The 57,520-nt window shown below is 47.5% G+C and carries 60 protein-coding genes, 1 tRNA gene and 2 pseudogenes (2 of these 63 cut by a window edge); 25 read left to right on the forward strand and 38 right to left on the reverse strand.

From position 1 onward, the window contains the following. The 9 genes from DW931_RS04160 to DW931_RS04190 all read left to right on the forward strand — a co-directional run. Nucleotides 1–453, forward strand: the 3' portion of a protein-coding gene (locus tag DW931_RS04160) for a septation protein SpoVG family protein (protein WP_117461321.1). Its footprint begins 279 nt before the window's first position; the window shows 453 of its 732 coding nt (coding positions 280–732); its start codon lies beyond the left edge, outside the window; its stop codon occupies nt 451–453. A 60-nt stretch (nt 454–513) separates the two neighbouring features. Beyond that, the gene (locus DW931_RS04165) at nt 514–1,263 is read left to right on the forward strand and encodes a DUF4366 domain-containing protein (protein ID WP_117461325.1); all 750 of its coding nucleotides are present in this window, start codon (nt 514–516) and stop codon (nt 1,261–1,263) included. Beyond that, nucleotides 1,260–1,436, forward strand: coding sequence for a hypothetical protein (locus DW931_RS15865; protein ID WP_014080211.1), 177 nt, complete (start codon nt 1,260–1,262; stop codon nt 1,434–1,436). The genes DW931_RS04165 and DW931_RS15865 overlap by 4 nt, the downstream gene beginning before the upstream one ends. A 4-nt stretch (nt 1,437–1,440) precedes the next feature. After that, a complete protein-coding gene (locus DW931_RS04170; protein ID WP_117461326.1) occupies nt 1,441–1,794 on the forward strand; it encodes a cysteine-rich VLP domain-containing protein in 354 nt (117 codons plus the stop codon). A gap of 179 nt (nt 1,795–1,973) precedes the next feature. Beyond that, nucleotides 1,974–2,933 (forward strand): hypothetical protein, encoded by a 960-nt coding sequence (locus tag DW931_RS04175; RefSeq protein WP_117461327.1) that lies wholly within the window; start codon nt 1,974–1,976, stop codon nt 2,931–2,933. 13 nt (nt 2,934–2,946) lie between these two features. Then, on the forward strand, nt 2,947–3,531 hold the full coding sequence (locus tag DW931_RS04180) for a hypothetical protein (RefSeq protein WP_117461328.1): 585 nt from the start codon (nt 2,947–2,949) through the stop codon (nt 3,529–3,531). 12 nt (nt 3,532–3,543) lie between these two features. Then, nucleotides 3,544–3,708 (forward strand): hypothetical protein, encoded by a 165-nt coding sequence (locus tag DW931_RS15870; protein ID WP_014080207.1) that lies wholly within the window; start codon nt 3,544–3,546, stop codon nt 3,706–3,708. After that, nucleotides 3,705–4,052 (forward strand): plasmid mobilization relaxosome protein MobC, encoded by a 348-nt coding sequence (locus DW931_RS04185; protein ID WP_003020363.1) that lies wholly within the window; start codon nt 3,705–3,707, stop codon nt 4,050–4,052. Before DW931_RS15870 ends, DW931_RS04185 begins: the two co-directional genes overlap by 4 nt. Nucleotides 4,053–4,210: 158 nt before the next feature. Continuing rightward, nucleotides 4,211–5,557 (forward strand): relaxase/mobilization nuclease domain-containing protein, encoded by a 1,347-nt coding sequence (locus DW931_RS04190; RefSeq protein WP_173815476.1) that lies wholly within the window; start codon nt 4,211–4,213, stop codon nt 5,555–5,557. A 201-nt stretch (nt 5,558–5,758) separates the two neighbouring features. Here the strand turns inward: DW931_RS04190 and DW931_RS04195 are convergent, their stop codons facing one another. Continuing rightward, complete coding sequence (locus tag DW931_RS04195) at nt 5,759–6,118, reverse strand: helix-turn-helix domain-containing protein (protein ID WP_054754179.1); 360 nt, start codon at nt 6,116–6,118, stop codon at nt 5,759–5,761. Between the two features lie 246 nt (nt 6,119–6,364). On the opposite strand from DW931_RS04195, the gene DW931_RS04200 reads away from it, so the two are divergent. The 7 genes from DW931_RS04200 to DW931_RS04235 all read left to right on the forward strand — a co-directional run bounded on the left by DW931_RS04200 (nt 6,365) and on the right by DW931_RS04235 (nt 14,937). Continuing rightward, nucleotides 6,365–7,048 (forward strand): response regulator transcription factor, encoded by a 684-nt coding sequence (locus tag DW931_RS04200; protein ID WP_117461330.1) that lies wholly within the window; start codon nt 6,365–6,367, stop codon nt 7,046–7,048. Next, nucleotides 7,045–8,076: a HAMP domain-containing sensor histidine kinase gene (locus tag DW931_RS04205; RefSeq protein WP_117461331.1), complete on the forward strand. Its 1,032-nt coding sequence runs from the start codon at nt 7,045–7,047 to the stop codon at nt 8,074–8,076. The genes DW931_RS04200 and DW931_RS04205 overlap by 4 nt, the downstream gene beginning before the upstream one ends. A gap of 141 nt (nt 8,077–8,217) precedes the next feature. Beyond that, entirely contained in the window at nt 8,218–8,883 is a 666-nt protein-coding gene (locus tag DW931_RS04210) for an ABC transporter ATP-binding protein (protein WP_005335790.1), read from the forward strand. Between the two features lie 15 nt (nt 8,884–8,898). Further along, nucleotides 8,899–11,409 carry an ABC transporter permease gene (locus tag DW931_RS04215; RefSeq protein WP_117461332.1) on the forward strand — a complete coding sequence of 837 codons (2,511 nt, stop codon included), beginning with the start codon at nt 8,899–8,901 and terminating at the stop codon, nt 11,407–11,409. Between the two features lie 580 nt (nt 11,410–11,989). Continuing rightward, nucleotides 11,990–12,400: a sigma-70 family RNA polymerase sigma factor gene (locus tag DW931_RS04225; RefSeq protein WP_014080198.1), complete on the forward strand. Its 411-nt coding sequence runs from the start codon at nt 11,990–11,992 to the stop codon at nt 12,398–12,400. Between the two features lie 469 nt (nt 12,401–12,869). After that, entirely contained in the window at nt 12,870–13,136 is a 267-nt protein-coding gene (locus tag DW931_RS04230; protein ID WP_007884026.1) for a DUF6870 family protein, read from the forward strand. Between the two features lie 118 nt (nt 13,137–13,254). Further along, nucleotides 13,255–14,937, forward strand: coding sequence for a recombinase family protein (locus DW931_RS04235; RefSeq protein ID WP_046438251.1), 1,683 nt, complete (start codon nt 13,255–13,257; stop codon nt 14,935–14,937). Nucleotides 14,938–14,981: 44 nt separating this feature from the next. Here DW931_RS04235 and DW931_RS04240 read toward each other — a convergent pair whose 3' ends face one another. From DW931_RS04240 to dapF (DW931_RS04325), 17 genes and pseudogenes are all read right to left on the reverse strand, one after another. After that, on the reverse strand, nt 14,982–16,244 hold the full coding sequence (locus DW931_RS04240; protein ID WP_118482009.1) for a HAMP domain-containing sensor histidine kinase: 1,263 nt from the start codon (nt 16,242–16,244) through the stop codon (nt 14,982–14,984). Further along, nucleotides 16,220–16,909 (reverse strand): response regulator transcription factor, encoded by a 690-nt coding sequence (locus DW931_RS04245; RefSeq protein WP_008120506.1) that lies wholly within the window; start codon nt 16,907–16,909, stop codon nt 16,220–16,222. Before DW931_RS04245 ends, DW931_RS04240 begins: the two co-directional genes overlap by 25 nt. 240 nt (nt 16,910–17,149) lie before the next feature. Next, the gene (locus DW931_RS04250) at nt 17,150–17,323 is read right to left on the reverse strand and encodes a DUF262 domain-containing protein (protein ID WP_227589609.1); all 174 of its coding nucleotides are present in this window, start codon (nt 17,321–17,323) and stop codon (nt 17,150–17,152) included. Nucleotides 17,324–17,326: 3 nt separating this feature from the next. After that, nucleotides 17,327–17,542 carry a helix-turn-helix transcriptional regulator gene (locus tag DW931_RS04255; RefSeq protein ID WP_055166464.1) on the reverse strand — a complete coding sequence of 72 codons (216 nt, stop codon included), beginning with the start codon at nt 17,540–17,542 and terminating at the stop codon, nt 17,327–17,329. 160 nt (nt 17,543–17,702) lie between these two features. Next, the gene (locus tag DW931_RS04260; RefSeq protein WP_338126563.1) at nt 17,703–18,281 is read right to left on the reverse strand and encodes a hypothetical protein; all 579 of its coding nucleotides are present in this window, start codon (nt 18,279–18,281) and stop codon (nt 17,703–17,705) included. 20 nt (nt 18,282–18,301) lie between these two features. Beyond that, nucleotides 18,302–18,529, reverse strand: a pseudogene (locus DW931_RS04265) (type II toxin-antitoxin system RelE/ParE family toxin); the annotation flags it as partial. 101 nt (nt 18,530–18,630) lie between these two features. Then, on the reverse strand, nt 18,631–18,939 hold the full coding sequence (locus DW931_RS04270) for a type II toxin-antitoxin system RelB/DinJ family antitoxin (protein WP_118467149.1): 309 nt from the start codon (nt 18,937–18,939) through the stop codon (nt 18,631–18,633). A gap of 234 nt (nt 18,940–19,173) precedes the next feature. Beyond that, nucleotides 19,174–19,446 (reverse strand): annotated as a pseudogene (locus tag DW931_RS04275) (hypothetical protein); the annotation flags it as partial. A gap of 433 nt (nt 19,447–19,879) precedes the next feature. Next, nucleotides 19,880–21,580 (reverse strand): DUF262 domain-containing protein, encoded by a 1,701-nt coding sequence (locus tag DW931_RS04285; RefSeq protein WP_118482007.1) that lies wholly within the window; start codon nt 21,578–21,580, stop codon nt 19,880–19,882. Nucleotides 21,581–21,711: 131 nt separating this feature from the next. After that, a complete protein-coding gene (gene rlmD, locus DW931_RS04290; protein WP_118482006.1) occupies nt 21,712–23,391 on the reverse strand; it encodes a 23S rRNA (uracil(1939)-C(5))-methyltransferase RlmD in 1,680 nt (559 codons plus the stop codon). A gap of 32 nt (nt 23,392–23,423) precedes the next feature. Further along, nucleotides 23,424–24,806 (reverse strand): MATE family efflux transporter, encoded by a 1,383-nt coding sequence (locus DW931_RS04295; RefSeq protein WP_118482005.1) that lies wholly within the window; start codon nt 24,804–24,806, stop codon nt 23,424–23,426. A 131-nt stretch (nt 24,807–24,937) separates the two neighbouring features. After that, nucleotides 24,938–25,570, reverse strand: coding sequence for a cytidylate kinase-like family protein (locus DW931_RS04300; RefSeq protein ID WP_022358543.1), 633 nt, complete (start codon nt 25,568–25,570; stop codon nt 24,938–24,940). Between the two features lie 170 nt (nt 25,571–25,740). After that, the gene (locus DW931_RS04305) at nt 25,741–26,541 is read right to left on the reverse strand and encodes an N-acetylmuramoyl-L-alanine amidase (RefSeq protein WP_118482004.1); all 801 of its coding nucleotides are present in this window, start codon (nt 26,539–26,541) and stop codon (nt 25,741–25,743) included. A gap of 72 nt (nt 26,542–26,613) precedes the next feature. After that, a complete protein-coding gene (dapF, locus tag DW931_RS04310; protein WP_118482003.1) occupies nt 26,614–27,414 on the reverse strand; it encodes a diaminopimelate epimerase in 801 nt (266 codons plus the stop codon). 46 nt (nt 27,415–27,460) lie between these two features. Next, the gene (locus tag DW931_RS04315) at nt 27,461–28,015 is read right to left on the reverse strand and encodes an ANTAR domain-containing protein (protein WP_022358539.1); all 555 of its coding nucleotides are present in this window, start codon (nt 28,013–28,015) and stop codon (nt 27,461–27,463) included. 31 nt (nt 28,016–28,046) lie between these two features. Further along, complete coding sequence (locus DW931_RS04320) at nt 28,047–29,366, reverse strand: glutamine synthetase family protein (protein WP_118467086.1); 1,320 nt, start codon at nt 29,364–29,366, stop codon at nt 28,047–28,049. 220 nt (nt 29,367–29,586) lie between these two features. Next, nucleotides 29,587–30,447 (reverse strand): diaminopimelate epimerase, encoded by an 861-nt coding sequence (dapF, locus tag DW931_RS04325; protein WP_022358537.1) that lies wholly within the window; start codon nt 30,445–30,447, stop codon nt 29,587–29,589. A gap of 505 nt (nt 30,448–30,952) precedes the next feature. Here dapF (DW931_RS04325) and DW931_RS04330 point away from each other — a divergent pair. Next, nucleotides 30,953–31,894, forward strand: a complete 942-nt coding sequence (locus DW931_RS04330; RefSeq protein WP_118467084.1) for an AraC family transcriptional regulator — start codon at nt 30,953–30,955, stop codon at nt 31,892–31,894. A 15-nt stretch (nt 31,895–31,909) separates the two neighbouring features. On the opposite strand, the gene ytvI is transcribed toward DW931_RS04330, so the two are convergent. From ytvI to DW931_RS04370, 8 genes are all read right to left on the reverse strand, one after another. Then, nucleotides 31,910–33,007: a sporulation integral membrane protein YtvI gene (gene ytvI / locus DW931_RS04335; RefSeq protein WP_227589618.1), complete on the reverse strand. Its 1,098-nt coding sequence runs from the start codon at nt 33,005–33,007 to the stop codon at nt 31,910–31,912. Nucleotides 33,008–33,063: 56 nt separating this feature from the next. Continuing rightward, entirely contained in the window at nt 33,064–34,254 is a 1,191-nt protein-coding gene (locus DW931_RS04340) for a pyridoxal phosphate-dependent aminotransferase (RefSeq protein WP_107001247.1), read from the reverse strand. A gap of 139 nt (nt 34,255–34,393) precedes the next feature. Then, nucleotides 34,394–35,695 carry an O-antigen polymerase gene (locus DW931_RS04345; RefSeq protein WP_118467080.1) on the reverse strand — a complete coding sequence of 434 codons (1,302 nt, stop codon included), beginning with the start codon at nt 35,693–35,695 and terminating at the stop codon, nt 34,394–34,396. A 53-nt stretch (nt 35,696–35,748) separates the two neighbouring features. Next, nucleotides 35,749–36,012, reverse strand: coding sequence for an HPr family phosphocarrier protein (locus DW931_RS04350; RefSeq protein WP_107001249.1), 264 nt, complete (start codon nt 36,010–36,012; stop codon nt 35,749–35,751). Between the two features lie 43 nt (nt 36,013–36,055). Then, the gene (locus DW931_RS04355; protein WP_118482002.1) at nt 36,056–37,432 is read right to left on the reverse strand and encodes a CdaR family protein; all 1,377 of its coding nucleotides are present in this window, start codon (nt 37,430–37,432) and stop codon (nt 36,056–36,058) included. Then, nucleotides 37,410–38,285, reverse strand: a complete 876-nt coding sequence (gene cdaA / locus DW931_RS04360) for a diadenylate cyclase CdaA (protein WP_117795982.1) — start codon at nt 38,283–38,285, stop codon at nt 37,410–37,412. Before cdaA ends, DW931_RS04355 begins: the two co-directional genes overlap by 23 nt. A gap of 98 nt (nt 38,286–38,383) precedes the next feature. Continuing rightward, a complete protein-coding gene (locus DW931_RS04365) occupies nt 38,384–39,319 on the reverse strand; it encodes an ABC transporter permease (protein WP_117795983.1) in 936 nt (311 codons plus the stop codon). After that, complete coding sequence (locus DW931_RS04370; RefSeq protein WP_242995743.1) at nt 39,316–39,831, reverse strand: hypothetical protein; 516 nt, start codon at nt 39,829–39,831, stop codon at nt 39,316–39,318. Before DW931_RS04370 ends, DW931_RS04365 begins: the two co-directional genes overlap by 4 nt. Nucleotides 39,832–40,326: 495 nt before the next feature. On the opposite strand from DW931_RS04370, the gene DW931_RS04375 reads away from it, so the two are divergent. After that, nucleotides 40,327–40,803, forward strand: coding sequence for a GHKL domain-containing protein (locus DW931_RS04375; RefSeq protein ID WP_182429134.1), 477 nt, complete (start codon nt 40,327–40,329; stop codon nt 40,801–40,803). A gap of 55 nt (nt 40,804–40,858) precedes the next feature. Here the strand turns inward: DW931_RS04375 and DW931_RS04380 are convergent, their stop codons facing one another. Then, the gene (locus DW931_RS04380) at nt 40,859–41,353 is read right to left on the reverse strand and encodes a DUF2798 domain-containing protein (protein ID WP_117795985.1); all 495 of its coding nucleotides are present in this window, start codon (nt 41,351–41,353) and stop codon (nt 40,859–40,861) included. A 517-nt stretch (nt 41,354–41,870) separates the two neighbouring features. Here DW931_RS04380 and rpsT point away from each other — a divergent pair. Next, the gene (gene rpsT / locus DW931_RS04385; RefSeq protein WP_022358531.1) at nt 41,871–42,134 is read left to right on the forward strand and encodes a 30S ribosomal protein S20; all 264 of its coding nucleotides are present in this window, start codon (nt 41,871–41,873) and stop codon (nt 42,132–42,134) included. Nucleotides 42,135–42,294: 160 nt separating this feature from the next. Here the strand turns inward: rpsT and holA are convergent, their stop codons facing one another. The 9 genes from holA to DW931_RS04430 form a co-directional block, all read right to left on the reverse strand. Beyond that, the gene (gene holA, locus DW931_RS04390; RefSeq protein ID WP_118482000.1) at nt 42,295–43,278 is read right to left on the reverse strand and encodes a DNA polymerase III subunit delta; all 984 of its coding nucleotides are present in this window, start codon (nt 43,276–43,278) and stop codon (nt 42,295–42,297) included. Between the two features lie 212 nt (nt 43,279–43,490). Continuing rightward, the gene (gene feoB, locus DW931_RS04395) at nt 43,491–45,851 is read right to left on the reverse strand and encodes a ferrous iron transport protein B (protein WP_118481999.1); all 2,361 of its coding nucleotides are present in this window, start codon (nt 45,849–45,851) and stop codon (nt 43,491–43,493) included. A 254-nt stretch (nt 45,852–46,105) separates the two neighbouring features. Then, a tRNA-Gln gene (locus DW931_RS04400) sits at nt 46,106–46,178 on the reverse strand. A 5-nt stretch (nt 46,179–46,183) separates the two neighbouring features. Continuing rightward, the gene (locus DW931_RS16055) at nt 46,184–46,453 is read right to left on the reverse strand and encodes a hypothetical protein (protein ID WP_147353561.1); all 270 of its coding nucleotides are present in this window, start codon (nt 46,451–46,453) and stop codon (nt 46,184–46,186) included. Nucleotides 46,454–46,463: 10 nt separating this feature from the next. Then, nucleotides 46,464–47,918 carry a hypothetical protein gene (locus DW931_RS04410; RefSeq protein ID WP_118626909.1) on the reverse strand — a complete coding sequence of 485 codons (1,455 nt, stop codon included), beginning with the start codon at nt 47,916–47,918 and terminating at the stop codon, nt 46,464–46,466. After that, on the reverse strand, nt 47,915–48,496 hold the full coding sequence (locus DW931_RS04415; protein WP_347559423.1) for a sigma-70 family RNA polymerase sigma factor: 582 nt from the start codon (nt 48,494–48,496) through the stop codon (nt 47,915–47,917). The genes DW931_RS04410 and DW931_RS04415 overlap by 4 nt, the downstream gene beginning before the upstream one ends. A gap of 129 nt (nt 48,497–48,625) precedes the next feature. Beyond that, on the reverse strand, nt 48,626–49,381 hold the full coding sequence (gene truA, locus DW931_RS04420) for a tRNA pseudouridine(38-40) synthase TruA (RefSeq protein ID WP_118481997.1): 756 nt from the start codon (nt 49,379–49,381) through the stop codon (nt 48,626–48,628). Between the two features lie 26 nt (nt 49,382–49,407). Further along, on the reverse strand, nt 49,408–49,977 hold the full coding sequence (locus tag DW931_RS04425) for a VanZ family protein (RefSeq protein ID WP_118467064.1): 570 nt from the start codon (nt 49,975–49,977) through the stop codon (nt 49,408–49,410). A 44-nt stretch (nt 49,978–50,021) separates the two neighbouring features. Then, complete coding sequence (locus DW931_RS04430) at nt 50,022–51,197, reverse strand: aminotransferase class I/II-fold pyridoxal phosphate-dependent enzyme (RefSeq protein WP_118467062.1); 1,176 nt, start codon at nt 51,195–51,197, stop codon at nt 50,022–50,024. 354 nt (nt 51,198–51,551) lie between these two features. Between DW931_RS04430 and DW931_RS04435 the strand changes: the two genes are divergently transcribed. Both DW931_RS04435 and DW931_RS04440 read left to right on the forward strand, forming a co-directional pair. Then, complete coding sequence (locus DW931_RS04435; protein ID WP_107001302.1) at nt 51,552–52,349, forward strand: 4Fe-4S binding protein; 798 nt, start codon at nt 51,552–51,554, stop codon at nt 52,347–52,349. Nucleotides 52,350–52,492: 143 nt separating this feature from the next. Beyond that, the gene (locus DW931_RS04440) at nt 52,493–52,837 is read left to right on the forward strand and encodes a cupin domain-containing protein (RefSeq protein ID WP_107001261.1); all 345 of its coding nucleotides are present in this window, start codon (nt 52,493–52,495) and stop codon (nt 52,835–52,837) included. A gap of 210 nt (nt 52,838–53,047) precedes the next feature. On the opposite strand, the gene DW931_RS04445 is transcribed toward DW931_RS04440, so the two are convergent. Next, nucleotides 53,048–53,959 (reverse strand): LysR family transcriptional regulator, encoded by a 912-nt coding sequence (locus DW931_RS04445; RefSeq protein ID WP_118467060.1) that lies wholly within the window; start codon nt 53,957–53,959, stop codon nt 53,048–53,050. Between the two features lie 212 nt (nt 53,960–54,171). Between DW931_RS04445 and DW931_RS04450 the strand changes: the two genes are divergently transcribed. The 4 genes from DW931_RS04450 to DW931_RS04470 all read left to right on the forward strand — a co-directional run bounded on the left by DW931_RS04450 (nt 54,172) and on the right by DW931_RS04470 (nt 57,313). After that, nucleotides 54,172–55,314: a hypothetical protein gene (locus DW931_RS04450; protein WP_107001263.1), complete on the forward strand. Its 1,143-nt coding sequence runs from the start codon at nt 54,172–54,174 to the stop codon at nt 55,312–55,314. 117 nt (nt 55,315–55,431) lie between these two features. Next, nucleotides 55,432–56,280 (forward strand): aminotransferase class IV, encoded by an 849-nt coding sequence (locus DW931_RS04455; protein ID WP_118467058.1) that lies wholly within the window; start codon nt 55,432–55,434, stop codon nt 56,278–56,280. 480 nt (nt 56,281–56,760) lie between these two features. Next, nucleotides 56,761–57,051 (forward strand): hypothetical protein, encoded by a 291-nt coding sequence (locus DW931_RS04465; RefSeq protein WP_118467054.1) that lies wholly within the window; start codon nt 56,761–56,763, stop codon nt 57,049–57,051. Next, a complete protein-coding gene (locus DW931_RS04470; RefSeq protein WP_118467052.1) occupies nt 57,035–57,313 on the forward strand; it encodes a DUF4160 domain-containing protein in 279 nt (92 codons plus the stop codon). Before DW931_RS04465 ends, DW931_RS04470 begins: the two co-directional genes overlap by 17 nt. Here the strand turns inward: DW931_RS04470 and DW931_RS04475 are convergent. After that, on the reverse strand, nt 57,288–57,520 hold the final stretch of the coding sequence (locus DW931_RS04475) for an MATE family efflux transporter (RefSeq protein ID WP_118467050.1). 1,150 nt of this gene lie beyond the right edge of the window; only the last 233 of its 1,383 coding nucleotides appear in the window; its start codon lies beyond the right edge, outside the window; it ends in the stop codon at nt 57,288–57,290. The two genes, DW931_RS04470 and DW931_RS04475, sit on opposite strands and share 26 nt — an antisense overlap.

The following is a 57,520-nucleotide window of genomic DNA, read 5'->3' on the forward strand; positions in this document are numbered from 1 at the left end:
GGCGTTAGCATTGATGAGGCAGTAAAAATGCGGACAGATGCTGTCTTGCAGGAGGCGGTTGTTCCGATCACGGTATCTGTCCGCCCGATTGAGCCGCAGGGAAAACTGATCGGCTTCGCCAGCGTCAATTTTGGCGGTGTGGTCATCGACGATTTTAAGGTTGTGGACGGGAAAAACGGGATTTTCCTCGGCGCTCCCTCTAAACCCGATCTTGCCAGCCGGACGGGATACCGGGCTACGGTTCGGATTCCTGACCGCGCCACACAGGAGCGGATCAATGCGGCTGGTGTGGAGGCGTATCATGCGGCGGTGGAACAGCTTGTTGCACGGGCCCAGGCGGTACGGCCTGCCCCGATCAAGGAGCAGATGGCCGAGGCCGCGAAACAAGCTGGAAAAGAAAATGCCGCCCGGCCTGCACCTGCCAAAGCAAAGGAGGCCCGCAATGACCGATAGCCGCACTTTGGGACAAAGTGTCCCGAAGTCCGAAGAAAAAAAGAAGGAGGAAAACTGAATATGAAACATTTTCGTATGTTGGCGGCGGGGCTTTGCTCCGCCGTTCTTTTATGCGGCTTTGCGATCCCAGCCTACGCCTATTCGGACGGCGGGAATGAGGAACCGCCTGTTGTGGAAGAAACTCCGGCCCCGGAGCCAGCGCCTACCATTACCCCGGGCGAGGGCTTTTCGGAGGATGGAAACCTTGTGACCCGCGATCTGCTCTACGATGCCGCAACCAACAAACAGTTCATCACGGTGGAAACCAGCGGCGGCAACACCTTTTACATTGTCATTGACTATGACAAGCCTGTGGACGAGGACGGCGAACAGTATCACACCTACTTTTTGAACATGGTGGATGAAGCCGATCTGCTGGCGGCACTGGAGGCCGCTGGCGGAGAACTTCCGGCCTGCTCCTGCACAGAAAAATGTGCGCCCGGAGCCATCCATACGGATTGCGAGGTCTGCGCGGTCAACATGACCGAGTGTGCTGGCACAGCTCCCGAATCCGCTCCGGTGACGGAACCTGCGGAGGAGCCGGAACCCGAGCCCCAGCAGAAAAGTAATACCGGGACGCTTCTGCTGATTTTGGCAGTGGCTGTTCTGGGCGGCGGTGCAGGCTGGTACTTCAAAATCTACCGCCCGAAGCATGAAAAAGCTGCTGTACCCGAAGAGGATTACAGTGAGGAACTGGCTGATTATGACGATCCCGAGGACGATGGGCCGCCTTGGGACGAGGACGATACCGAAAGCGAGGATAATGAATGAGATTTACAAATAACCCCTATGAGGGATTTATGAAAGAAAAAAGCTACTTTAAGGGTGTGCCGCCAAGCCTGCCGCCGAAGGGCTCCCGTTGTGACGGCTGCCCTTACTGGCGCGGGATCGGCTGCGTGTTCTGCTACCGGGAGCAGCTCAAACCACCGGGCAACGGGAGGTGATACTGTGGGCCGAGAACTGACCCGGACAGAAAAAGCGGCAATCCGCAGGCTGGTGTCAAAATGGTGTGCCAACTATGACCGGGACTGCGGCTGCCTGCCGCTGGATTGCGAGTGCTATATGTTTGGGAAATGCTGGACAGGGGCTTATTGCCGCTACTTCCGCGAGGCAGTTCTGCCCCTTGATCCGGCGCTGGAGGCTGCGTTGCTGACAGAGGGGCCAAGGCCGGATTTCAAGGCTTGCCCGGTATGCGGCAGAGCCGTGGCTCCTGATGGACGGCAAACCTATTGTTCGGCGGCCTGTGCAAAGGCGGCACACCGCAGACAGCAGCGGGAATATATGCGGAAAAAACGGAGCTGATGTGTTGACAATTAGACCATCACAAATCCGCTTGTAGCAAGGCTTTTTAAGGCCCTTTTCTGCGGAAGGCGTATGTTTCTACGTCCGCCCCTGTTTCCGTGAGATGCTGTCAACATTTTAGCTGCCGGGGCTTTGGGACAATTTGTCCCAAAGTTCCGGCTTTTGTGGAAGGAGGTACTATGCCGAAATATTATCCGATCAATGAAGAAGCCGCAAAGCGGGCAAAAGATATGAACAGCTTTTCTGACTATCAGCCGGGCTCCGCTACGGCGGGCTACCGGGCAATGGTCGATGAAGCGTATGCAGCGGCGGAACGCCAGAAAGCCCGTGTCGATCCAATGTACCATGATAAGATTGACGCGCTGGTGGATCGCTATGCCCGGAAACTTGCGGAAAATCTGAATGAACGCAATGTGATTGATGCCCGGGTGCCCTCTATTCTGATCTCCGGGGGCGGCAATTTCCCTGTGACAAAAAAGCACAAGCAGAACGCCGCCCGGGATCGCAACTATGGAGAGTATGCGGAGATTTCAAAGCTGCTTGATAAAATCCGCTCTGTTGGAATGGGTGGGATCAGCGCGGATGACGATCTGGCCGTGGAAAAGCTGACAAAAAAGCTGGAGGGGCTGGAGTCCCTGCAGGCCACCATGAAGGCAGTCAATGCGTATTTTCGGAAACACAAAACGCTGGACGGCTGCCCGGAGCTTACGCCGGAGCAGGCCGAAAAGCTCAAAGCAGATATGGCGCAGTCATGGCACTTGGACAAAAGCAAGCCATACCCCGCCTATCTGCTTTCCAACAACAACGCCAACATCCGCCGTGTGCGCCAGCGCATTGAGGAACTGAGCAGCCGCTCCGAGTTTGCTGGCTGGACATTCCCCGGAGGCGAGGCAAAAATCAACGAGGCTGAAAATCGTTTGCAGCTTATTTTTGAGGAAAAGCCCGATGCCAATCAGCGGCAGGAACTGAATAGCAACGGCTTTAAGTGGGCTCCCAGCCAAGGGGCATGGCAGCGGCAGCTTAACCAGAACGCCATCCGTGCTGCGGCCCGGATAGACTTTCTGCGGCCCGAGGACAGTACAAGCCCCTATCAGCTCCAGCCGTTTGTGAAAAGAGAAAACAAAGAAATGTCTCGATGATGGGAGGTGTACTATGGACAAAAATCAAGGCTACGCCATTTTGAAGGCGGTCATGCTGGAAAATGGACGAGGATTTGTATTGGGCGAACATCCCACCGCGCCATCCCGCTATGTCACATGGGCCTGCTATGATGACAAGGACGGCCAGCGGCAGTATGAATGGGGTCACTATGGAAATGACCGCACCGCGATGGAACAGGATTTCACAGACCGGGTGCAGGACTATCAGCGTATTTATAACGTCGGGATCAGGCAGACCGAGGCTCCCGGCCTTTACAAGTATTATTCGACCCAGCGGCCTGTGGACATCGGGACATTCCCGAAGCCGCCTTATAACAAGCCGGATGAAATCTTCAATTACGATCAGCGCATCCCGGTGGAAAATGGCTCGTTCTTGGCTTGGGGCTATCTTACCTATACCCGCCCGCTAACGGAAAAACAGGCATCCGACTATGAGCTGCGTCCTGCGCCTGATAATCCCGACAGGCCCCGTCCGATTGCCGAGCAGATGAAAAATGCGGCAAAGTTGGCGGAGGCAGATCGCGGCCCGGAGGCACTGGTTCCCCAGCGCAGGCAGCCTGACCGTGGCGATAGATAAGGAGGAGCGTGTATGGAAAAGAAACGTGAACAGGAATTGTCTGTACTGGAGGTGCTGCGCCTGCACCGTGAATTTCATTTGCCGCACCCTGTTCCGGCAGACGAACAGGAAAAGCCGCTGGATAAGGTAAAGGAGCCGCCCCGCGCCTGCCGCAGCCGGGAGCGTGAGGAGCGATGACAAAAAAGCGCCGCCGTCCGATCCATCTTCATGTGATGGTGTCGGAGGCGGAGCAGGCCCTGATTCAAGAACGTATGGCGGAGGCTGGCATCCGTAATATGGGAGCCTATATGCGGAAAATGGCCCTGAGTGGGTATGTGCTTCATGTTGACCTTTCGCCTGTTCGTGAGCTGGTTTCGCTCCAGCGGCGCTGCTCCAACAATCTGAACCAAGTGGCAATTCAGGCCAACACCTACGGCGCAATTTATCCCGAAGAACTCGCAGCCTTACAGCGGGACTATGCTGCTTTGTGGGGGCCGCTGTCTGATCTTTTGAAACAGCTCTCCGCGCTGGTAGAGCTCTGACCCGTCCGGGGAGTGGTTGATACCGCTCCCCGGCTTTTTCTACTTCGGGACAAAGTGTCCCAAAGTAAAAATACTGTTTGCCGGAAGGAGGAATTTTTACGGCGACCACCTACATCCGCCCTTATAAAACAGCGGCGGGAAAAAGTGCAATTCAAACGATGGAGGATCGTTTCACCTATGGCCTAAACCCGGAAAAGCTGGGAGCCGTATCTTCCTATCTCTGCGATCCGAACACGGCTCCCGCCGAGTTTCTTCTGGTAAAAAGTCAATACCTTGCAGAGACAGGCCGGGCCGTGTCTCGCGGGGCCCTGTTCTTTCAGATCCGGCAGGCGTTCCTGCCCGGGGAGGTTACGGCGGAAGAAGCAAACCGTATCGGCTATGAAACGGCGATGCGCTGGACAAAGGGAAAGTATCAGTTCTTCGTCTGTACGCATACCGACAAGGCCCATATCCACAATCACATTTATTTCAATGCGACGGCCTTTGACCGCTCCCGGAAATTTCATAATTTCATTGGTTCGTCCTTTGCCCTGCGGCGGCTCTCTGACCGCGTGTGCATCGAACATGAATTGTCTGTTATCCAAAATCCGTGCCAGCACAGCAAGGGTCGTTTTCTCCACTATGGACAGTGGATCGGAGAAAAGCCACCCTCTGCCAAGCAGCGGGTGCGGCTGGCTGTTCTCGCCGCTTTGGAGAAAAAGCCCACGGACTTTGCCGACTTTCTCCGTCTCATGGAGGAGTCCGGCTTTGCGGTGAAACATGGGCGGGGCGGTGTCATCTCATTCCTTGCACCCGGGCAGGAAAAACCGACCCGGCTCCGGGCTTCTACACTTGGAGTTGGATTTGACCCGGAGGACATCAAGGCGGTAATTGCCGGGGAACGTCCACTCCCCAAACTGCCCGAGGAGCCCACGGTTCCGCCACGGCGAGTTAATCTCATCATCGACATTCAAGAGCGTATGGCCCAAGGCAAGGGCCCGGCCTATGAACGATGGGCCAAGGTCTACAACCTAAAACAAATGGCCGCCGCGCTCCAGTATTTGCAGGAGCATCATCTGACAGACTATGCGGCACTGACGGCCAGCACCGAGGCTGCGGTGGATCACTTTCACAAGCTGTCTGACGAGCTCCGCACAACGGAGGAGGCTCTTTCCAAAACCTCGGAGCTGATGGCTGCCACGGTGGACTATGCCAAGACTCGCCCGGTGTTTGATGGATACAAAGCTGCGCGGTACAGCAAAAAGTATCTGGCCCAGCACGAAGCGGAGCTTGCCACTTACCGGGCGGCAAAGGATACTATGAACACCATACTGAACGGCGCAAAGCTCCCTAAGATTGAAGCACTAAAAAAATCCCGCCGTGAGCTGGCGGGACAAAAGAAAGCGCTTTATGCAGAATACCGGGAGGCCCAGCGGCAAATGCGGGAGGCCGTGGCAATAAAAGCGAACATTGATCATCTGCTCGGCATAACAGACGAGCGTGAAAATAAGGCCCAGGAACGATAGTGACGGGCCGCAGACTACGGTGCAGCGCACCGGGACTTTGGGACAATTTGTCCCGAAGTACAGCGGGTTTGGGGAGCTCCCCAACAAGCATTTTTGCGGGCCCTGCGCCCTGCAAAAATTTCGGAGTGTGGCCACACCCGAATTGCTTGCCAAAACGCGCAACCCGCAACATGGCGCAAAAAACGGAGGTTACGCTTTCTTTTACGTTTCCTCCGTTTCTTTCGATGCTTTCATCGCTTGGATTGTAGCTTCAACGATTTTCAATTCTCTTTCGTCCAAGGCGTTCAACATGGCATCAATCCGCTTCCTGCACTCGCTCCCGCTATTCTGGGACGGGTAAAAGTATTGATCCACCGATATATCAAACATTGTAACCATCTGATAAAAGGTGTTGAAGCTTGGATGCTGACCATCATTTTCATTATACATAATGGTACGCGGAGCGCGGTCAACAATATAGGCCAGTTGCTCCTGTGTCATGCCGCTGGCTTCTCTTGCACGCTTGATGGCGAGCCCTATATCGTGAAAATCAAAGCGTCTTTCATCTCGTTCTATCTTCATAACATCACCTGATATGATTTTACATTTCATGTGATATTATTTGAACGACTGTGTATTTCATACTACTGACTATTTAATTTCACATACGCAAAATTGATGATCGCGGAAATGTGAGGTACAATATACCTATAACTTTGGGACAATTTGTCCCGAAGATCAGAGGTTGGTATCTAAAATAAAATCAGAAATATTGTGAGGTTTCTGTGACATTTGGGTGCTATACTGAAAATGAAGGAGTGTGATACCATGCGAATTTTAGTAGTCGAGGATGATCGGCTTTTGAATAATACTTTATGCTATAACTTGAATACTGCGGGCTATACGGTTGATTCTGCACTGACAAAATCAGTGGCCAGTAGTTTCTTGACAAAGCAGGACTATGACCTGATTGTGCTGGATGTAAATTTGCCGGACGGAAACGGTTTTGACTTCTGCCGGGAAATAAAAGAGCGTCGCCCTGATACCGTTATTATTTTTCTGACCGCAAATGATATGGAAAGCGATATGCTCAAAGGGTATGAACTGGGCGCAGAGGATTATGTGACAAAACCTTTCCCTATGAGCGTCTTTCAAAAGAAATTAGCGGTAGTGCTGGGTAGGCTGACAAAACAATATGGTGGTGATACTTATGAGGATGGCACACTGACCATCAATTTTTCAGAAATGAGTGCTACTCTATCAGGAAAGCCACTTACATTCACCCCACTGGAATATCGACTTTTGAAAATCCTGATGAAAAATCCGCAGATTGTTTTGACCCGGCAAGTCTTGTTGGAAAAGCTGTGGGACGCAGACGGAAATTTTGTGGATGAACACGCTCTGACTGCGGCGATCAGCCGGGTACGAAACAAAATCGAAACACCTGACCGTCAGTATATCAAAACGGTATATGGTATGGGCTATATGTGGATCGGAGGAGTGCTGAAATGAATGTGCGAAAACTTTCCGTCAACAAAGCCTGTATCTTTTTTGCTGTTCTCCTGCTGGTGGCAATGGGGACGGTTTCAGCAGCTTTGTATGGGCTGACCCAAAATATAACCGCTGTCTGGTATGTATTATTGTTCGGCATTTTTGTGCTGGTTTGCGCTGTTTGTTTTATGGTGCTGGTTCGCCGCAAACTGGCAATGTTCTCCGATGCTTTTTGCAGTTTAATGGATGATATGTTATCCGGGAATATGCAGCCGAAACAGACTGTGGAAGAAGAAAGTCTTTTCTATAAAATTGAATATCGGCTGAACCGTTTATATGAAGTCATGCAGGAAAACAAGAACGGCATTGCACAAGAACGGGCTGACCTGCAAGAACTGATTTCCGACATCTCCCATCAGGTCAAGACCCCGATTGCGAACTTGAAAATGATTAACAGCACTCTGCTTGAAAATGAAGTCCCTGTGCAAAAACAAAAAGAGTTTCTAACGGCACAGGCCAGCCAGCTTGATAAACTGGATTTTCTCATGCAGGCTATGATTAAAACCTCTCGTTTGGAAACAGGTGTTATTTCTCTGGAAAAGAAAAGCCAGCCGCTTTATGACACGCTTGCCGCCGCATTGGGAGGTATTCTTCTGAACGCCGAGAAAAAACAGATCAATGTTCAAGTGGACTGCCCGGAGAACTTGGTCGTTTCCCATGACAGAAAATGGACAAGCGAAGCACTGTTCAATATTTTGGACAATGCAGTGAAATATACGCCGGAGGGCGGTCAAATCCGTGTTTCGGTTGAAAGTTGGGAAATGTATGTGAAAATCGACATTGCAGATACAGGCATTGGCATTTCAGAACAGCATCAGGGAGCAATTTTCAAGCGTTTCTATCGAGAGGACATCGTACATGATGTAGATGGAATTGGTATTGGTCTATATCTGGCTCGTGAGATCGTAACCTTGCAAGGCGGTTATATCCGGGTAACATCCGAGGTTGGGAGGGGTTCAACTTTTTCCGTCTTTCTGCCTCGACAATAAAATAAGTACGCTAAAAAACAAAATGTCACAGGCCTATGACATTTGAGCTTTAATTAAACAGAGGTATTTTGTTTCCCGTGACATTTCTGTGAGGTTTACCTTTTATGATAGAGCCATCAAAAAGAAAGGGTGGTGTTCTATATGAACATATTACAAACGACAGATTTGAAGAAATATTACGGCACCGAACCGAACATTACAAAAGCATTGGATGGCGTGACCCTATCCATTGAGGAAGGTGAATTTGTTGCCATTGTTGGTACTTCCGGCAGCGGTAAGTCTACTTTGCTGAACATGATGGGCGGGTTAGATACGCCAACTTCCGGCAGTATTAAAGTAAAAGGGAAAGAATTATCGAAACTCAAGGATGAACAGCTTACCATCTTCCGCAGACGTAACATCGGGTTTATCTTTCAGAATTACAATCTTGTTCCTGTGCTGAATGTCTATGAAAATATTGTCCTGCCGGTGGAGCTGGATGGTGATACCGTGGACAAGCGGTTTATGGATGAAGTCGTGAAAATGTTGGCTCTCGATGGGAAGCTGAACAGTATGCCTAACAATCTGTCCGGCGGCCAGCAGCAGCGTGTAGCGATTGCCCGCGCCCTTGTTTCCAAACCAGCTATTATACTTGCAGATGAACCGACAGGCAATTTGGATAGCCGGACAAGTAGTGATGTTCTTGGTTTGCTGAAAGTTACAAGTCAGAAGTTCCATCAAACGCTTGTAATGATTACCCATAACAATGAAATTGCCCAGCTTGCCGACCGAATTATCCGTATTGAGGACGGAAAAATCGCACAGTGACAGGGGGTGACATTGATGGATGATATTTTATTTGGGAACAATAATCAGGCAACAATCAATCGTCTTGCCAAAAGAAGCTACCGCGCTAATAAGCAGAGAAATGTTTTCGTTACCATCGCATTATTCTTGACCGCCTTTATGATTACATCTGTATTTAGTTTGGGGTGCAGTTATTTTGAAACCTATCAAATGCAGCAAATTCGTGCGATGGGCACGACTGCGGATGTGGCAATTACAAGCCTCTCAGAAGAACAATATGAAGAATTGAGCCGATCCAGCTTGGTATCCGTAGTTGGTGTCAGTCAGAGATTGGGCAGCATTGATACATCTGGAATGGACGATGCCCTGCTGAGTATTACCTGGATAGACGAAACAGAATGGCAAGAACACCGTGTACCAACAATTTCGGATATACACGGAGATTATCCGCAAGCAAAAAATGAAATTATGCTCCCTACATGGGCTTTGCGTGCAATGGGGATTGATGATCCACAGATAGGGATGAATATTTCCCTTTCCTATCAACTCGGAACAGATTATCAATATATCTCCGATGAATTTGTTTTGTCGGGCTATTACACAGATTATTCGGCTTCACGTGCAGGCAACCGTGGTGCCGCTTATGTTTCGGAGCTTTTTGCAACACAAACAGGGCTTCCCTTTGATAGTGTGTCTACCGCAATGATTTCTTTTTCTGATGACAGTAATGCCCTGCGATCCTGTGAAAAACTAAAACGGAAGATTTCGTTTACAGAAAGTCAGTCCTTTGAAATTGTACCTATTGCTCAGAGCAATTCCACCACCATTGTTCTTCCACTGGCTGCTATTATCGTCTTTATCATTATCAGCGGCTATTTGCTGATTTATAACATTCTGTATATCTCAATTTCAAGAGATACACAATTCTATGGACAGCTTAAAACGATAGGCACGACAAAAAGACAAATCAAGCGGATCGTGCGTTCTCAAATATTCAGAACGGCGGTGATCGGTATTCCCAGCGGCCTGATTGTCGGTGGTATTGTTTCGCTTGGACTTGTTCCGTTTGCCATGAATATGATGTACTCAAGCGATACAGACCTTGGGGAGATAGTGTCCTTTTCCCCCATTATTTTTGCGGGTGCCGCAATCTTCACATTTTTTACTGCAATCATCGGCAGCATGAAACCAGCGAAAATAGCTGCAAGTATTTCTCCTGTTGCGGCTTCACGCTATACGGAGGCAAATACAAGGAGTTACCGAGATCATAAGAGCCATAGAACAAAATTATCTCGGATGGCACGAGATAATATTTTTAGAAACCCTAAAAGCGCTTTCCTTACTTTTGCGTCCTTATTTTTAGGCTTAATATTGTTTTTGGTTTCTGCTGGTCTACTATCAAGCCTAAGTCCCGACAATTTTGTAAATCAATGGGGAGAAAGTGATTTCGCATTGACTTACAGCATTTCCGAAGAAGGAAACCTGCTCTCTGATGAAATGTTGCAGCAAATTGAAACAATGCAGGGAATTGAAAATCTGCGCGTCACTTATTCTGCTTCACCGTGGCCCACTATGGATGTCATTTACGACGAAAATGTATTCGGGAAATATATTGATTCCTTGGATGGCATATCAGGTCTTGATTTTTCAAATGCGGAAACACGAAAAAACTATACAGATAATTTTTGGAGCGGCGTTTACGGAATAGATTCCAGATATATCGAAGAACTTAATAAAACGCTTGATAAGCCTATTGACTTAACCGCCTTTGAAAAGGGAGAGTTGGTGGTTTTGTCCGCTATGACGGATGATGAGGGAAACCTATTGATTCAGCCAGGGCAAGCAATCACCGTTGTCGGTGAGTCCGGGGAACAGGTCTTTACAGTGGCAACTGGCTTTCTGGACGCTGATTTTCAGAATGGTCGAGGAAATGAGAGAGGTACTGCCCCTGATTTGTATATCAGTGAGCAGGCAATAGAGAAGTTGTCTGGAGAAACCAAAATCTTTCGGATTGCTTTTGATACGATTGATAGCAGTTATGACAAAGGGATTATGGAGCAGCTTCAATCCATTACTGCTTCGTCACCGGGCATTACGATTCTGTCACGATATGAAAAGCAGCAAGAAATGGCCGGATATTTGCTGACCTCAAGGATTATAGCCGCAGGGTTGTCCGCTGTATTTTTGCTGATAGGAATTATGAATTTCATTAACACAATGGTTGTTAGTGTAAATACTCGGAAACATGAATTTGCAACACTTGAAAGTATAGGAATGACGAAAAAGCAAATTAGAAATGTATTGCTTTGGGAAGGCGGGTATTATTGGAGTATTTCTTTCCTACTGCTTGCCACACTGGGAACAGCGATATATATTCCAATATACTCAGCCTTTAGAAGAATGGTTCCTTATGCAGCTTTTCACTATCCTGTAATTTCTCTGTTGGTTGTCGCAGCTATTGTTTTGCTGGTCTGCTTGGCAACCCCCGTCATAACTTTCATGCAAAATGTTAAGCAAAGCGTTGTAGAGAGACTGCGGCAGAATTAAATATTTGCGATGAAAACCGGGAGATTATTCTCCCGGTTTTTCAAATCTCACAGGTTCGTGAGATTTCAGCCCATTATTCTGTCGAAACAGCGTGTGTCAGTGACATTTCTGTGAGGATTGCTTGTTAAGATAAGCGCAAAAGGAACAAGCTGCCGCACGACGGCAAAAGAAAAAAAGCCGTCGTACAGCAGCCTATCAACACGCCCATTTGAAACGGCGGCTTTGATTTTCAGAGCCGCCGTTTCTTTGCGTCTACACAAACCAATGACGACTTGTAGGGACACGGTAGCCGATGGGAGGTTATTTTGCCGTGTTCATTTTATTATTTCATTGTTCGCGTGATCTGCACCAGCTAAAAAAAGCGTAGCCCCTCCGTCGGAGCAGTCCGGTTTTGAACATGAAATTAAACAGTACATAACCGATAATACTTTTTCGTGCGCTTGTGCGGCCTTGTGTCGCACAGGCGCATTTTGCTTTCCAGACTTCGAGACAAAGTGTCCCGAGGTGCGGTGCCGTTCTCCGCCGTTACTCCATTTCGTTTCCGACCAACCCCGAACAAACTGAAATGGAGGATTTTACGATGACTACTATCAATTTGAAAGATTTTTATTATTGGTACACGCAGGATCAGCTTATCGAAGTTTCTGACGAGGTGGCCGAGGTATTCAAGGCCGATGCCCGCTATGAAATGGCCTACCAGCGGCGGCTCTCCCGGCACAAGGCGCAGTATTCTCTGGACTGCGATGACGGGATTGAATATTCCGCTTGCCTGCATGAGCCGACCCCGCAGGAGCTCCTTGAACGGATGGAAACCTTTCTTCGTCTGTGGAACGCTCTCAATTCTCTGCCGGAGATCCAGGGCCGCAGAATTGACGCACATATCATTCTTGGCAAGTCGATTAAGGAAATTGCCGAGGCCGAGGGCGTACATGAGGAGTCTATTCGCCAGTCGATCAAGCGTGGCCTTGAACGCATGAAAAAAACTTTTTGATTTTTTCTTCTTAACCCACTTGGAATTGATGAAAAAATGTCTCGGTTTATGAGAGGAGGTTTTCTTCCTAACGCGAGGGAATAACGGCAACCCTGAGTAAGTACGTGGAGCCAGACGGTGGGTGCGCGGTGACATTTCCCAAAAGAGATTGAGCGAACAACACCAACACTGTAAATGGGCCCGGCCATCCCAAGGCCATGATCCGGCGCTGAACAGGTTGGCTGCCTGTTCCTCCGGGCTTGTCGCTTTACTTGCGTTGAGAGCGCCGCACAGAAAATAACGATTGTCTTTGGACAGGCCAAGTAAATATGTGCGGCGCTCTCTAATATTCAAAAACTATAATAAACCTCGAGACAAAGTGTCCCAAGGTGGAGTAAGGCAACAGGCCAGCATCCCGGTGGTGCTGGCCTGTTGCGTTTCCCCACCAAACAGCGGGAGGCGTTCTATCAATCTGCGAAGGAGGTTTACCGTGAAATTAACTACACAGGAACTTGAACAAATGAGAAGCGTTGACATTGGCGCGGTGGCTGCCGAGTCCCTGCCTGATGTGAGCGGTATGACCTTTGACAATGCGCTTTCCCGAAAGGAGCGCATCTCTCGATTTTTGCAGACTGTCAAAAATCCATACTGCTTTTGCATCGGTGGTGTTGGCGTGAAAATTGAATTTGCTGAAAGCGGGCCATCTCTCCAAGACAAGCTGACGGATTTCCTGCTGCGGCAAAGAAGCGGGCTGTAACTTCGGTTACAGCTCGTTTTGCTTCTTCGAGACAAAGTGTCCCGAAGTGGAGGCATCCTTGTTGTCCTCCCCGGACAGAGTTATAATATAAGTGTAATGTGATAGGGAAGGAGGAACAATGGCACGAGCAAAAAACAGAGGGTATCAGCAGAGTTTCTCTCCCTCTTACACAATCCGCCGCTGGCGGCTGGGCATCTATATCCGGCTTTCAAAGGAAGATTTGAAAAAAGGAAAAGACGATAGCAACAGCGTAAAGAACCAGCGTGACCTACTGAACGATTTTTACCGACGCAACATTGACGAGTTTGAAAGTATCACGGAATATGTAGATGACGGACATACTGGAACGGACGCTAACCGTGAAGATTTTCAACGGCTCTTGGCGGATGTCATGAGTGGTAAAATCAACTGCGTTATAGTAAAAGACCTGTCCCGCTTCGCACGAAATTATAGCGATGCCGGAAGTTTGATCGACAACCTGTTTGTTCAAATGGGTGTTCGCTTTATCAGCCTTGCTGAGAATGTGGACAGCTACAAGAACCCCGACAGCGTTTCAAATATCATCGTTCCCATTACAAACGTGATGAACGATAATTACTGCTATCAGACTTCCAAAAAGATCCGGCAGGTATTTGATTACAAACGGCGCAACGGCCAGTATATCGGAGCATTTGCTCCTTACGGCTATGTAAAGCACCCAAAGGACAAGCACAGGCTGATTGTTGATCCCGATGCTGCTGAAAATGTCAAACTCATTTTCACAATGCTTATTCAAGGGTCATCAAAACGTGCTATCGCGTTGTACCTGAACGAACACGGCGTACCGAGCCCCTCGGCTTACAAGGTACAAAAGGGCTTGCCTGTTTCGACAAGAGGGTATGACGATCCTATGTGGGGAGCCCGCATGATCCACTCCATTCTTACCAATCCGACCTACACCGGGGACTTAGCCCAAGGCCGGAGCCGGGTGAAAAGCTACAAGGTACACCAGATTGAAGCTGTTCCCCGCGAGGAATGGGTGGAAGTGGCTGGAACACATGAGGCCATTATCGACTATGAAACTTTCGATAAGGTACAGGCTCTCTTACAGCGTGATACCCGTACTTCCCCGAAAGGCCGTGAGGTACATTTATTCAGCGGCTTTCTGAAATGTGCCGATTGCGGGCGGGCCATTACCCGATGCGTTAGCAAGAACAACAATGTATATTATTCTTGCTCAACCTACAAGAACCGTTCCCGGACAGCCTGCACCATGCACTCAATCAAGCATGAACGGCTGGAGGCTGCTGTTCTGTTCGCCGTACAGCATCAGGTACATTTAGCTGTTTCCTACTCAGAAATCGTAACGCAGATCAATTCCGCTCCAATCAAAAAAAGCCAGTCTTACCGACTGGACGATCTGATAGCTGCAAAAGAGCGGGAACTGATAAAGATAACACGCTACAAGCAATCTCTTTATCAGGACTGGAAAGACGGTGAAATCACCCAGCAGGAATACCGGGATATGAAGGCTGACTATGAACGGCAGACTTCTGATATTTCCGCGGTGCTTACCCGGCTGAACGCTGAACGCGCAGAACTGGCAAACGGTGTGGACAATGAGCATCCTGCACTGGTAGCCTTTATGAAGTATCAGAACATTGAAGCCCTCAACCGTGAAATCTTGGTTGAACTTGTGGACTATATCAAGGTCTATGAAAACGGCAATATCAGCGTGAAATTCAAATTTGCTGACGAGCTCCGCAAGATTGCCGAGTACATTGAAATCAACACTACGGAAGATACCGCAGTAGCGGGCTAACCCCCGCTACAAACCCCTTTGACAGTGTGTTTTCCTAATAGGCGCTAATCATATGGTAATTGAATCACAAACATGCTTCCTTTTTTCTTTTTGCCGGAGGTTACCGTAATCGTACCTGCGTGTTTTTCGATAATTTCTCTCGATAGAAAAAGTCCGATTCCTGTACCACTCTTTTCCATGACCTCCTTGGAACTTCCTCTGTAAAATCGTTGAAAAATTTTGTGATACTCATTCTGCGGAATACCAATTCCCTGATCCTCAATTTCCATTCTTACAAGATCGTTTCTTTTTTGTAACCGGATAAATATTTTTGAACCACACGGACTGTACTTGACCGCATTATCCAGAACGTTGATCACAGCTTCACCAAGCCACCTTTTATCCTGCATAATCGTGCATGTTTCCAGCTCTTTTTCATAGTCAAAAACGAATTCAATTTCTTTCTCATCCGCTTTAGGATAAGTGCGGTTCACAGCAGATATGACAGTATCCATAAGCGGAAGTTTTTTCTTATTAATCTGAATCAGTCCAGTTTCCATCTTGGATATTTCAAGAAGCGACTGCAATAATGTCTCCAGTCCATCCAGAGCACTCCGACAACGGATACGAAACTCCTCCTGTTCTGTGGCACTTAAGTCATTCTGCATCAGCACACTAAAACATGTATCCAAAGCTGCAACCGGTGTTTTTAACTGGTGAGAAATATCAGAAACCATTTCTTTCGTGTTCTCCTTTTCTGCCCTTGCTTCTTCCTTTATCAACTGAATATGATGTCCGATTGCTTCAAGCTGGTCATTCAATTTTTCCAGTTCTGCATGATTTTCCGTTTTCAGTAAATCATCAAATTTATTTTCACGGAATCTGATCAGAATTTCTTCCAACTGGTCTAATATTTTCTGATGACACGCATCTTCTGTCTTCTTCCAATAAAATAAAATAATCAAAAGAAGCACGCATATCACAGTGCTTACAGCACCGGTCACCATAACCTGATGCCGGAATTGCGAATAAAATGCATTCCCTTTATTCCCCCAGTATCCATATTGCTCCAATAATCGCCTTCCCTGTTCGTTGGTTTCAATATCCTTATCCTTAAGCAATTCCGAAACAGCATCCAGCCCGGAAAATTTTTCCTTTGCAGCAATCTCTGTCATAAGATTCATTTTATATTTATAATCTTCATAAAACACATACGTGGTAAAGCAATTTAATATTGCAAACAATACTATGACAGGTAATACCAAGGAGAGCACTACTGTAATTTTCTTGCGATATCTCTTTGTCACTGCCTTACCTCCTGATTCCATATATACCCAAGACCTCTGATATTCTTTATATAGACCGGTGCAGCCGGATTGTCTTCGATTTTCTCACGGAGTCTTCTGATATTGACAGCGATTGTATTTTCATCCACAAAATCCCCTTCCAGATCAAACACATTTTCCAATATTTGTGTTTTTGAAAGAATCTGTTTCGGATTCTGAAGAAAAAAAGTCAGCATTTTCAACTCCGTTTTTGTCAGACTGATTTCACGACTCTTTATCAGGACTTTCATTTCTCCTGCGATAAATACGATATCTCCCGAAATCATCTTTCCGGCTTCCGTTTTCTCCTGTCTTCGGCGGAAATGTGCTTCTATTTTCAAAAGAAGTACCGAAAGACTAAACGGCTTTGTAATATAATCATCTGCCCCTGCTTCATATCCCATGACCTGATCCATCTCCTGATCTAGTGCTGTAAGACAAATAATGTATGTATTATAATTGCATCTCATCCACCTTACAAATTCCAGTCCATTCCCATCCGGAAGATTCACATCACAAATGGTAACATCCACATTATTATCACTTGCAATTCTTTTCGCTTTTTTCACTGATTCTGCTGAAAAAACCTCATATCCGGATTTTTTCAGTGAAAATGTAATTCCACGATTTAAATTTTCATCATCTTCAACCACGAGTATACCTGGCATAGCATATGCACCTCTCTTTATTAACTATATATATCAGCTGGGAGATGACTCCCACCTCTATAGGTGGTGAGAAACAAGCTTGTATCAGTGGGGGAGTCAATCCCCCAGCTGATATAGCCTCCGGCAGGATTGCAGAGGTGCGCAGTAGAAGTATGTCATGCAATTGCATGACGCGCACCTCGCAGCAAGAATGCCGAGGCATTCTTGAATTAATATCAGAGTACTGCTTCTTCAATTCTCTCATCGTTTGTATCTCCAAAAGATAAAACAATAGTCTTGCATTACACTGTCAAAAAGTCTCTCAATTTGTGCGGTACTCCATACAAATTCTCTTTGAATTGACGGGAGAACATATTTATTAGCACAAATATCCTTCACGACTTCTGCTATCGTTAATGGTGACTCATATGCCATTGATTATGCCTCCTCCTTTTTTACATATGTGAGCTGAATATCATAACCGAGAGCATCCAGCATCTCTACAAAAGTTTTATTAATAACGCCATCGCCCTTTTTGATGATACGATTTACATATTGTCCTGTTGAACCAATCATCTCTCCCAGCTGTGCCTGTGTTTTTCCAGCTTCTATACACTTGATTTTTACATCTACTTCTATATTATTTTTCAGCATTCGTATCACCTCATCTGAAATTTGTAAAATAACACTAATCGGATAATATTATAACACATCTTTGCTTTCACTTCAATCTACTCATCTCGAAATTTGCACTTTGTACACATAGCAAAAACACCCAGGACATAAATCCCGAGTGTCGTATCTGCTTCATACCTTATTCTGCTTTCATTTCAGTGCCGTCTTTGAATATCACCGTCACAGCGATTTCTTCCTGCAGGGCATCACGCTTGGCTTCCAGTTCAGAATTATCGCAAAGCATCTTTTTTACTGCTGTAATTGCTCCGGAAATTTTAGGAACAATCGTCATCATCGTATTGACGCTTTGGCCATCAACGGTAGACATGGAGTCTTTCGTGATACCCATTGTCGCCTGTACCTGGGACATCGAACTTTCAAAATCCGCTGCCGTTTTAAGAGAAGCAGCTCCCATACCAGTAACTGCTGCAGTCACCGGTAGGAGCTTCTGACCGGCACTCGAAATATTATCTCCTGTAGTCTTAAGCTTCTCACCAGTAGCTGCAATCTTCTGCATGGCTGTAGCTGACTGATTTGCCTGTGTTTCTAATTTCTTTAAATCCTGCTCTGTCTCAATGATTTCTCTTTGAAGTGCGTCATACTGTTCCTGAGAAATATCGCCATTTGCAAGAGCTGTGTTTGCCTGCTCTGCTCTTTCCGTAAAAATTGGCATAAAAAAAGCGCAGATTTCTCCAGGCATGAAAAAAGCACCAACCATTTCTGATTAATGCTTTCAAATTATTTTGTTTTTGTAAATCTGTTTAATTGCGTATTCACATCTCGTCCACCGTACATAACACGGATAATCGTAACCACTTGTGTATCATCATCCGGAATATATAGAACAAGATAATTGTCTACTGGCGCTACACGTAGCCCTCGACTTTTCCATGGTTTCAATTCATATTGTCGATATCTCTTCGGCATATGATCAAGATCCATAATACATGCTTCAAGCCTATCAAACTGACCACTTGCATTTTCTGGTGCCTACAGTTCAAAAGCAATGTATTCGAAGATTCCACGATGGTCTATCTCGGCCTGATCTGAAATCACGATATCATAAATCATAAATTGTAATCCTTGCGGATATCAGCAAAAACAGATTTTGCTGCTCTAGTATGACCAGCCTGCATATCCGCATATCCTTTCTCTAGTTCTGCATTCACCTGTGCTTCTGATAATGCACTAACGTCTACAGGACGAGCGGATGGCATTTTCACTTCAAAAGGAAGTCCTCTTTGAAGAATAATTTGTTTGTAAAACATATTTATTGCATTGGATGCAGGAATTCCTAATGCTGCTAAGATTCCTTCTGCCTGTTCTTTTACATCGGGCTCAATGCGTGCGTATAAATTTGCTGATTTTGTTGCCATAGTAAACACCCCTTTCGAATTTTTTCTAACTCTATTACATCCATTTGTCCGGACAAAAGCAATACAAAATCAGTATTTTACAAATTGTTCATACTCCAAAAGCTACCAGTTCATTAAAATTTGTCGAAGTCCTCCTGAGTCGCCACTTCCATATATCCTTTATAATCATCGTTGCTGTTTTCAGCATACATATCATTCACGAGGCCAATGGTAAGCAAATCCAGGTCTCGGATACTAATCCCCATCTGTACGCAACGAAGCAAAAATAAAGGTGTTGTCATCGAGCGATCTGTTGGACGAAGTTTTTTTAGCACTTACATCCGTCTGAACGTTTAACCCCCAGAGCTCAATGAGCTGTGGAAGAACCTGATAGATTGAGAACGTATTAAATCCATCTAACCATTCTTCTGGCGTATCCGGAATATTGGCATCTGCATGCTTTGCCATCACATAAGCGATGTTCTCAAACATCTCAAGTGAAAATGTATCAAGCGTAGATGCGTCCTCCACATTTTTGTCCGCCCCCCCGTCACTTAAAGATTCAGCTGACTTCTTATGTGGATGAGATATTCCCTGAATTGCAGTATTTCTTCAAATCAGGTCTGCATCAAAAATCTGTCTATGCGCTTCTCAAGGACGCACCAACACCGGAAACTATTGCTTCTATGCTATGACTCATCTGGCTCATCTTCTCAAAGTGAACTCGCATGGACACTTTGACAAAGAGATAGATTTGTTTAAAAGCGCCCACCAGGGAGCCTTATTAAGGTTACCCATTTTTACCACGAAAAGGATTTATTAATTTCTAGCTAATTTAAGCTTGACTTTTCATAGCTGGTCTCCTGTATTCGATTTTTCTCCGAATCCAGCTGATCGTGCCCCTGTTCATATCAATTTCAAGGCAGCTGAACGCTTAGTTAACAAACGTGATACATCGTTATTAATCCTTTGAAAAATCAAACTGATTTAATTCCAAAACATTATTAAATATAAGTTTAGCTAAGAATTCTGTCCTCTTTTGCGGATCAAAACTTTTACTTTTATACTGTTTTACAACACCCCGACAAGAAAAAAATGTAGATTTTTCATATACATCCCATTTTTCGCTTAACGGTTTCTTGCCGAGATTTCCATTTAATTTCTCTTCTAGAGGAATTAAATTACCTATCTGAGAATTTTTTATATCTTCAGCATCCGGAAGCATATGCTCTATAGAAAACTCAGAGACTTCATTTCTTTGAGAGACAAACTTTTCAATCACTTCAAGAACCACTTGAACACGTTTTTTGTTTTTATCTCCTGTATAAAGACCAAAATGTTTAGACCAACCAATATTTTTAAAAGCATTTAAAAACCACTCATAGCCCGGTAATTTTCCTTTTAGGTCAGTGGAAAATTCCTGTAATACCTCATCAGAATAATTCTCTTCAAGGAGCTTTGAATACTTAAACACCACATCTTCTAATTTATTGGATTTTTCTTCTCCAATAATTGTATAACACACAAAAAAATTATAAATATATTTTAGAGTAAGCTCATATTTCTTTGCATCAAGAATTTCCTTTTCTTTTTGATGCATTAAGCTAAGTAGGATCGGTCTAAATTGTTCAAATCTTTTCACTCTAAAAAAGTCAAAAATCTCAAATTCAGTGGAACTACAATTTCCTTCCCTTCCATTGCTTGGATGTATTAGCTTTTCATAGTATTCTGATTTTAACTTAATATCATTATACAAATCCGCAACTTGTTTCCCACGACTGTTTTTTTGAATAGCTTGGTATGGTGAATTATATTTATCTCGTATGTCTCCATAACGATGAATTGCATAGTGCCGTACAAACTTATCAATGGATGATCCAAGGACTCTTTCCATATCCTCCCATTTCGTTTTTGCCTCGTCACGTAGTTCAACAGGTTGAATATATCGCATAATATAATTTTTTAACAACTCATGTGATGCCAAATCCTGTCCTCTAGCGTTTAATATCTCAAAAATAGTGTACGAATCTTCCTCAGATGATGATTCTATTTTAACAGCCGTCATATCTAAAAGTGTTGCTCGTATATCTCTAAGTCTCTCTTGACTATCTTTTACTAATTCTAAATCTTCCTTAATAGAAAAGTAGAAAAATTTTATAGCATCACCAATATTCTTATCTCTTGATTTAGACAGAATATGTGTATCAACAAAAGCAGTAATTGACATTTTAGGATCTTTGATATTAATCATACCAGCAATGATATGACTAATTGACGTATGAAATTCTGAATTAAGAATAACCATATCTTGATTTCGATTATCCTTTGACTGAAGATACGAAACTGTTCCCCAAAAATCATCCATCATATCATTTTCATGAAAGTGTTTCATAATTGCAACCAGAAACAACGTAATAGTTGTTAGTCTTTGCTGACCGTCAATAATTGTATAATAAGATAGTCCATCTTTTTTGGAACCCTTTTTCAAAACGATACTTCCAATAAAATGAGGCTTCTCTTCTGTTATTGAAAACAATACATCTTCAAAAAGATCTTGCCAACTGGATTTTTTCCAAACATATCTGCGCTGATTTCGAGGAATATCAAAAACAACTTTATTTAGAATGTCACTAATAGGATAATCTTTCGCTTCAAAAGACATTCTTCTCCTTCTTTCTATCTGTAAATTTTGAAAAGCAAGTATACTTATCGTGATAATCTTTTGTTTGTGTTTCAATTAATTATACAGAAAAACAATAAATTTGTATAGAAAAGCACAAAAACAACAATAGTTTATATCATTCCAAAATATCTCAACGCATCTATGATAGCCGATTCCTTTTCTGGTGGGCATTTCGGCTGTCTGACATTTTCAGACTTTGGTTTGTTATAGTTCTCACGCTCGATAATACCGTATTTTTGTTTGACCTGGGCTATATAGAGGTGACTGACCTTCAAGCCGGTATGTTCAAAGACATACTCCTTAATTTCCTCATAGGTAGCTTTACTCTCCGCAGATGTCAAATCCAATTCGTCCATATCCAGTCTCACATTCACATGATGCTTCGCCTCGTGAAGTTTGGACAATAAACATACCGTCTCCACATGCCCCGTCCACCCAAACAAATCCACCGGCCATGCTTCTTTCGCCCGATAACCGTGCTTTGCGAATACTTTCAAATCGCGTGCCAATGTATCCGGACCACAGGAAATGTAGACGACACGTTTCGGCTGCATAAGGGCTACCGCGTCGATAAATTCTTCGGTACTTCCGCTTCTCGGCGGATCCATGAAAACGACGTCGGCGCTCTCGCTGCGGGCTGCCATATGAGACATGAACCGGCCTGCGTCATTGCAGAAGAACTGTGCATTGGTGATGCCGTTCTTCTTCGCATTCTGCACTGCATCCCGCACTGCATCCTGATTTAACTCTACGCCGATAACTTTGCCCGCGTGTTTGCTGGCAATGAGACCGATCGTACCAATACCGCAATAAGCATCCAGTACCGTCTCCTTGCCTGTAAGTCCTGCCAGTTCCATCGCTTTTCCGTACAGCTTCTCAGTCTGAACTGAGTTAATCTGATAGAAGGAACGGGACGAAATACGGAACCGGAGTCCGCAGAGTTCATCTTCGATATATCCTTTTCCATACAGTACATGTTCTTTGTCCCCCAGTACCATACTGGTGCTTCTGCCGTTGATATTCTGGACAATCGTAGTAATTTCCGGGTGCTTTTCACGAAGCGCCTTGACGAAATTGTTCTTCGACGGGAATACCGGGGATGCTGTCACCAAAACGACCAGAATCTCGCCGGTTGTGAAGCCGCGGCGAATCAATACATGACGCAGCAGACCGTATCCGGTGTCCTCATCAAAAACACGAATCTTGAACGAACGAAGCATACTCCGGATCGTCACGATGATCTCGTCTGCTTTCTGATCCTCAATCAGACAGGAATCCACCGGAAGAATCCGATGTGTCCCCTCTTTGTAAATGCCAGAAATTGGATTATTTTTCCGATCCAATCCAAATACCGCATGAACTTTATTGCGGTAATGATACGGCTCTTCCATTCCAATGATCGGACGAACCGGACAGACACCGCCCAGCAGTTCTTCCATGCGCTTCTGTTTTTCTTTTAACTGCTGATCATAGGTTAAATGGAGATACTGACAGCCACCGCACTCACGGTAAATCGGACATTTTGTTTTTCCACGCTGTCCACCACGAACCGTTTCCTGACCGTCTTTTTCCCCTACATTTCGTTTCCTGTCCCCATGTGTGCCCCATTTATCCTCAACTCCAGACACTTTACGAGCAGCTTTTCCCTGTTTTTCCCCATTGACTCCCACTTTTGCACTATTCTTGGAAAATCCAGTTGTTTTCTCCCCCCGGCCAAACGATTTCTTTCCTTCCGTTCTTTTTCCATCAGAACCATTCCCTGCCGTCTTCTTCCATCCTGTTTCTTTCATTTTTTCTCACACTTTCTTTCTTCGCTTATCTTCTACGCCTCTCCCAACTCTGCTTCCGTCTTCACGCCCTTAAAATTCTTCTTCCAACGTTCTTTCTTAAAATGCACCGCGTAAATGAGTCCGCGCACGCATTCATCAGCTGCCATTGCAATCCAGACGCCTTCCAGCCCCCAGCCGAGCTTGCTGCCGAGCAACCAGGAGCCGGCGGCAGCTACGACCCACTGGAAGGTGATTCCGACCGTGGTCGGGGTCAGGACATCGCCGACCGCAATCAGGCATTTGGTCATAACAATGTTGACCGCGCGCCCGATCTCCAGCACAATCTCAATCACCAGAATCCTCCGTCCAAGCGCAATGATCTCCGGGTTGTCTGTGAAAATCAGGAAAATGTATTTACCCCCCAGGCACATCAGCACCGCCATCCCGACACACGCCGCAATCGCAACCTTCAATGTCGCATTCACTCGTTTCTGTATATCATTCAGACGGCGCGCTCCGATCAGGTAGCCCAGCACAATCTGGGTTGCCGTCGCGATCGCCATCGCATAAACATAATCAATATTGGCAAAAATCGTACAATATCCCTTGGTTACAGTAACCAGAGTGCCAAAGGAATTAACAATTCCCAGAATCATCATCTGGGAGAGATTGTACGAAAAACTTTCGACCCCCGTCGGAATTGCCAACAGGCAGAGATTTTTTAAAATCTGCACCGGAAATGGACGCAGATAACTCATTCCCATTTTGACGCGGTGGCTCTTGAAAAACATTCCGATCATCAATGCCAGACCAACTAACTTACTGATATCCGTCGAGATCGCCGCTCCGACCGCCCCAAGCTGCGGCATTCCGAACCAGCCGTTGATTAAAATCGCATTTCCCACAATATTCATGGCATTCATGATAACTGATATAATCATGACTTCCTTTACCATGGCAAATGCGCGGATCATCGCTGAGAAGGTCAGATAAAGTCCCTGCACCAGAATAAATGCGCCGACAATCAGCAGATACAGCGACGCCTCATCAAAAACTTCCTCCGGCACATGGATCGCCCGGTAAAGCGGCGTGTGCCCGGCAAAAACCAGAATCGTTGCCGCAAGACTGACGCCGCCGATCAGCACGATCGAGACCATGCAGGTCCGGGATGCATTTTTTTCATCCTGCGCGCCCAGATACTGGGACAAAATCACAGTAACCGCCGTCGATGCCATGCTCAGCACGATAATCACCAGGTTCATGATCTGGTTCGCATTGACAATCGCCGCCACCGAGGGCTGCGACACCCGGCTTACCATCATCTGATCGACGTTTCCGACCAAAAGCTGCAATAACAGCTCCACGAAAATCGGCAGCGACATCAGAAATAAATTCCGGTTCGTATTCATTTTGTCAATATCATTTTGATATTTCATATTTTCCCCTTACTTGTAATAATAGCAAAACAGCACATACAGCCGTCCAAACACTCTCGTATTCGCCCGGCTGCATGTGCCATTTTACACGATACTATATTGAATTGCAAGTGGAAGTCATTCTTTTTCCCTTACAAAAGCCCCCTCATTTTTAAATAATCCTTAATCAACTGAACTGCCCCGTCCACACCAATCTGCGTCGTATTGATCAAAAGGTCGTAATTCTCCGGTTTCTCCCAGTCGCGCCCTGCATAATAACGATTATAATCGCGACGTTCCCGGTCGATCCGGTGGATATTTTTGAGAACGTCTTTGTCCGCGTAGAGATTCCGCTCACGCACGCGCTCCTCACGCACTTTAATATCCGCGTAGAGGAACACGCGGATCAGTCCCTCGGTGCCATCCAGCACGTAATCCGCGCAGCGACCGATGATGACGCAGGATTCCTCCGCCGCCAGCTTCCGGATCACTTCCGACTGGAAGCGGAACAGATTGTCGGCTGAAATGAGATCGGAACCGAACGACGGTGCGCCCTTTTCCGGTGTCAATGTATTGATAATCTTGTATAAAAGCCGGTTGCCCGCCTTCTCGTCTGCCAGATGGAAATAGCTCTCTTTGATACCGCTCTCATCTGAGTTCATACGGAGAATGTTCTTATCATAAAAACTGATCCCCAGATCTTCCGCCAACTTTTTACCCGTATCCGCACCGCCGCTTCCATACTGCCTCGCAATCGTGATGATAATTTTTTTCTTCTCTGACATACCAAACCCCTCCCTTTATCTACAAGAAAATGCATGTTGCTTTCTATCTTCAGCATACCATAATGAGGGGATTTTTTCCATTCATTTTTACAAAAAGCATAGTAAAAATCAATCAAATAAGTCATTCTATTCTTATTTTCAGATAGTGCCTGTTTTTCAGCTTTTCTCCCCTACTTCACCTCCCTCTCATACAAAAGCACCGTCGGAAATCCCGCCTTCCTCAGTTCCTGTTCCATCCGCACAGCGTTGTCAAGATTTTTAAACGCACCGACCCGAAGCTTGAAATACGTCCCATCGTACACCAGAAATGCAGGGAATCCCATACGGCGCAGTTCTTCTAACTGCTGCTCTGCCAGCGATCGGATGCGGTACGCCCCCGTCTGGATCTGGTAATAATAGTCGCTCTCTTCCACCGGACGGCGATCCATGTCGTCATCGATTACATTTAGAATCCCAGATGCAACCGCCGCCGCAATTTCGTCAAACTGCGCGTCAAACCGCTTGTTATCCTCCGGATTGTCGATAAATCCGGCTTCAACCAGAACCGCCGGCATCTGCGTTTTCCGCAGCACAATCAAATCCGGCCGCTCGATCACGCCGAGATCCACATATCCGGTGCGCGCCAGCTCTCTTTGGATTGAATCCGCCAGCTGTTCTGATTCCCTGCCTGTCTTGTACACCAGCGTCATGACGCCCGAACCTTTTCCCGGCTCACTCGCCGCATTGCGGTGCAGGGAAACAAAATAGTCCGCGCCCGCCTCATTTCCCATCTCTGCTTTCTGGTAGGGCGTGTCATAGACGTCCGTTGACCGCGTGTAGACGGCATTCACCCCATTTTCCTCGAGAATCCTCCCTACTGCCAGCGCCAGACGCAGGGTATCGTCCTTTTCCATCCGATCCTCAAATACTGCTCCCGGATCTTTCGTTCCGCCGTGCCCGGCATCTATCATCACTTTCTTTTTTTCTTCCAAAAGAAAAGACTCCTCTCACATATCGTTGTACTACTACCATATGTGAAAGAAGTCCCAAAGTTTCCTGTTTAATTATCCCTCATACTCCCCGCTAAACACTTCCACCGCCGGTCCAGTCATGAACACGCGGTTTTTCTCGCGATCCCAGCGGATCTGCAGGCAGCCGCCCAGCAGCTCGACCTCAACCTCATCCTCCGTATGCCCTGCCAGAATAGATGCAACGGCAACCGCGCAGGCACCTGTTCCACATGCCATCGTTTCGCCGGATCCGCGCTCCCAGACACGCATTTTTACGTGTGTGCGGTCAATGACCTTGACAAACTCGGTGTTGGTACGGTCCGGGAAACGCTTATGAAACTCGAATTTCGGTCCGATCGTCTCCAGTTCCAGGGAATCAATCTCATCCATAAACAGAACGGCGTGCGGATTTCCCATGGAAATTCCGGTAAATTCGTATTCCGTTCCATCTACCTCGATCTTCTCCGGAAGCTCGGAAGTCTGCTCCGGCTCTCCCATATCGACGGTGACCGCCGTTACTTTGCCATTTTCAACCTTCATATCCAGATATTTAATCCCGGACAATGTCTCAACAGAAATCTGCGGCTTGTCCACGATATGGTGGTCATACGCATATTTTCCCACACAGCGGATGCCGTTGCCGCACATCGCGCCGCGGGAACCGTCCAGATTGTACATTTCCATGCGGCAGTCTGCCACCTCGGATGGGGTAATCAGAATCAATCCGTCGGAACCAATTCCAAAATGGCGGTCACTGACGGCAATCGCCAGCTTCTCCGGATCGTTTACCGTTTCTTCAAAACAGTTGACATAGACATAATCATTGCCAAGTCCCTGCATTTTTGTAAATTTCATCGTTTTTGCTGCTCCTTCTGCCTTTTTGATCCTATTGTAAAGGATCTTACGCCATTTTGTAAAGACTGATTACCATTTGTGCCGCCTCAATAAGGCTGACCTGGCTGTCCATGCTGCATTTCTGCAGATATTTGTGCGCCTCCGGCTCCGTCATCCGGTTCCGCTCCATCAAAATAGCCTTTGCGGTGTCGATCGCTTTCTGATCCTCTTCCCTGCGCTTCTGCGGCGGCTGGCGGCGCATCCGCCGTCTTTTTTCCGCCTGCGTCTGCTCAATCATGCGGACCGTCGAAACTAAATCTCCCATTTTAAACGGCGCCGGCAGGCAGACAATCCTTCCCATCGCTTCGCCGCTCCACCGGCTCGGGGAAGCAATGAGAAGCAAATCAAATCCCGGCGGCAGCTGGTCGGCAAGCTGCCGGCAGGTCATATCACCAAACCGGTAGCCGCTCACCACAATCCCGCTTCGCAAATCATCGGTTAACGCTAAAACCTGCGCGCCCGATGTGCAGGAGGCTGTGACCTGTATTCCATGTTTTACGAGTATATTTCTAATATTTCGTCCGTCCTGCGGCTTCGAAAATGCTACTATGATGTTTCCCACGTGGTCTCACCTCACTGCGATTTCGTACCCCCTAACAACGATACAGATATTCCGCTGTCTCCCAATCCGTCACATAGGCACAGAAGCGTTCCCACTCCTCTTTCTTGCCCTCGCCGTACATCCGGCAGAACTTTTCCCCAAATACACGGTGTGCAAATTCATTCTGATCCAGCTTCTGGAGCAATATCCCCAATGTCTCCGGGAACCGCGGCGCATTCTCATCGCCCGCTTCTTCATCCAGCACCAGCGCCTTCTCGATTCCTTCCAGTCCTGCTGCCAGGATCGCCGTCAGCGCCAGATACGGATTCGCAGACGGATCCGGGAACTGCACTTCCACGGAAATACGTCCGTTCCGGTCTTCCTTCACATGAACTGCCTTTTCACTTCCTTTTTCCCACACAGCCGCCGGGAACTCCGGCTGGAACACCGTGCTCCGCTCTGCCGCCAGACGTTTGTATGAATTGACGGTCGGATTCGTGAAAATCATCATATCGCTCAGATTTTTAAGCACGCCTGCCGCAAACTGCTTCGCCTGCGCCATCGCCTCGGCGCCCCGTCTGGAAGAGATCGACACGCCCACATGAAGCCCCGATCCGTCGCCGCTCATGTTTGGCTTCGGCATAAAAGTCGCATGCAGACCATGGCGTTTCGCAATCCGTTTGACCGCCGCCTTGAACGTCTGTAAATAATCTGCTGCCTCAATGCCCCGGCGCGCCGGAAGGACGAAGCTGTGCTGTCCGGCAGTCAGACCATGATGCGTGCTCTCGACCGCAAATCCTGCTTCCTCCAGGCTCAGAACCATGTCCCGGCGGACGCCCTCTGCCAAATCGATCGGTCCCGCGTCATAATACCCGGCAACCTCATGCGTCACCGTCGTCGGTCTCCCATCATCATCCGTGTGAAACAGATAAAACTCACACTGGAAATCAAAATCAAAGTCCAGTCCCATCTTCTCGGCACGTTTTACCGTTTCCTGTAAAATATGACGCGAATCCGTCCAGGACGGCGTCCCATCCGCATTGCAGACCTGGCAGATCACGCGCGCTACATTTTCCTGCCCGGAATCCCACGGAAGAACCTGATACGTTGATGCATCCGGCTTCAAGTACAATTCCACACTCTCGCTCTGGTCCGTCAGATACTCCGGCGCCGCCGCGCCCTCGATCCCAGCTTTCTGTAAGCCGCCGAGCGCAAACCGGTTGATTGCATACCCCTCTTTCATCGCTTTTTCCGCCTGCCCCCGCGTCATCTGGACCATTTTGCACTGTCCAAAAATATCGGTAAACTGCAGCTTTACCAAATCAACATCTTCATCAAAAAAAGGTTCGGATCGGTTCGTATTCTCTCCCATCGCCATTTCCTCCTATAAAAAACGAGGCAGCTGTCTCTGTTTCCAGTCAGCCCCCTCGCCCTCTTTTCATATACGCCCAAAATTTTCCTGCCTATACAGCCCCAAAAATTTCAAGCATACGTTTATGATCGTTTTGCTGTGTGAGAATGCCCCTGTCATTCTTTTCACAATTTTTATAAATAAAATATAGCAGTCCGATATTTTTCTGTCAAATACTTTTTTATTTAATCCGCAGCTGTTCGCTCAATTCATTTCCCAACTGGATATGTCCCACATAGCCGACCTCGCCGACCATGTAAACCATGCCGTCCTCCTTGATTTCCACTTCCAGCGTGCCACCCGGCATATGGACGTACATATGCGGATCGGCAAGTCCCAGGCGGTATGCCGCACTCGCCGCCGCGCAGGCGCAGCTTCCGGACGCCAGCGTATATCCAACGCCTCTCTCATAGATCTCGATCTGGATATTCGTCCGGTCAAGGACATTTAAAATCTGCGTATTGACCTTTTCCGGGAAATATTCGGATGTTTCCGAATGCTCGCCGATCCGGCACACCATTTCCTTCGAAATCTCATTCATCCAGATAACACAGTGCGGATTTCCCATTGAAAGACAAGTCGTGACATACGGAATCTTTCCAAATACCATCGTCTGGTTTACCATCTCCCGCCGCTCGCCGGTCACCGGAATCTCATCGCTCCAGAACGTCGGATGTCCCATCGAAATTTTCACACGGGTCGCATCCTCGTTGAGATAAAAGACTGTCTCCTCGCCTCCCAGCGTTTTCCAGGAGATCGTCGTTTTCTGCACATATCCCGCGTCCCGCAGATATTTTGCAAAAATACCCATGCCGTTGCCGCTCTTCTCCGCCTCGCTGCCGTCCGCGTTGTAGATGCGTACATAAAAATCATTCTCCCCCAGATATGGGCCCGCCAGAATGCCATCCGCGCCGATGCCAAAATGACGGCTGCACATCTTCTTGATATTCTCCGCATTCAATTCCAAATCATTCTTATTTGGATCAAACACCAGGTAATCATTTCCCATACAGTGATATTTTTCAAGCACAACCTGTTTCATCGCGATACCTCCTGCCCCTTTTAATCAATACCATAAAAATCTTTCATCGTAACTGTTCAGTACCTTCACAGTCACGCGCAAAAATCCATTAAAATTGCCTACGGCAATGGGATTTTTGCCTGCTGACCCATGTTTTCGTACGGTCAGCGCAGTAAATGCGCAGACCTACTGAACAGTTACCTTTCATCAATGATTTCTATTCTACTTCCGTTCTCGAAATCACTTTATCATGCATATCCATTTATATTTTGAATATGTCTGCATTTTCATAATATTCCATCTATGCTTTCTTTAATTTCAATTTTAAGAAAATATAGCAGCTTTTAATAGAAGAATCATGCTTTAAATATTGCATATAATGCTATATAATATGAACTAAGAAATGAAATATCTGTGTTTCAAAACATATTTATCTCAGAGGAAAACAACAAACTCAATGCATTTATACAAGATATAATTTCCCGCAACAATCAACCTGCAATACACTCAAAAAAGGAGTCCCCTTATGTCAGAAAATACCACCCACGAATCCCCCGCCTACGAAAAACGCGGCTACCTCAACCACGAATTCCGCCTCTTCCACCTGCGCGGGCAGATGGATACACCGGTTGCCTACCACTATCATGATTTCCACAAAGTCCTGATCCTGTTAAATGGCGAAGCAGACTACATCGTGGAAGGCCGTTCCTACCACCTCCGTCCGCTCGACATCGTCCTCGTCGGCGCGCACTGCCTGCACAAGCCGGTCGTGCCATACAAAAGCCGATATGAGCGCATCATCCTCTACCTGTCGCCGGAATGCCTGGATGCATTCTCCTGTGCTGACTGTGCGCTCGACCTCTGTTTCCAGCTTGCCAGAGAACAGCAGTCCGATGTTCTGCGCCTCGGTTCCCTTACCATGACGCCGCTCTTAGAGGCGCTGTCAAGACTGGAAAATGCCTATCAGGCAGGTGGTACAAATGACAATGGCACAGACAATGCTAACTTTGAATCCCTTGGTGGCAGCAGTTATGGATCCGAGCTTCTTCTGCGTTTATTATTCCTGGAATTTATGGTACACCTTGATCGCGCCGCCTCCGAAAACCATCGGGAATACGTTCCGACCTCCCCTTCCGGCGAAAAAATCCTGGAACTCATGCGCTACCTCTCTGAACACCCAGAAGAAGACCACACCATCGACCAGCTCGCCGCCCGCTTTTACATGAGCAAATACCACATGATGCGCCTCTTCCGCCAGGAAACCGGCTACACCATTACCGAATACCTGACTGAAAAACGCCTCCAAAACGCAAACGAGCTCCTGCGCCGGGGCACCCCCGTCACAGAAGCCTGCTATCAATCCGGATTCCGCAATTATGCTGCGTTCCTCCGGGCATATAAGAAAAAATATCGCGATACGCCGCATAATTTATCCAGATTAAATTACCAAGAAAATTTTACTATATAATAAGGAAACTTCCCCCTATTCTTCCCTCCGGAATTTCTGAATCGACTCCATCAGCATTCTGAAATTCCGGATCATCGAATCAAACGCCCCATATTTATAAAAATTGATAAAGACAAGCCCCACCGGCACCGCCAGAATCATGCCTGTCAGCCCGCGCAGCTTAAATCCCAGATACAAAAGAAACAGCGTCATCAGAGGCGGCAATCCCATCGACTCCCCGACGATCTTCGGCTGGATGATCTGACGGACGACCTGCGTCAGGATGTAGAGCAGGATAAGCCCGGTCGCATACGCATACTCCCCCGCAAACAGTTTCACAACCGCCCATGGGAACAGCACCGTTCCCGTTCCAAAGATCGGCAGAAAATCCAGAATCGCCGTCAAAAACGCCAACAGGACACCGTAGCGGACACCCAGCACCAAAAATCCTGCCGCGAGAATCAGCGCCACCACACACATGATACGGAATTGTGCCAGAAAATATCCACCAATCAGTCCCTTTGCGTCCCGTTTCATATACTCGATATAGCGGAATACAAATGCCGGAAGATGCTCTTTCAGCCACCGCATGATGGACTCCCGGTCCGCCAGAAACAGGTACGAAGACAGGATAATAATGACCATATTTACCAGAAGATTCGGAATACTCTTCGCCACATGTCCGGCGATCTGCACGGTCGGTTCCGCCGCCCGCGATACCAGTTTTCCAAACAGACCATCCAGATTATCCGAAAATGCCAGCAGCGGCGGTTGTAAATTCTGCGGAAAATATTCTGCAAGCTTGCGCCCATTCTGCAATGCATTCTCGATCTCAGCGATCACACTCTGATATATTTCCGGTGCATCCGCCAGAAAACTTCCCATTTCCCGGTAAACCAGAAGACCCGCCCCGTAAAAAAGACCGATCACAATCGCCAGCGCCGCAATAATGATCAGCATCGAGCCGTGGCGCCGCACCAGCTTCACGCGCCGTTCCAGAAACCGCACCAGCGGATTTGCTAAAAGTGCCAGAATCCATCCGACCACAAACGGCATGAAAAAATGCAGAAGTCTGGGACCTAAAAAGATGACCAGACATAAACCAAGGAGCGGAATCACAATATTCAGAATCATTCTAAAACATCGTTTCATCTCATCCTTTTCCTTTCCAAGACGATGATACAATTTCGCTATACCAGATTATAGTGTTCCGCAATCTTTCTGAATGCCGGAAGCGATCTCTCGATCTGTCCATATGATACGCAGTATGCAATGCGCACATAACCTGGGCAAGCGAATGAACTTCCCGGTACTACCAGTACATTGTACTGTTTGCATACCTCACAGAATTCCTTCTCATTCTCCACTGGAGATTTCACAAACAGGTAGAACGCGCCCTCCGGCTTGATGCAGGAAAATCCGCACTCTTTCAATCCGTTGTAAAGCAGGTTACGGTTGCGGTCGTAAGCTTCCAGATTCACATTCGCATCTACGCAGCGCTTGATGACTCTCTGCATCAGGGATGGCGCATTGACACAGCCCAGAACACGGTTCGCAATCGTTGCCGCCTGGAATACGTTTGCGCTCTCATCCATCTCAGACGGGATTACCAGATAACCGATACGCTCGCCCGGAAGGGACAGAGACTTACTGTAAGAGTAGCAAACCACTGTATTGCGGTAATATTTTGTCACATACGGTACAACCGCGCCGTCGTAAGCCAGCTCACGATACGGCTCATCGGACAGAAGCACGATCGATGTACCAAATTCCTTCTGTTTCTTTTCCAGAATTGCTGCAATCTTCTGCAGTGTTTCCTCGGAATAAATAACGCCGGTCGGGTTGTTCGGGGTGTTGATGATCACTGCCTTGGTCTTTTCGTTGATCTTTTCCTCAAATTCAACGAGATTCGGCTGGAAATCCACCGTATTCGGAGATACAACCACCAGCTCGCCGTCATAGTTGCGGACATAGGAACCATACTCTACAAAGTATGGTGCAAAGGTAATGACCTGCTCTCCTGGATTTAACAGGGTCTTTAAAATGACATTCAAACCACTTGCCGCACCGACCGTCATCAGGATGTTGCCTGCGTGAAAGGAGGTGCCGAACCGGCGGTTTAACGACTGAGCGATCGTCTCACGCACATCTTCATAGCCTGCGTTGGACATATATCCGTGTACAAACAGGGAATCTTCTTCCTTTACGATATCCTGAATTGCCTGATTTACCTCTGCCGGAGCCGGTACGCTCGGATTTCCAAGGCTGAAATCAAACACATTCTCACGTCCATATTTCGCCGCCAGCTTATTGCCCTCTTCAAACATCATACGGATGGCGGAGTTATTTTTCATAAGCGGTATCATTTTTTCTGAAATCATTGGCTTGCCCTCTTTTCTGTAAAACTGATCAATGCGGCAATTCTATCTGTATACAAGCAGCACTTTAACTTACTGAATTGTCGTCTTTTTGTTATTATAGCAGATTTTATTTCACTTTTATATCTTAATCCATATATTTTTACCGCCCTGCAACCTTATGCGATACCAGAAATGTCACAACCGCTGTCACCGCGAAATAAAACCATGTGGACGGATTGCTGAACCAGGTTGTGAAAAACGATAAGAGCATGTAAAGTGCAAACTGTGCGTACAGAAGATAGGTAATCGGATTCTGCACCTGGCGCATCATCCGCATCAGCAGATACGCCGCCGCTCCTAATATGGCAGAAAAGATGAACACGCCAATTATGCCGAAATCGTAGTACGCATCATAAAACATCGTCAGCGTCGTCAGCTCTTCCTTCGTCACATAATACGGAAATGCCGTCAACGACGGAACCAGAAACTTGAGTCCCGTCAGCGTCCAGAACGGTGCCAGCATCTTCATGCCCCAGCTGTGCTTCACAAGTCCCTTGACCAGACAGTCGAAATTATCGTAATTGTTTGCAATATAGATATACGGCTGCGTCACAAAAATCGGCAGGTGCCGTTTCATCTCAAAAACCGTATTCAAGTAGGCAGTATCATGGCTGCGCGCGATCGTCAGCAGAATGTAGAGCACAATCAGCCCAGCCAGCGCAAAAACAACATAAATCGGATTCAGCTGGTGTTCCATCTGTATGTAGGTAATCAATGCCAGCAGTACCGCAAACAGAAGCTGGGAGCGCGACACGCACAGAAGCGGAATCGCCACCGCCGCTGCATCTGCCAGAAGCATACATACCAGCCGTCCCCGGCTGCGACCGCCCTCGATGCAAAAATAGATCACAGAGAGCGCCGGAACCAGCACACAGGACACCGTCAGATAATGAAGCCCGGTCACATGGAAATAGGAATAAGCATGCGGAACGCCCCGGAGCAGCAGCGGAATATAGCCCATATAGACCGCCTCGATCGCGAAACAGCCTGCCGATAGCGCCGCCAGCGCCACCGCGCAGAAAAAGACGGTTCCGGCATAAGATTCCAACCCCCGGCGCTGCACCGCGCCGGAATGACCGCCCACGCGGACGGACGCCTCACCGGAAAATGCTTCCAGATAATAAAAAGCCAGATAAAAGCCCGCAAACGCCGCCAAAAGTCCCAGCCACGTTCCCGCACTCCATGCCTGACTTAAATAACTAAGCTTCATACACGCCAGTCCCTGTCCACCTACAAAGGAAAGAGCGAAAATCCCCCGCAGATGCAGAAGATTTCCACTCCGGATATAGTCTGACGCATACAGATACACCGCCGCCGCCAGAAGCCCTGCGCCGGATAAAAGATAATGGCGGCCAAGCGCCAGAAGCAGCGAAGCCGCATAGCAAACCAAATAAACGATCATAGTTTCATCCTATCTGTACGTCTGTACACATTCTTTTACCGCACCGGTTTTCCCTACTCGCCCAGCCCGTCATCAACTATTTTCAGCATCGCCGACAGAGCTTCCTCCTCGTCTTTTCCATCACAGATAAACTCGATCTCATCACCGCTCTTGATGCACGCCCCAAGCACGCTCAGGACACTCTTTGCATTGGACACGGTGCCACGGAACTGGAACTGGACAGAACAATCGAATTTTACCGCCTCATTACACAGGATTCCCGCCGGTCTCAAATGCAGACCGGTCGGGTTTTTTAATTTAATTTTTGCTTTTACCATTGTTTAACTTCTTTCTCCTCATTTGTGGATGGCATACCATGCTTTATGCAGCATTGCCGCTCTCTGCATCCACATTTTCTTTTGCCGAGCTTGCCCCGCTCTCCCGGTTGGAACTGCTCTGGCTGCCCGTGTCTCCACGGTCACTCTCGGTGCTTTCCGTCGTCTGGGCACTGGAGCTTCCATGTTCGCTGACCCGCACTGTCACAGCCGGCGCCGACAGCATCTTATACGCGTCCCCCAGCTGGAACTGCGCCGCTGCCGTGTGCTCGCCCAGTCCCATGCCTGATACATCGACCCGGATATTCATCTTCGCCGCCGACAGGCTGCTTAAATCCTCCTCAAGTCCCTGTACCTTGACTTCCATCTTCGTATCTTCGACGGTATAGCTGTAGCTGCTGTTCTTTCCGTTTAGAGTCACATCCTCCGGTTTGACCGTAAAGGTCTTCTCTATCAACTTCTCCACCTGTAGTGTCACGTTGATCGTCGTGCTGTCCAGTCCCACGATCGTAAGCCCGGACGGCAGATAATCATCCAGATCGATCTCGCACTCCACATTCTTCGTCGCGCCCTGCACATTAAGGGACGGTCCCTGAATCGTGAGCGTGCTGACCGATGCCAGATCCGTCTTAAGCCCCGCCACAGACACCGACTTGATATCCGTCTTCGGACCCGTATAGCGGTATCCATCCGCCACTTCACCACTGACGTCAAAATCAAGCGGTACTTCTTTTACTTTCAGGATCTGCATCGTATAAGAGACATCTCCGCCAACCGTCTTGACAGAATCTCCCAAATCTGACAGCACATTTCCATTGGCGTCAAAATACTCCGGTGTTGCTGTTCCACCGACATCCGCCGCAGCACCGTCAATATTAAAACGGATACCCACGCTGCTGATCTGTCCGATCAGGGAGGTTGGTCCTTTAACCGTCACCTGGGATGGCACCATTGTCACCTCACCTGCCTCGTAACCGTCTGCCGCCTTGCCCTGCGGATACGCTTTCAGCGTAAATGCCTTGGTCTGCAGCGCCTCGGTCGTGATCTTGATGACCTCCGGGGACTTCACAACCGGCGTGGACTCCAGCAGTTCCTCATTGTTCACCACTTCCACTCGGATCGGGATCGCACCCGTCACATCATACATTTCCGATAAATCCGCATAGGCGTTGAAATCCGACGCCTTTACCTTATAATCATCCTTCGTCCGGATCTTGAAATTGATCGTCGCCGTTTTTTTGCCTACCACATCATAGGCAAGATCCGCCTGCTCCAGCACCTGATCGTTCGTGATCGTGACCGGAACCTCCCTCGTCGATACCTTGATCGGGTTCGCCACATTCACGACTGCCAGCCACACAAAGAAAGCACAGAACAGGGCAATCAGCTTGATCGCAAGATTATTCGTCAGCTTTTCTTTCATTTCTGCGTCTTCCCTTCCATATTCTGAAACGACCTGTGTTTTCCGTTTCCCGTTTTACCAGAACTGACAATATATCTCTCAGTTCATCTCCATCCTTGACACTCTTAAGCCGTCCGGACACAGCCACCGACACACGCCCTGTCTCTTCCGATACAACCAGCGTCACGCTATCGGTCGCCTCACTGACTCCGACTGCCGCACGGTGTCTGGTTCCCAATGCCTTGCTGATATCCATATTGTCCGAGAGCGGCAGATAACAGGTCGCCGCCGTCACACGGTTACCGCGAATCACGACTGCGCCGTCGTGCAGCGGCGTGTTGTGCTCAAAAATATTGATCAGAAGCTGGCTCGTCACGATACCATCGACCTCGATGCCCGTCCGCTCGATCTCTCCAAGCGGCGTGCCCCTCTCGATGACGATCAAGGCGCCCGTCTTGACTTTTCCCATCTCAAAACAAGCACGCACCAGCTCTGCGATCGTCTTTTCGCTGAAATCCTCATTTTTCTTCGTATCATCCGTTGAAAACAGCGTCGTCAGCACGTTCTGGCTTCCGATCTGTTCCAGTGCTTTCCGCAGCTCCGGCTGAAAAATAACGATGATCGCCGTCACCGCAATGTACGACGTCTTTTCCAGAAGCCACAGAATCGTATCCAGTTCCAGGATCGCAGCTGCCAGAAAGAATGCAAGAATAAAAATAATACCCTTCAGAAGCGTCCACGCCCGCGTATTTTTGATCCAGATCAGCATTTCATATACCAGAATTGCTATAATCGCGATCTCTATTAAATTTTTAAAGGTTATCTTCGGTACGAACGAGATCCACGAATAAATCTCCGCCAGTATCTCTGCCATTCTTTTCCCTCCCTTTCGGGCTGCGTTTCTGTTACCAGTCACGTACATATGACCCGTCACGCATTTCTTTTAACAACAAGTTTCTTTTATAAAATAGTCTATCTTCTCTTTACTTTATTGATTTCCTGTACTTTTACATCCGTCCTCGAGATCGCAATCTTTGGAACCGCTTTCACATAGTAATAATAATCGTCATCCTCAAACTGCGTGTACTCAGTCCGGCTGTAATCGACCGAAAAAACAAACAGCTGATAGATCAGCGATGCAATAACCGCACCAATCATTCCTACAATCAGCTCCGGCACGGACACCGGAACGCCAAAGCGGAAATCGCCGATAAACACAACCAGAATCTGTAAAATAAGGCCAGCTCCGATCGCGATCCCCCAGGAGTAGTTGATCGACAGTTTCTTGAGCACACAGACCGTCAGCGCCCCCAGGCAGCATGCCGCAATCATGACAAGCATCGCCGGGTTTGCCAGCAGGTTTTTGATGACCTGCGCCAGCATCTGCGTGATCTCAGTCTGCTCACTGCCTGCCAGGAAGCTTCCGTTCTGCTTCACATACAGAATCACGTAGTACAGAAAAATCCCGCAGCTCATCGGAATCACCGATACGAGGCTTCCAGTCAGTCCAAGAATCATCGGGACTGCAAACGGCACCTTCAGAAAAAACAAGATCGGCGTTACAATCAGGTACGCGCTGTCACCCGGCTGAAATCCGTAATACAGCAGCACCACGATCAGAAGGAACACCAAGGTAATGAGCGCCACTTCCATCGATGCTGCAAAGAGCTGTGCCAGCAAAAAAATCCCAATCAGAAACGCAATGGCTCCAAATGGGAGAAATGCACATATAATTCCCGCAAACAGCGGCACCAGACCGCCGCTCAGTTTCGGCATCAGTCCGATGTTCTGGTTAATCAGAAACACCGCCGCAAAGGCAGTTATAAAACGCAGGAATGCATTCACAAATGCACTGTATCTCGCATAGAAAGCCTTGAGTGCTTCTTTCCCTGCAAGGAGTCCTCTCATCTGCCTCTCCTCTCTCTCTCCATTTTTCTGGCGCGCCGGTGTATATCGTAGCGCTTATCCAGATGTTTCAGTTTCGCTATGTAGATCCGGTTCCTCTTTTCCTCGTACTCATACCGCCCGCCATACACGATGATCGTCAGCACGACATACAGAAAAAGCCCCCCGAGGTATAAAGCTCCTCCTCGAAAAGCCAGTCCCTTCAGTTCATCCATTCCTATCGAACTCAGAACTACTTCTACATTAAATAATATCCACATTCCAAAGAGAAGTATGCTGCACAATGTATAGCTTATAAATCCCCGGAGCAGATTGCGGCTGATATAGTCGCTTTTAAAATACTGATTGACTGTTTTCATCTGGGAAGCATGCTTCTTCTCAAACAGTGCCAGTTCGGTCATTAATTTTATCTTGTCTTCGTTGAGCATACATGGTTCCTTTTTTATATATGCCGCGGCTTCCGGTTCAATACGTCCCGTTTCTGAAACCGCTGCGCCAAAAACGCATTCTTCCATAAATTATAACATAACTTTTTTCTCTTGGCGAGGGGGCGGGGGGATTTTTCATAGGTTTTTCATAAATTTGTAAGGGATTGTCAGACATCAAAAAAGAGCTCTGCCGATCACACATTTTCGCATGATCGGCAGAGCGTATCAAGTCTGTTTCATAAGATGTAAAAACTATGCCTTTTTTGCTTCTTTTTATGTTATGATACTTTTATGATGATACCAGGGTCAAAAGGTCAGAAGTTCGACGCAAGCTTGCTTGCAGGAGCATTTTTGACCTTGGGACCCGCCAAAAACATGAGTAAGTAGCCATTTTTCAAAGAAAAATGAGCGAATTACGAATGTATTTGAAGATTGCGGGAGCATATAGTGCGGAGCAATCTGGTATCAGAGGGGTCAAAATGCCTTTTGACCCCAACATCTTTATGATATTAGGATCAAAAGGTTCGAAACATGCGTAAGCAGCCTTTTCCCAGACAATCAGAAGAAAAGAGGGATTTTGTTTTGAAAATCGCGATTGTAGATGGTTTGTCCAGTGTATGGGTGCAATACCTCGCGCTCCCTTGCTTTGGCGTTTTATTTAAGCTGATAGTAGACGCCGAGATCGGAATGATTTTATTTCTATATTTATTTATCATCGATTATCTGTTGGTCGTGCGTGCCGCCGCTTTCTGCATCTGTCAGGCGCTCTTCGGCTACAACTTTTTCTCCTGTCAGACCGGGTGTTCCGGCTCTGAAAACACGCCGCCTTTCATCCGTCTCTCCGCGGTGCAGACGGGTACCTCCACCCTGTCCATCACCACGGACAACACCAGCGCATTCAGCCCTACCTGGATGAATGAAAAACTGGTATCGACCAAACCTGCGGGAAGCGGCATCGGAACCGAATCGATCCGCATGATCGCCGAACAGTACCACGGCGATGCACGGTTTGAATGGCGGGACCGCGTATTTTATGCTTCGGTATTGCTGAACCCATAATGATACAAAAACCAGATATCCTCTTTTTATATAATATAAATTTTCTGCTATCTCCCTACATAACCGGTTCCTGCAGCACGGTTCCCTCCGGGAATGCGGTACGGAACACGCGGCGCACCAGCGGACCTGCTACGATGAGCTGGAACGGAAGCGCCATGATGATATTCTTCGGAATATTGGTCAGCCAGATGATGAGCAGCTGGCTCCATGCGCCGGATTTCACGCAGGCTTCCAGACCGCCATATAAGGACATAACAAATACCATCGGAACGACCATGCAGCAGGAGATCGTGATTACTTTACGAAGTGTGCTGCTCTCCGGTGATACAAAGTAACGGAACGCAATTCCCTTCGCCGGACCGGACACGATGAACCAGTCAAACAGAAACGCATACACGAATGCAAACGGGAATCCGATCCATCCTTCGCGGATCGTTTCCAAGGATAAATGTCCCATATGAAGGGTTACATTGTACATACTCATCCAGAGTACCATAGTGAAACACATGATAACGGAATAGATAAAACTTTCTCTCTTATTTCTTGGCATTTTCATTCTCCTCCTATAAAATAATTGCTTCTATCCAGATGCATCGGAAAATCAGTCCGGCACACCCACGCGCAAGATGCTGTCCGTGATAAATTTCACAAAATAAAAGGCAGCAGAAATCGGAAACTCGTTTCGATCTCTACTGCTGTATGCAATCTCACTGCGTTTTTTCAAACTATATTCGATTTGGGTTACGGTTCGCTATTATAACGTCTTTTTTCCATTCGTGTAAGCACTTTTTTTATTTTTACACAATTTCATCATATTGAACGATCAATTTTTTCTATTTTTTATTCCGCTTATGCAACTTGACAAGAGCTGCTTTTTCAGCTCCCCTTTCATTTTTTCCTAATTTTTCCCTAAAAACAGGCAAATAGATATTGACAATATTGCCTTTATTCGATAGAATGTAATAGTATGTTTACATTGAACTGTCCGTGTCCAGGCTTTAATGCAAACCAAATACAAAATGAATTACGAATCAAAATAAAAGAATTTATGATGGAGGTACACTACATTGGCTAACATTAAATCCGCAAAAAAAAGAATCTTAGTTGCAGAGACAAGAGCTGCAAGAAACAAGGCTATCAGATCCAAAGTTAAAACTGCTGTTAAGAAAGTTGAAGCTGCTGTTGCTGCAAAAGATAAGGCTGCTGCACAGGCTGCATTATTAGCTGCTACCAGCGAGATCGACAAGGCTACTTCCAAGGGCGTATACCACAAGAATACAGCTTCCCGCAAAGTATCCCGTCTTTCCAAGGCTGTAAATACTCTGGCTTAATTATCCAGAGCGGATCTTTCGAATTATATATTAAAAATTAACCCAAATTAAAAAACCATTATTCTGTGGGTGTGACAGAATAATGGTTTTTTGTTGCTTCTTTTCCAGCCGGGTCCGGCCGAAGAACCGCTGATTCTGATGCTGGCACTGCCCTTTAGAATCAGCACACGGAACTTCTGGGCTGACTGATCAGCAGCTCCACCGCCAGCCGGTCGCCCATCCGCCCGGTCTTGACTGCCTCCTCGGCATCCACGCAGGTCTGCACATAGGAAATGAGCTGTTCTTTCGTAAATGCCGCCGCCTGGCTGCTGAGTTTTCCGGCTACGAACGGAGGTACTTTCAATTTCGAGGCAACCGTCCCCCGGTCTGCGCCGGACGCCTGCAATTCTCGCACCAGCAAAAGCTGGTTAAACTGTCTGGCAATCAGGAACAGGATCCGCATCGGCGGCTCCCTGAGTGTCAGCAAGTCTTCGTACAGATCCATCGCCCGCTTCGTCTTTCCCGCCGTGATCGCCGCTACCATGTCGAAGATCTTGTTCGTGATCTGCACGGTCGTGATGACTTTCACATCCTCTGCCGTCACTACCTCACTGCCCATCGTGTAGGAAATGAGTTTTTCCAGCTCCATCCGGATGTTTTCCATATCATCGCCGACGCGCTCCAAAAAGAGATTCATCGTGGAGGGCGTGATCTTCCGCCCATTCTGCGCCAGGATCGTCGCCGCCCATCTGGCGAGCTGCGCGCTGTCCTGCCGCTTCATCTCCGCAATGTGACCCAGATCCTTGACCTTTTTGTAGAGTTTGTTTCGCTTATCGACCGCCTCCTCCACAAATACGATACAGGTCGTGTCCGGCATCGTCGGCAGATACTCCGCCAGCGCCTCCGAAGAAGTCTTGAAAAATCCGCTGTCCTCGATCAGAATCAGACGCCGCTCGCTGAAAAATGGCATCGTGTCCGCCAGACTAATCAGCTCGTTCACATCCAGCCCTTTTCCCTCGAAATAATTGTAGTTCATCGTATCATCGCCCGAGATCGCCGCCCGCAGCTTCTTTTTATAACTCTGCTTCAAAAACGCCTCTTCGCCGTATAGCAGATAAACCGGCTTAAATGTGCCATTTTTGATGTCTTCATTGATCGTCTGCATTAACTCCGTCCCCGCCTCCTGGTTCTATTCGATAAAAACAGATCTATTTTTTCGAATGACTGTCCATCCGGTTACTTTCCTGTCCATTTTTTCACTTCCTACTATTATAAACATTTTTCTAAAATGTTGTCTACTGTAAACCCATAAAAAGAATAAAACAGCAGCTCTTTTTGTTGCTTGAAATTTTTCCTTGGTTCACTTTCAGTCAAAACCTACATTACCATCCCCAGCAAAAGATAGACCGCATACGCTACAATCCACGCAATCACGCACTGCGCCACCACGACAAAGCAAGCCCATTTTCCGCCCAGTTCACGTCTGACCGATGAAATCGCTGCCACGCACGGCGTATAGAGCAGGCAGAAAACCAGCAGACTGACCACTGAAAGAGGGGTCAGAATGTCACGCAGGCTCTGAGTCGTCCCGAACAGAACCGACAGCGTTGATACAACACTCTCTTTTGCCATAAATCCGGTCAGAAGTGCCGTGCAGACACGCCAGTCGCCTAATCCCATCGGCGCAAACAGTGGTGCAATCACACCAGAAATAACCGCCAGAAGACTCTGCTGGGAATTGGACACAACATTCAGGTGCAGATCAAATGTCTGAAGGAACCAGATTAAAATCGTCGCCACAAAAATAACCGTGAATGCTTTCTGCAGGAAATCCCTTGCCTTTTCCCAGAGAAGCTGGGCGACATTGCGCGCCCCCGGCATCCGGTAGTTCGGAAGCTCCATGACGAACGGAACGGCTTCACCCTTAAATAAAGTTGTTTTAAGAAGCATTGCCATCAAAATTCCCATCAGGATTCCCAACAGATAAAGTGCAATCATAACAATCGCCCCATGATGCGGGAAAAAGACAGCGGTAAAAAACGCATAAATCGAAATCTTGGCGGAACAGCTCATAAACGGAGTCAACAGGATCGTCATTTTTCGATCCCGCTCCGAAGAAAGCGTCCGGCTTGCCATGACTCCTGGTACCGTGCAGCCAAAGCCAATCAGCATCGGCACGATGCTCCGTCCGGAAAGACCGATCTTTCGAAGCAGTTTATCCATCACAAACGCCACACGTGCCATATAACCGCTGTCCTCTAAAAGCGACAGGAAGAAAAACAGCGTCACAATGATCGGCAGAAAGCTCAAAACACTTCCGACACCATTGCACACACCATCGATCAGCAGGGAATGGAGTACCTGATTGATACCTGCCGCTGTCAGCGCTGCGTCTGCCCGCTCTGTCAGCCATCCAATCACCAGTTCCAGACCATCTGAAAGGACCGCGCCAATCACATTAAATGTCAGCCAGAATACCAGACCCATGATTGCAATAAATGCCGGAATCGCCGTGTAGGTTCCGGTAAGAAGACGGTCAATCTTCACACTTCGCTGGTGTTCCCGGCTTTCCCTCGGTTTGACGACTGTCTGCCTGCAGACTTTTTCGATAAAACCAAACCGCATATCCGCAATCGCAGCTGCCCGATCCAGCCCGCGTTCCTTCTCCATCTGGCAGATAATATGTTCCAGCGTCTCTTTTTCATTCGTGTCCAGATTCAGACGCGCCTCAATCTCCTCATCGCCTTCTGCCAGCTTCGATGCAGCAAAGCGCACCGGAATACCCGCATTCTGCGCGTGATCTTCAATCAGATGCATAATACCATGCAGGCAGCGGTGCACCGCACCACCGTGATAATCCGCATCACAGAAATCCTGCCGTCCCGGCTTCTCCTGAAAATGCGTTACATGAAGCGCATGATCGATCAGCTCTCCGATTCCTTCATTCTTTGCCGCTGAGATCGGGATAACCGGAATTCCCAGTTCTTCCTCCAGTTCGTTGACACGGACAGAACCGCCGTTCTGGCGCACCTCGTCCATCATATTAAGCGCCAGAACCATCGGAATATCCAGTTCCAGAAGCTGCATGGTCAGATACAGGTTGCGCTCAATGTTTGTCGCATCCACGATATTGATGATTCCCTTCGGGTGCTCCTGCAAAATAAACTGGCGCGTCACCAGCTCCTCATTCGAATATGGCGATAAGGAATAGATTCCTGGCAGGTCGGTCACTTTCGTATTTTCATGTCCGCGGATCGTGCCATCCTTCCGGTCCACCGTCACACCCGGGAAATTCCCCACATGCTGATTGGATCCGGTCAGCTGGTTAAAAAGCGTCGTTTTGCCACAGTTCTGATTACCTGCCAGGGCAAACGTCAGGACGGTGCCATCCGGCAATGGGTGTTCCTCCGCCTTTTTATGGTATTTTCCACCTTCTCCGAGTCCAGGGTGATCGATCGCGCGCGCCATCGGAATCCCATGTTCCTTTTTGTCCGCTGCTTCGGTTCCTGCCTCGCGTACATTCTCAATCTCTATCTTCTCTGCATCCGCCAGACGCAACGTCAGTTCATAGCTATGAATCCGCACCTCAACCGGATCGCCCATCGGCGCATATTTTACCATCGTAACCGATGCAGTCGGAATCAATCCCATATCCAGAAAATGATGCCGCAGTGCACCTTCTCCGCCAACTGCCCGAACGGTTGCAGTTTTTCCTATTGGTAAATCCTTTAATGTCATTCTCTGCCTCCATCTCTCTTCATTGGTCAAACTCATTGTATGTCATCAGGCTTCTACATCCGCCTGATTTTGAAGCAAAGCATAGAGAGAAAAATACTATTGAAACTTTTTCTCAATTATGTTTCCAGATAAGTCTATTGTACTTTAGGGAATTTGTCAATCGTTGGAATCTTTAAGAATCTACCAATCAGAAAAAAATAGAAAAGATAAAAGAAAAACAGCAAGGATGAATCATCCTTACTGTCTCAAAATAGCTGGGCTACAAGGATTCGAACCTTGAAAATGACGGAGTCAGAGTCCGTTGCCTTACCATTTGGCGATAGCCCAATCTTTTATTTCATAGCTATCTCAGCCACATTTATTATTATATCATAAATTTTTGTTTCGTCAAGTATTTTTTTCAAACACTTATGTTTTTTTGAACAATTATAATTATTTACCAGTTCGAAACATTTTACAGTCTCGTAATGCCCCGGATATTTTCCGTCACGAGGCTTCCTGCAAATAATTCTAATGATTCTTAAAATTCCTGCTGCCCGAATCCAACTTCTGGTAACTCCAGACATATCATGGTTCAGGCAGCAGGAATCATATATCCTCATACACTCCGCTTTAATTAGCTGACTCCGCATCTGTCTTCGTTTCTTTTTCCGTCGGCTTTGTCTCCATCTGACTGTACTCTGTCTCCGAGTGCGTGCTCTCTTTTACTGCTTCTGTCAGTGTCTCCGGCGCGCGGGATGTCTCGGACGGCTTTGTCTCCACTGTCTCATCATCCGCATCGTCGTCATCCTCATCAATCAGATCATCCGCAATATCCGGCGTCTCGAAATAGCCTTTTACCGTACCAAAGGAGCCGCCGTCCCGCACTGCCACTCCGCCGAGCGTAAACGTGCACTCCGTATTGGCTGGAAGCCCTTTGACGTGAATCTCACAGGAGGTTCCGCCTGTGTCCGTGATTCTCGCCGAATAGCTCTGACCGTCCGGATCTACCACCGACACGGTCGGATTTTTCCATTTAACCTTTTCCTTAAAAACGATGTTCAGCGAACCGCTCTCGTAGTCCACATAGTCAATCTTCGCTTTCTTGCCTCCCGAATCGACTTCTTCCTCGTCCTCATCTGCTGCGGCGGTTGTCTCCACCGGGCGTGCAGCAGTCGATGGCTGCTCTGCCGGCGTCGGTTCATTTTCCGGCTGACCGGTGCTTTCCACGGTCGTCTCCGCTAAGGTTTCTTCCTCGGTCTGCGGCAATGTCACCTCATGAACCAGAGCCGCATCCGTCTCAATGGTGCTGTCCGTCTTCGAATAACCTACCGTATAAGCACGATCTGCGATCTCCCGCGCAATCTCTTCCATCGTCATACCGGCAAATTTTTTCATATCATTTTCGGTCAGGTCATTATCCCGGATCAGCTCCCGCAGAAAATATGCTTTTCCATAAGAAATATTGTATTTCTCCGCCAGATCCTGAATCTCCCCGGTTACCTTCATCCGCTGGTCATAGACAACCGCCTGTACCGCGTGTTCCTGCAGGGAAGACTCTACATCCCCTACGACATCCTGACGCAATGATGATGCCTTTTTCTCATTCTCATTGGACACGGTAACCAGAATCGCATTGTCCAGTTCATCCAGATAACCGTTCCGGACCATCGAACCGATCAATGCGTTGACCGCAATATCAAGGTCTACATTTTTCAAATTCATATCATCCAGGATCGTCTCCGCATCCTCATTAAGCGGATTCGCCTGCAATACTTTCTCGTTCCGGTTGACGGAAAGCTCAATACTCGGATTGACATCGATGCCAATCACCGAATCGACACGGTGATTCTGGTAAAATGAAACACCGCCTCCTAACACAGCCACACACAGGCAGGCGGCTGCTGCCATCGCCACGGTCCGCATCCGGCGGTACATCCGTACACGGCGGGATGGTTTTACATAGATCTCCTGTGGCGTCGAGAGATCGATTTTATCGAATACGTTGGGAGTCAGGGCGTCCATCGCCGACCGCAGATGTGACTCAATCTCATCCTGTTCCCACGCTGTTTCAGAGTGATCGGTCAATGTACTCCCTCCTCTCTCAGGTGTTTTTTCAGTTTTTTCATAGCACGGTTGTACTTGGAAAGCACCGTTGCCAGCGGCATCTCCAAATCTGCCGCGATCTCACGATGTTTTAACCCCGCTGATGTCCGCAGAAGTACAATCTGCCGTTCTTCTTCATTTAATATTTTGAGTGCTGCGTGTAATACCATCTTATCCGCAGCATCCTCTATCTGGGGACAGAATTCCCCTGTCTCCATCTCAGAAAGATCCGAAAGCCCGATATCCGCTTCATGCTTCTGGTCACGGAAACGCATATAGCAAAGATTTCTAGCGATCGTAAACATCCACGCCAGCGGTTTGCCCTGCGACTGATAGCTTCCAGCAGAAGTCCAGACCTTTAAATAAAGCTCCTGCATGACCTCCTCAGAGTCCTGCGGATTCCGCAAAATCGACAGAATAAAACCGTATATAGTTTTATCCGTATTCTGATAAAGCTGCTGAAACGCCGCCTTATCTCCCTCTGCCACTCGCAAAAGCAGCTTTTCATCGCTCATCTTATCATAGGCGACCGTCTCTTCCATGGTCGTTAAAAGCCCCATCAAAAACATGGACGAAATTTCCTTTCTATATAACTTAATGCAGATAAACCAGTTCTTATTGCATTTGTTATGAATTTTTTCTGATTCCTGTCCAGCTCCTCGCAACAGCTGGCAAAAATCAATGCAGCTTTATTCATACTCGACCCGTTCCAGAAAAAGCCCCTCCGGCGGCGCCGTAAAGCCCGCCAACGCTCGGTCACAGGAAAAAAGCGTCTCCGCCACCGATTCCGGTGTCCGCTTATGAAGTCCTACCTCTATCAGTGTTCCGGTCAGGATTCTTACCATATTATATAGGAAGCCATTGCCACGAAAATGTAGTTCGCACACACTTTCCCGCATGGCAATCTCGATGGCAGTGAGATTCCGCACCGTCGATTTTTTCATCCGTTTCAACGAGCAGAATGCTTTAAAATCGTGCTCACCTGTCAGATACGCAGCCGCCCGCCTCATGGCCGCTATGTCCAGCGGTTCCCCCAGACCGTACACATATCGGCGCTCAAATACATTTTTCTTCGCTGCCGTCTCAATCCGGTAGCAGTACGTCTTGGAAACAGCATTTAAACGGCTGTGAAAACGCGTTCCCGCCTCCTGTGCCGATAAAACAGCGATATCATCCGGGAGATAGCGGTTCAGGTACGCTTTCAACTCCTCCGCGCTCATCCCGGCACAGGACGCCGGAAGATGGAAATTCGCCACCTGTCCCCATGCGTGGACCCCCGCATCTGTCCGTCCGGAACCGTGCACCTCTACCGTCTGCCCTGCCATTTTCTCCAGAATCTGCTCTAATTTTCCCTGTATCGTCTTGTCCGTGTTTCCCTGCTTCTGCCAGCCGTCATAACGGCTTCCGTCATATTGCAGGGTAATTTTTATATTTCGATCCGACATATTTTTTCTCCATGTGTTATCTATCTTCATTCTTTCTTTATTCGCAAATATATCCGCCTCGCTGCCAGATATAGCACCGTTCCAGTCAGTGCTCCCGCCATATCCAGCCATACATCGCTGAGCTGCCCGGAACGTCCTTCGGTAAACAGCTGAATCGTCTCATCCAGAAACGGGACCGCAAAAATAGCGATACGATGGAGTTCCAGCCATACATGTCCGTCCGGTGTCAGCGCACACATTCTCCCAGTCCCATCTCCCCGATCAACCAAATCCTCTATCCGCATTTTTTCTGAGACAGTCCGGTTCCTGCGCACACAGGCATCACTCTGTCTAAGCAGCATTCCCAGCCCTGTATATTCAATAAAATGAGCACATTTGCGCACAATATGTTCGGTCAGCCATGGTACAGCCACTCCGGACTCTGCTGCCAGCTTCTGCAAAAACCGGAGGATCCGTCCGCTCTCCGCCGATGACTGTACTGCCGGACGCATGGAATTGGAGTAGATAAACAAAATATATAAAATTAAAACAATATGCCAGATCCAGACCGTCACCAGGACTCTCTGTCTTCCCCGGATATTTTTTTCCACATTCATCTATAAATTCCTGTATCCATTCTATCTTCTATTGATTTATATCTTTACTGATTGGATTGTAAAATGCCGCTCTCTGCAATCCGGCGCACCGCCAGCGCAATCGCATCCTCGTCCTGCACCAGTGCCATCCGCACATGACCTTCGCCCGACGGTCCAAATGCGTTGCCCGGTGTTACCAGAACACCTGCTTTTTCAAATAAAGCCTTTACAAACTCCAGTGAATCCGTAAATCCAGCCGGAATCGGTGCCCAGACAAACATCGTTCCCTCCGGTTTCTCCATCTTCCAACCGATGGATGCAAGTCCGTCGCACAGACAGTCGCGCCGTCTCTCATATGCCGCCCTCGTCGAAGCCACACAGCTCTGGTCACCGGTAATCGCCGCGATCGCTGCCTTCTGGATCGGCAGGAACATACCGTAATCCATATTGGATTTCAATGTTTTCAGATGACTGACCACTTCCTCATTTCCCACACAGAAGCCGACGCGCGCGCCCGCCAATCCGTACGTTTTTGACAGCGAATTAAACTCCACGCCGACCTCGCGTGCGCCCGGAAAACGCAGGAAACTTCCGCAGGTTCTTCCGTCAAACACAAGCTCACTGTAGGCGTTGTCGTGAAGAACGATAATATCATATTTCTTTGCAAATGCAATCAATTCCTCATAGAAACTGTCTGGAGCCAGCACCGCCGTCGGATTGTTCGGGTAGGAAACAATCATAAATTTCGCTTTCTGAGCGACTTCCTCCGGAATTTCCTTCAAATCAATGATGTAGTGATTTTCTTCGCGCTGCGGCATATAGTAAAGCTCTGCCCCCGCCAAAGACGGACCATCCGCAAACACCGGATAACACGGATCCGGTACCAAAACCACATCGCCCTCGTCCACGATCGAAAGTGCGATGTGCGCCAGTCCCTCCTGGGAACCGAGCAAAGAGCAAATCTCTGTCTCCGGGTTCAGCTCCACTCCATAGCGGCGCGCATACCAGTCGGACACTGCCTCCAGAAGTGCCTGCTGATCCTGAATTGCATACAGGTAATTTTCCGGTACCAGACAGGCTTCGCTGAGCGCCTTTAAAATATGCGGTGCGGGGGCAATATTCGGTGCGCCGATGCTCAGATCAACGATCATCTCCCCCTCTTCCAATTTTTTCTTCTTCATCTGCGCCAGCATGGAGAACACGCCCTCGCCAAACCGGTCCATTCTATTTGCAAATTTCATCTTATGTTTTTCCTCGCTTTCAGAAGTTCTTCTATCCACCAGCTGAGTCAACAGCCCCTGACTCTGTCATTCTCCATCGTTCTATCTTTGATTTTTCTGGTTCTCAGCCTTTCTCCGCCATTCTTTTTATCTGGCTATATAAGTATTAATTATAGTACAAGCATATAGGAAAGTAAAGGCGTGTCCAACAACGGAATTTGCCGTAGCTTTTCTAAAAACGTTGTAAAAACAACCGACTTTTCTCAGCAAAACAATTATACTTAATCTCGTAATTGAAACAGTAATTGTTCCGTGCTTTTATCCTCACGGACAGGAAATTCATACATGAAAGTTAAGAAAGACGAGGTTTTTATCATGATACGAAGAATTATTGAAATTGATCAAAAAAAATGCAACGGCTGCGGGCTCTGCGCTTCTGCCTGTCACGAGGGCGCCATCGGCATGGTTGATGGAAAGGCAGCTCTTTTAAAAGATGATTACTGTGACGGTCTGGGAGACTGCCTGCCAGCCTGTCCGACCGGTGCCATCTCTTTTGTCGAGCGCGAAGCAGCGGCTTACGATGAAGCGGCCGTCCAGGTTCATATGGCTGCCCGCAAGGCAAAACAGGTGCTGGAAAATGCAAATACTGCTGCTTCTGCAAACGCTTCCGCCCGCCCTGCATTCAGCGGATGTCCAGGATCCATGAGCCGTTTCCTGAAGCGCACTGAAAGCGCTCCTTCTGAACATGACGATACTCATGCAGATAGCGCCGAGACTTTTAATCCTTCTGATTCAGCATCCATCCCGGTGAGCGCCCTTCAAAACTGGCCGGTTCAGATTAAATTAGCTCCGATCCATGCACCGTATTTCGATGGGGCAAAGCTCCTGGTCGCTGCCGACTGCACCGCTTACGCATACAGCCGCTTCCATCAGGACTTTATCCATGGTAAAATAACCTTGATCGGATGTCCGAAACTGGACAGCATCGATTACTCCGAAAAACTGACCGAAATTATCCGCAGCAACGATATCAAGAGCGTGACCGTTGTCCGCATGGAGGTTCCATGCTGCGGAGGCATTGAACAGGCAGTTAAAAATGCCTTGCAGGCAAGCGGAAAATTCATTCCATGGCAGGTAACAACCATTTCGATCGATGGGCGGATTTTAGATTAATATCTGCCATTCCCCCGATTGACCTACCCAACCATTTCGTGCAGGTTCCGCTCTCCATACACACCTGCCGAATGGACTCAATCAGACTCAAAAGAATACGAAAATTTATATATCTAAACGAGATTTTATTAAGGAGGTTCATTATGGAATACCCATACATCAAAAACATTACTCACGAAAAAGTGCAGTCTTTAGCCGGCCTGGTAAACGCAGAAGACGGTCAGATCGTCAGCAAGACTCTGGCACAGAACGAAGCTGTCAGCGTTACTCTGTTTGCATTTGCAAAAGGCGAAGAAATCTCCACCCATGATTCCACCGGAGATGCGATGGTGACCGTTCTGGAAGGCACCGGCCGCTTCACGGTCGATGGCGTCGAGCACCTGGTTCACGCAGGCGAAGTTCTCGTCATGCCGGCGAAAAAGCCGCACGCCGTTTATGCACCGGAAGCATTTAAATGGATGTTGACGGTTGTTTTCCCATTTAAATAAAGACTGCTCTCAAACTCTTTTTACCATGCAGCCCGACTGATAGCAGCCCTTATCCATTTATTCCAAAACAGGCATACCGCAGGAATCCATGCATGATTTTCATCCTTTTCTCTGCGATATGCCTGTTTTTCATTTTATAAGCACATGGTTGTGTTCATTTTTCCAGTTAATCTCCCTTCAACAGATATGAACAGCAGCTTCCAGCTTTCATTATTCCACATACTCATGTGTCTCCACCCACTGCAGCAGCTTTTCAATCGCCGGATTCGGGTTGCTCTGACGCCATGCGATCTCAAAATCAAGCTCTTCCGGGCTGCCGTCCGCGCGGAGAAGCGGAACCACCACCAGATTCCGCGCATTCCGATAATGGCGGACGGCATATTCCGGGAGAATCGCCACGCCAAATCCCGCTGACACCTCCAGAAGCACCGTCTGTACCTCCCGTTCACGCGCCACGATATTCGGTATAAAACCGCCCTTATTGTAACAAATCAATACTTCTTCCGCCTCATCGTTGGAGCGCCCCTGCGGCTGCATGATGATAAAGTCTTCCCGCGCCAGATCACGGTACATCAGATGGCTCTCTCCCGCCAGCGTGTGTCCCGGATAAAGAACCGCCATCATCGGAAACCGTTTGAGGAACCGATGCTTTAAATCCTCGTAATTCTGCGTGTACAGAGACAGATTAAACGCAAGATCGCAGGTTCCATTATCTAACAGCTCATAGAGCGCGCTCATATTTTCCCGCAGCAGATGAATCGAAATATTCGGGTACGCCTCATGAAAACTTCTGAGCGTCTCCGAAAAACGACTCTGCTCATATCCCCGGATAAATCCGATCGTCAGCTCCCCAGCTACGCCTTCCGCTGCCGTCCGCGCGAGCTTCGCCGCCTCCTCGGCGCGGACCAGAATCGCCCGCGCCTCGTTCAGATATACCTTTCCCGCCGCCGTCAGCTCGACATGGTGCTTGTCCCGCACAAAAAGCGGCACCCCTATCTTCTCCTCCAACGACTGAATCTGCAGTGTCATCGCTGTCTGCGAAATAAAACATTTTTTCGCCGCCCGCGTAAAATTCAGCTGCTCCGCCGCCGCCACAAAATATTCCATCTGTTTTAAATTCATCTTATTTCCCCATTTCTATATCCTATATGTAATCGCGTCTTTTCGATCGAGCAGAAAAATGAATCATGCCGCCCAATTTACGGGCTTTCGATCTGGCTTTTCCTGTTTTGTTATAAGTTTCCCTTATTATAATATCTGTTCTTTCTATTGGCAAGTTTTTCATTCATCCTTTATAATTTTTAATAGTCAACAAAAGAAAGTGAGTGAAAGGTATGAAACAATTCAAAAATTTCTACGAAGGCACATACGCCAAGTACATTCTGCCGGGCGTCCTGCTGCAATCGGTTCTGATTGGCGGCGGCTATGCAACTGGACGTGAGATTTATTCTTACGGTGCGAAATTCGGAGCAATGGGCTGGATCTCCGGACTGACGATCGGCATCGGTTTTGCCCTGTTTGCCTTCCTGACCTTTGAGATCTGCCGGATCTACAAGGTTTACGATTATAAAAACTATATCAAGCAGGTCATTGGACCGCTCTGGCCGATGATGGATATTTTAACTGTCCTCATCGCGATTCTGCTGATTGCCGTTATGGCAGCCGCAACCGGAAGTATTTTCGAGCAGGTCGGACTTCCGAATATTCTCGGCTCCGTTGTGATCGTTCTGATTTGCGGACTCTTGAACTTTAAGGGTTCCAAGATGATCGAGAAATTTGAATCGATCGGTACTATTTTACTGTACGGCGGCTATATTCTGTTTACAATTCTGGTACTCGTCAACAAGGGCGGCAACATTTCCCATGTATTCAGCACGATGGACACCAGCACCTACGACGGCTCTGTCACTGTTCCGCTGTGCATTTACACCGGTATCCTGTATGTTGCCTACAACATCAATTCCATCCCGATGGGCATGTTCTCCCTGACACGCCAGACCAAACGGAAAGAAACCTTTATTTCCGGTCTGATCGCCGGTCTTCTGATGGTTATTCCGTGGTTTTTGTCTTACTTTGCGATGATGTGCTTCTACGGTGACACCTCCATCGTCGGCGCGGATGTCACAACCCCGTGGATGGAAATGATCAAGGCAGTCAACGGCGGACCGGCACTGATGGCACTGTTCAGTCTCGTTATGGGCTGGACGCTGGTTGAGACGGCAACTGGCTGCATCCACATGATCATCGACCGTTTCGACGTTGCCATGGAGGAAAAGGGCGCTGCCAAGCTGTCCGATACAAACCGCGGTCTGATTACGGTCATCACGCTGATCGCTGCACTCGTATTATCCCGCGTCGGCGTTGTTACCTTGATCGAGCAGGGCTATTCGTACCTGTCTTACGGATTTATCCTCTTCTACCTGCTGCCGACGCTGCTGGTAGGCGGATATAAGATTATTAAACATAAAGACAAATAAATATGTAATGATAAGAACACATCCGCCTGTGGGAGATTTCATCTTATAGGCGGATGTGGTATAATGTAAACACTTGACGAGGTATTTTCGAATCAACATAGAAAGGAAGTATATGCAATGAAATATGTCGGATATTACAATGGAGAAATCGGCCCCCTCGAGGAAATGAAAATCCCGATGTTGGACCGCGCCGTTTATTTTGGAGATGGCTGCTACGATGCCACCACCTTTGCAAACAACAACATTTTTGCCGCAGACGACCACCTCGACCGTTTCTACAACAGCTGCAAGCTGCTGGAAATCCCGTTTGAAATGTCGCGCGAAGAACTGCGTGCCGAGCTGCAGAAATGCATCGATGCCAATGAGATTGACCACGGTATGCTGTACTGGCAGTGTTCCCGCGGAACTACCTATCGTGGACATCAGTTTCCACCTGCTACCGTAAAACCAAATCTGATGATTTTTACTGTTCCGTGCGACCTGATTCCATTTGATAAGACTTTCCGCCTGATCTCGATGGAGGACACCCGTTTCCTGCACTGCAACATCAAGACGCTGAACCTGATTCCAAGTGTCATCGCTTACCAGCGCTGCATCGAACAGGGCTGCCAGGAAACGGTCTTCCACCGCGGCGAACGCGTCACCGAATGCGCCCACAGCAATATCTTAATCATCAAGGACGGCGTTCTCTGCACCCCACCGAGAGATAATCTGATTCTTCCGGGCATCACGTTAAAACACCTGCTGATGTTAGCTGAGAAAAACGGCATCCCGACCAGCGAGGCACCATTTACCATGCAGGAACTGGCAGACGCCGACGAAATCATCGTCAGCAGCTCCGGTGGGCTCTGCATCCAGGCCGTTGAACTCGATGGAAAACCAATCGGAGGAAAAGATCCGAAGACGCTGAAGACTTTGCAGGATGCTTATGCGGAGTTTTATGCGGAAGATACGAAGGTACGGTAAAAATCCATAAATTTGCCAATCAAGGGCTGTCACTCAAAACGTGGCAGCTCTTTTTTAATTCTTTTCATATTTTTCCCGCTGTCCGTCTGAAATCTTAGTGCCGCCTCATCTTAGATTACCGAAGTATCTTGCAATTTTTATTTTCATATGCTACTTTAACAGTAATAGAAATCGAACTGTAGAATGGAATCTATTCCCAGTCAGGTGTCCGGGAATACTGGATTATCGATCCTGCAAAGGAAAAAGTTGTGGTTTACTATTATGACCGTGATAGTGACCCTTGTCTTTACTCGTTTGATTCTGATATTCCGGTTGGGATCTATCCGGGTCTGAGCATCAAAATCAATGATTTGTTAAAGAATCACTAAAATCTGCAACATTTAAATTCTGTGAAGTTCAACCATATAGCTGAAAATTCACAAAATCAAACTCAACATAGAATCACTTGCAATATATAAAAATATAGGAGGCGTTTTTAAAATGTTATACCCTTTTATGACCTTAAATGACAATACAGAAATTGTCCATTCCGAAATACTGGAAAATTCAGGAAAAGAAGAAGTCGAAGTTCGAATCGAAAAACCAGTTCAGGGCGGCTTTTATTCCGCCACCTGCTGGCTTCCGGAATACCGCTGGGAAAACATTCAGGGATTCTCTCAGGAAGATATCCATTATTTTCAGGAGCTTCTGGAATCCGTCGCCCACATCATTTTGCAGCTGGCAAGAGAAGGTGGAATCGAAGGAGGTCTTGATCATGCCGCAGGTTTTTAAAATTGCTGGATATACGGTTTATTTCTGGGTCAATGAAAACAATCCGCTCGAACCAGTCCACGTTCATATTGCTAAGGGCGTTCCTTCTCCCAATGCTACCAAAATATGGATTACAAAGTCCGGAAAATGTCTTTTGTGCCACAATAATTCGAAAATTCCAGACAAACAACTCCGAATCATCATGCAGATCATCGAAGCCCGGAATAAATCGGTTATTGATTTGTGGTATTCAACTTTTAGAGAAATCCGCTTTTATTGCTAAATTCTTCCCCATCCTCCGGCATCCGCCGAAGGAACCTCACCACCATCGGAATGGTAATCGCCGCAGCTATCCCATCCGCAATCGTCTGTGACGTCTGAATTCCAAAAAGCCCAATCAGATAACTGAGAATCCACAAAACCGGAATAAAGACGAGACCGCTTCGAATCATGGACAAAAAAGTTGCTTTTCCACTCTGTCCGATGCTCT

Origin of the sequence: Clostridium sp. AM43-3BH (assembly GCF_003479985.1) — a bacterium.
Classification (GTDB): domain Bacteria; phylum Bacillota; class Clostridia; order Lachnospirales; family Lachnospiraceae; genus Otoolea; species Otoolea fessa.

Excerpts from the sequence above, each read along its gene's own strand:
- dapF (WP_118482003.1), bottom strand. The coding sequence starts at position 27,414 with ATGAAATTTACAAAAATGCAGGGACTTGGCAATGATTATGTCTATGTC.
- DW931_RS04350 (WP_107001249.1), bottom strand. The coding sequence starts at position 36,012 with ATGGTAAAAGCAAAAATTAAATTAAAAAACCCGACCGGTCTGCATTTG.
- dapF (WP_022358537.1), bottom strand. The coding sequence starts at position 30,447 with ATGAAACAGGTTGTGCTTGAAAAATATCACTGTATGGGAAATGATTAC.
- DW931_RS04365 (WP_117795983.1), bottom strand. The coding sequence starts at position 39,319 with ATGAGAGGACTCCTTGCAGGGAAAGAAGCACTCAAGGCTTTCTATGCG.
- DW931_RS04295 (WP_118482005.1), bottom strand. The coding sequence starts at position 24,806 with ATGAAATATCAAAATGATATTGACAAAATGAATACGAACCGGAATTTA.
- DW931_RS04345 (WP_118467080.1), bottom strand. The coding sequence starts at position 35,695 with ATGATCGTTTATTTGGTTTGCTATGCGGCTTCGCTGCTTCTGGCGCTT.
- feoB (WP_118481999.1), bottom strand. The coding sequence starts at position 45,851 with ATGACATTAAAGGATTTACCAATAGGAAAAACTGCAACCGTTCGGGCA.
- DW931_RS04185 (WP_003020363.1), top strand. The coding sequence starts at position 3,705 with ATGACAAAAAAGCGCCGCCGTCCGATCCATCTTCATGTGATGGTGTCG.
- DW931_RS04425 (WP_118467064.1), bottom strand. The coding sequence starts at position 49,977 with ATGAATGTGGAAAAAAATATCCGGGGAAGACAGAGAGTCCTGGTGACG.
- DW931_RS04430 (WP_118467062.1), bottom strand. The coding sequence starts at position 51,197 with ATGAAATTTGCAAATAGAATGGACCGGTTTGGCGAGGGCGTGTTCTCC.
- DW931_RS04285 (WP_118482007.1), bottom strand. The coding sequence starts at position 21,580 with ATGTCTTTTGAAGCGAAAGATTATCCTATTAGTGACATTCTAAATAAA.
- DW931_RS04195 (WP_054754179.1), bottom strand. The coding sequence starts at position 6,118 with ATGAAGATAGAACGAGATGAAAGACGCTTTGATTTTCACGATATAGGG.
- DW931_RS04225 (WP_014080198.1), top strand. The coding sequence starts at position 11,990 with ATGACTACTATCAATTTGAAAGATTTTTATTATTGGTACACGCAGGAT.
- DW931_RS04235 (WP_046438251.1), top strand. The coding sequence starts at position 13,255 with ATGGCACGAGCAAAAAACAGAGGGTATCAGCAGAGTTTCTCTCCCTCT.
- DW931_RS04330 (WP_118467084.1), top strand. The coding sequence starts at position 30,953 with ATGTCAGAAAATACCACCCACGAATCCCCCGCCTACGAAAAACGCGGC.
- DW931_RS04210 (WP_005335790.1), top strand. The coding sequence starts at position 8,218 with ATGAACATATTACAAACGACAGATTTGAAGAAATATTACGGCACCGAA.
- DW931_RS04190 (WP_173815476.1), top strand. The coding sequence starts at position 4,211 with ATGGAGGATCGTTTCACCTATGGCCTAAACCCGGAAAAGCTGGGAGCC.
- DW931_RS04200 (WP_117461330.1), top strand. The coding sequence starts at position 6,365 with ATGCGAATTTTAGTAGTCGAGGATGATCGGCTTTTGAATAATACTTTA.
- DW931_RS04415 (WP_347559423.1), bottom strand. The coding sequence starts at position 48,496 with ATGGGGCTTTTAACGACCATGGAAGAGACGGTCGCCTATGATAAGATG.
- DW931_RS04440 (WP_107001261.1), top strand. The coding sequence starts at position 52,493 with ATGGAATACCCATACATCAAAAACATTACTCACGAAAAAGTGCAGTCT.
- ytvI (WP_227589618.1), bottom strand. The coding sequence starts at position 33,007 with ATGATTCTGAATATTGTGATTCCGCTCCTTGGTTTATGTCTGGTCATC.
- DW931_RS04435 (WP_107001302.1), top strand. The coding sequence starts at position 51,552 with ATGATACGAAGAATTATTGAAATTGATCAAAAAAAATGCAACGGCTGC.
- DW931_RS16055 (WP_147353561.1), bottom strand. The coding sequence starts at position 46,453 with ATGAGGATATATGATTCCTGCTGCCTGAACCATGATATGTCTGGAGTT.
- DW931_RS04445 (WP_118467060.1), bottom strand. The coding sequence starts at position 53,959 with ATGAATTTAAAACAGATGGAATATTTTGTGGCGGCGGCGGAGCAGCTG.
- DW931_RS04245 (WP_008120506.1), bottom strand. The coding sequence starts at position 16,909 with ATGCCAGGTATACTCGTGGTTGAAGATGATGAAAATTTAAATCGTGGA.
- DW931_RS04180 (WP_117461328.1), top strand. The coding sequence starts at position 2,947 with ATGGACAAAAATCAAGGCTACGCCATTTTGAAGGCGGTCATGCTGGAA.
- rlmD (WP_118482006.1), bottom strand. The coding sequence starts at position 23,391 with ATGAAAGAAACAGGATGGAAGAAGACGGCAGGGAATGGTTCTGATGGA.
- DW931_RS04260 (WP_338126563.1), bottom strand. The coding sequence starts at position 18,281 with ATGGTTGGTGCTTTTTTCATGCCTGGAGAAATCTGCGCTTTTTTTATG.
- DW931_RS04455 (WP_118467058.1), top strand. The coding sequence starts at position 55,432 with ATGAAATATGTCGGATATTACAATGGAGAAATCGGCCCCCTCGAGGAA.
- DW931_RS04215 (WP_117461332.1), top strand. The coding sequence starts at position 8,899 with ATGGATGATATTTTATTTGGGAACAATAATCAGGCAACAATCAATCGT.
- holA (WP_118482000.1), bottom strand. The coding sequence starts at position 43,278 with ATGCAGACGATCAATGAAGACATCAAAAATGGCACATTTAAGCCGGTT.
- DW931_RS04340 (WP_107001247.1), bottom strand. The coding sequence starts at position 34,254 with ATGATTTCAGAAAAAATGATACCGCTTATGAAAAATAACTCCGCCATC.
- DW931_RS04175 (WP_117461327.1), top strand. The coding sequence starts at position 1,974 with ATGCCGAAATATTATCCGATCAATGAAGAAGCCGCAAAGCGGGCAAAA.
- DW931_RS04165 (WP_117461325.1), top strand. The coding sequence starts at position 514 with ATGAAACATTTTCGTATGTTGGCGGCGGGGCTTTGCTCCGCCGTTCTT.
- DW931_RS15865 (WP_014080211.1), top strand. The coding sequence starts at position 1,260 with ATGAGATTTACAAATAACCCCTATGAGGGATTTATGAAAGAAAAAAGC.
- cdaA (WP_117795982.1), bottom strand. The coding sequence starts at position 38,285 with ATGGCAGAGATACTGGCGGAGATTTATTCGTGGATCTCGTTCGTACCG.
- DW931_RS04370 (WP_242995743.1), bottom strand. The coding sequence starts at position 39,831 with ATGGAAGAATGCGTTTTTGGCGCAGCGGTTTCAGAAACGGGACGTATT.
- DW931_RS15870 (WP_014080207.1), top strand. The coding sequence starts at position 3,544 with ATGGAAAAGAAACGTGAACAGGAATTGTCTGTACTGGAGGTGCTGCGC.
- DW931_RS04255 (WP_055166464.1), bottom strand. The coding sequence starts at position 17,542 with ATGCTGAAAAATAATATAGAAGTAGATGTAAAAATCAAGTGTATAGAA.
- DW931_RS04380 (WP_117795985.1), bottom strand. The coding sequence starts at position 41,353 with ATGCCAAGAAATAAGAGAGAAAGTTTTATCTATTCCGTTATCATGTGT.
- truA (WP_118481997.1), bottom strand. The coding sequence starts at position 49,381 with ATGTCGGATCGAAATATAAAAATTACCCTGCAATATGACGGAAGCCGT.
- DW931_RS04250 (WP_227589609.1), bottom strand. The coding sequence starts at position 17,323 with ATGGCATATGAGTCACCATTAACGATAGCAGAAGTCGTGAAGGATATT.
- DW931_RS04270 (WP_118467149.1), bottom strand. The coding sequence starts at position 18,939 with ATGGCAACAAAATCAGCAAATTTATACGCACGCATTGAGCCCGATGTA.
- DW931_RS04240 (WP_118482009.1), bottom strand. The coding sequence starts at position 16,244 with ATGGAATCAGGAGGTAAGGCAGTGACAAAGAGATATCGCAAGAAAATT.
- DW931_RS04450 (WP_107001263.1), top strand. The coding sequence starts at position 54,172 with ATGAAACAATTCAAAAATTTCTACGAAGGCACATACGCCAAGTACATT.
- DW931_RS04355 (WP_118482002.1), bottom strand. The coding sequence starts at position 37,432 with ATGAAAGAAAAGCTGACGAATAATCTTGCGATCAAGCTGATTGCCCTG.
- DW931_RS04320 (WP_118467086.1), bottom strand. The coding sequence starts at position 29,366 with ATGGGAGAGAATACGAACCGATCCGAACCTTTTTTTGATGAAGATGTT.
- DW931_RS04205 (WP_117461331.1), top strand. The coding sequence starts at position 7,045 with ATGAATGTGCGAAAACTTTCCGTCAACAAAGCCTGTATCTTTTTTGCT.
- DW931_RS04470 (WP_118467052.1), top strand. The coding sequence starts at position 57,035 with ATGCCGCAGGTTTTTAAAATTGCTGGATATACGGTTTATTTCTGGGTC.
- DW931_RS04300 (WP_022358543.1), bottom strand. The coding sequence starts at position 25,570 with ATGTCAGAGAAGAAAAAAATTATCATCACGATTGCGAGGCAGTATGGA.
- DW931_RS04465 (WP_118467054.1), top strand. The coding sequence starts at position 56,761 with ATGTTATACCCTTTTATGACCTTAAATGACAATACAGAAATTGTCCAT.